General features: G+C 63.7%; 51 protein-coding genes (2 of these 51 running past the window's edge). 29 read left to right on the top strand and 22 right to left on the bottom strand.

The annotated features are described in order from the left end of the window. Positions 1-925, bottom strand: partial view of an LLM class flavin-dependent oxidoreductase gene (locus tag ACCQ08_RS12040; protein WP_373449912.1) — the 5' portion only. 260 nt of this gene lie to the left of the window's left edge; 925 of the gene's 1,185 nt are visible here — the first part of the coding sequence; the start codon lies at positions 923-925; its stop codon lies off the left edge, out of view. Positions 926-1,365: 440 nt separating this feature from the next. On the opposite strand from ACCQ08_RS12040, the gene ACCQ08_RS12035 reads away from it, so the two are divergent. The 7 genes from ACCQ08_RS12035 to ACCQ08_RS12005 all read left to right on the top strand — a co-directional run bounded on the left by ACCQ08_RS12035 (position 1,366) and on the right by ACCQ08_RS12005 (position 9,790). Then, positions 1,366-2,352, top strand: a complete 987-nt coding sequence (locus ACCQ08_RS12035) for an ABC transporter permease (protein WP_373449911.1) — start codon at positions 1,366-1,368, stop codon at positions 2,350-2,352. Further along, positions 2,352-3,377, top strand: a complete 1,026-nt coding sequence (locus tag ACCQ08_RS12030) for an ABC transporter permease (RefSeq protein ID WP_312410768.1) — start codon at positions 2,352-2,354, stop codon at positions 3,375-3,377. The genes ACCQ08_RS12035 and ACCQ08_RS12030 overlap by 1 nt, the downstream gene beginning before the upstream one ends. Then, the gene (locus tag ACCQ08_RS12025; protein WP_230779284.1) at positions 3,378-4,373 is read left to right on the top strand and encodes an ABC transporter ATP-binding protein; all 996 of its coding nucleotides are present in this window, start codon (positions 3,378-3,380) and stop codon (positions 4,371-4,373) included. A 7-nt stretch (positions 4,374-4,380) separates the two neighbouring features. Next, a complete protein-coding gene (locus tag ACCQ08_RS12020; protein ID WP_373449910.1) occupies positions 4,381-5,364 on the top strand; it encodes an ABC transporter ATP-binding protein in 984 nt (327 codons plus the stop codon). 21 nt (positions 5,365-5,385) lie between these two features. Then, complete coding sequence (locus ACCQ08_RS12015; protein ID WP_239809444.1) at positions 5,386-6,426, top strand: aldo/keto reductase; 1,041 nt, start codon at positions 5,386-5,388, stop codon at positions 6,424-6,426. A 19-nt stretch (positions 6,427-6,445) separates the two neighbouring features. Beyond that, complete coding sequence (locus ACCQ08_RS12010) at positions 6,446-7,672, top strand: acyl-CoA dehydrogenase family protein (RefSeq protein WP_373449909.1); 1,227 nt, start codon at positions 6,446-6,448, stop codon at positions 7,670-7,672. Between the two features lie 120 nt (positions 7,673-7,792). Then, positions 7,793-9,790 carry an IPTL-CTERM sorting domain-containing protein gene (locus ACCQ08_RS12005; protein WP_373449908.1) on the top strand — a complete coding sequence of 666 codons (1,998 nt, stop codon included), beginning with the start codon at positions 7,793-7,795 and terminating at the stop codon, positions 9,788-9,790. 92 nt (positions 9,791-9,882) lie between these two features. On the opposite strand, the gene ACCQ08_RS12000 is transcribed toward ACCQ08_RS12005, so the two are convergent. The 5 genes from ACCQ08_RS12000 to ACCQ08_RS11980 all read right to left on the bottom strand — a co-directional run bounded on the left by ACCQ08_RS12000 (position 9,883) and on the right by ACCQ08_RS11980 (position 19,009). After that, complete coding sequence (locus ACCQ08_RS12000; RefSeq protein ID WP_373449907.1) at positions 9,883-11,739, bottom strand: Hsp70 family protein; 1,857 nt, start codon at positions 11,737-11,739, stop codon at positions 9,883-9,885. A gap of 3 nt (positions 11,740-11,742) precedes the next feature. Beyond that, positions 11,743-12,417 carry a DUF2760 domain-containing protein gene (locus ACCQ08_RS11995; protein WP_133857494.1) on the bottom strand — a complete coding sequence of 225 codons (675 nt, stop codon included), beginning with the start codon at positions 12,415-12,417 and terminating at the stop codon, positions 11,743-11,745. 239 nt (positions 12,418-12,656) lie between these two features. Then, complete coding sequence (locus ACCQ08_RS11990; RefSeq protein WP_373449906.1) at positions 12,657-14,801, bottom strand: TonB-dependent receptor family protein; 2,145 nt, start codon at positions 14,799-14,801, stop codon at positions 12,657-12,659. Between the two features lie 84 nt (positions 14,802-14,885). Next, positions 14,886-17,204, bottom strand: coding sequence for an ATP-dependent DNA helicase (locus tag ACCQ08_RS11985; protein ID WP_373449905.1), 2,319 nt, complete (start codon positions 17,202-17,204; stop codon positions 14,886-14,888). Continuing rightward, the gene (locus ACCQ08_RS11980; protein ID WP_373449933.1) at positions 17,201-19,009 is read right to left on the bottom strand and encodes a VRR-NUC domain-containing protein; all 1,809 of its coding nucleotides are present in this window, start codon (positions 19,007-19,009) and stop codon (positions 17,201-17,203) included. Before ACCQ08_RS11980 ends, ACCQ08_RS11985 begins: the two co-directional genes overlap by 4 nt. 565 nt (positions 19,010-19,574) lie before the next feature. Between ACCQ08_RS11980 and ACCQ08_RS11975 the strand changes: the two genes are divergently transcribed. The 4 genes from ACCQ08_RS11975 (at position 19,575) to ACCQ08_RS11960 (ending at position 22,231) form a co-directional block, all read left to right on the top strand. Beyond that, complete coding sequence (locus tag ACCQ08_RS11975) at positions 19,575-20,060, top strand: hypothetical protein (RefSeq protein ID WP_373449932.1); 486 nt, start codon at positions 19,575-19,577, stop codon at positions 20,058-20,060. Continuing rightward, a complete protein-coding gene (locus ACCQ08_RS11970) occupies positions 20,057-20,488 on the top strand; it encodes a hypothetical protein (RefSeq protein WP_373449904.1) in 432 nt (143 codons plus the stop codon). The genes ACCQ08_RS11975 and ACCQ08_RS11970 overlap by 4 nt, the downstream gene beginning before the upstream one ends. Before the next feature lie 118 nt (positions 20,489-20,606). Then, positions 20,607-21,233: a superoxide dismutase gene (locus ACCQ08_RS11965; protein ID WP_373449903.1), complete on the top strand. Its 627-nt coding sequence runs from the start codon at positions 20,607-20,609 to the stop codon at positions 21,231-21,233. A gap of 59 nt (positions 21,234-21,292) precedes the next feature. Next, complete coding sequence (locus ACCQ08_RS11960; protein ID WP_239812771.1) at positions 21,293-22,231, top strand: ZIP family metal transporter; 939 nt, start codon at positions 21,293-21,295, stop codon at positions 22,229-22,231. 83 nt (positions 22,232-22,314) lie between these two features. On the opposite strand, the gene ACCQ08_RS11955 is transcribed toward ACCQ08_RS11960, so the two are convergent. Next, on the bottom strand, positions 22,315-22,722 hold the full coding sequence (locus ACCQ08_RS11955; RefSeq protein ID WP_373449902.1) for a hypothetical protein: 408 nt from the start codon (positions 22,720-22,722) through the stop codon (positions 22,315-22,317). A 241-nt stretch (positions 22,723-22,963) separates the two neighbouring features. Further along, positions 22,964-23,467, bottom strand: a complete 504-nt coding sequence (locus ACCQ08_RS11950; RefSeq protein ID WP_373449901.1) for a hypothetical protein — start codon at positions 23,465-23,467, stop codon at positions 22,964-22,966. Between the two features lie 466 nt (positions 23,468-23,933). Between ACCQ08_RS11950 and ACCQ08_RS11945 the strand changes: the two genes are divergently transcribed. The 3 genes from ACCQ08_RS11945 to ACCQ08_RS11935 all read left to right on the top strand — a co-directional run bounded on the left by ACCQ08_RS11945 (position 23,934) and on the right by ACCQ08_RS11935 (position 26,011). After that, complete coding sequence (locus ACCQ08_RS11945) at positions 23,934-24,788, top strand: TIR domain-containing protein (protein ID WP_373449900.1); 855 nt, start codon at positions 23,934-23,936, stop codon at positions 24,786-24,788. Positions 24,789-25,014: 226 nt separating this feature from the next. Beyond that, positions 25,015-25,446, top strand: coding sequence for a hypothetical protein (locus ACCQ08_RS11940; protein ID WP_373449899.1), 432 nt, complete (start codon positions 25,015-25,017; stop codon positions 25,444-25,446). Beyond that, positions 25,409-26,011: a hypothetical protein gene (locus tag ACCQ08_RS11935; RefSeq protein WP_373449898.1), complete on the top strand. Its 603-nt coding sequence runs from the start codon at positions 25,409-25,411 to the stop codon at positions 26,009-26,011. The genes ACCQ08_RS11940 and ACCQ08_RS11935 overlap by 38 nt, the downstream gene beginning before the upstream one ends. 874 nt (positions 26,012-26,885) lie before the next feature. On the opposite strand, the gene ACCQ08_RS11930 is transcribed toward ACCQ08_RS11935, so the two are convergent. From ACCQ08_RS11930 to ACCQ08_RS11900, 7 genes are all read right to left on the bottom strand, one after another. Continuing rightward, a complete protein-coding gene (locus tag ACCQ08_RS11930; RefSeq protein ID WP_373449897.1) occupies positions 26,886-29,156 on the bottom strand; it encodes a TonB-dependent receptor in 2,271 nt (756 codons plus the stop codon). A gap of 187 nt (positions 29,157-29,343) precedes the next feature. Next, entirely contained in the window at positions 29,344-30,372 is a 1,029-nt protein-coding gene (locus ACCQ08_RS11925; RefSeq protein ID WP_373449896.1) for a siderophore ABC transporter substrate-binding protein, read from the bottom strand. A gap of 12 nt (positions 30,373-30,384) precedes the next feature. Continuing rightward, positions 30,385-31,146: an ABC transporter ATP-binding protein gene (locus ACCQ08_RS11920; RefSeq protein ID WP_373449895.1), complete on the bottom strand. Its 762-nt coding sequence runs from the start codon at positions 31,144-31,146 to the stop codon at positions 30,385-30,387. Further along, a complete protein-coding gene (locus ACCQ08_RS11915; protein ID WP_373449894.1) occupies positions 31,143-32,111 on the bottom strand; it encodes an iron chelate uptake ABC transporter family permease subunit in 969 nt (322 codons plus the stop codon). The genes ACCQ08_RS11920 and ACCQ08_RS11915 overlap by 4 nt, the downstream gene beginning before the upstream one ends. Then, positions 32,108-33,058 carry an ABC transporter permease gene (locus ACCQ08_RS11910; RefSeq protein ID WP_373449893.1) on the bottom strand — a complete coding sequence of 317 codons (951 nt, stop codon included), beginning with the start codon at positions 33,056-33,058 and terminating at the stop codon, positions 32,108-32,110. Before ACCQ08_RS11910 ends, ACCQ08_RS11915 begins: the two co-directional genes overlap by 4 nt. Further along, the gene (locus tag ACCQ08_RS11905; RefSeq protein WP_373449892.1) at positions 33,058-34,818 is read right to left on the bottom strand and encodes an ABC transporter ATP-binding protein; all 1,761 of its coding nucleotides are present in this window, start codon (positions 34,816-34,818) and stop codon (positions 33,058-33,060) included. Before ACCQ08_RS11905 ends, ACCQ08_RS11910 begins: the two co-directional genes overlap by 1 nt. Continuing rightward, on the bottom strand, positions 34,812-36,590 hold the full coding sequence (locus ACCQ08_RS11900) for an ABC transporter ATP-binding protein (protein ID WP_373449891.1): 1,779 nt from the start codon (positions 36,588-36,590) through the stop codon (positions 34,812-34,814). Before ACCQ08_RS11900 ends, ACCQ08_RS11905 begins: the two co-directional genes overlap by 7 nt. A 233-nt stretch (positions 36,591-36,823) precedes the next feature. Between ACCQ08_RS11900 and ACCQ08_RS11895 the strand changes: the two genes are divergently transcribed. The 10 genes from ACCQ08_RS11895 to ACCQ08_RS11850 all read left to right on the top strand — a co-directional run bounded on the left by ACCQ08_RS11895 (position 36,824) and on the right by ACCQ08_RS11850 (position 41,828). Then, positions 36,824-37,447: a TetR/AcrR family transcriptional regulator gene (locus ACCQ08_RS11895; protein WP_373449890.1), complete on the top strand. Its 624-nt coding sequence runs from the start codon at positions 36,824-36,826 to the stop codon at positions 37,445-37,447. Between the two features lie 222 nt (positions 37,448-37,669). After that, complete coding sequence (locus ACCQ08_RS11890) at positions 37,670-37,897, top strand: hypothetical protein (RefSeq protein WP_239809467.1); 228 nt, start codon at positions 37,670-37,672, stop codon at positions 37,895-37,897. A gap of 83 nt (positions 37,898-37,980) precedes the next feature. Next, on the top strand, positions 37,981-38,304 hold the full coding sequence (locus ACCQ08_RS11885; protein ID WP_373449889.1) for a DUF4148 domain-containing protein: 324 nt from the start codon (positions 37,981-37,983) through the stop codon (positions 38,302-38,304). A 33-nt stretch (positions 38,305-38,337) separates the two neighbouring features. Then, positions 38,338-39,123, top strand: a complete 786-nt coding sequence (locus ACCQ08_RS11880; protein WP_373449888.1) for a DUF692 family multinuclear iron-containing protein — start codon at positions 38,338-38,340, stop codon at positions 39,121-39,123. Continuing rightward, the gene (locus ACCQ08_RS11875) at positions 39,096-39,377 is read left to right on the top strand and encodes a putative DNA-binding domain-containing protein (RefSeq protein WP_312461553.1); all 282 of its coding nucleotides are present in this window, start codon (positions 39,096-39,098) and stop codon (positions 39,375-39,377) included. The genes ACCQ08_RS11880 and ACCQ08_RS11875 overlap by 28 nt, the downstream gene beginning before the upstream one ends. Next, the gene (locus ACCQ08_RS11870; protein WP_373449887.1) at positions 39,331-39,795 is read left to right on the top strand and encodes a DoxX family protein; all 465 of its coding nucleotides are present in this window, start codon (positions 39,331-39,333) and stop codon (positions 39,793-39,795) included. Before ACCQ08_RS11875 ends, ACCQ08_RS11870 begins: the two co-directional genes overlap by 47 nt. 12 nt (positions 39,796-39,807) lie before the next feature. After that, complete coding sequence (locus ACCQ08_RS11865) at positions 39,808-40,377, top strand: sigma-70 family RNA polymerase sigma factor (RefSeq protein WP_239809472.1); 570 nt, start codon at positions 39,808-39,810, stop codon at positions 40,375-40,377. Beyond that, positions 40,374-40,586, top strand: a complete 213-nt coding sequence (locus ACCQ08_RS11860) for a hypothetical protein (RefSeq protein ID WP_373449886.1) — start codon at positions 40,374-40,376, stop codon at positions 40,584-40,586. Before ACCQ08_RS11865 ends, ACCQ08_RS11860 begins: the two co-directional genes overlap by 4 nt. Positions 40,587-40,653: 67 nt before the next feature. After that, entirely contained in the window at positions 40,654-41,055 is a 402-nt protein-coding gene (locus ACCQ08_RS11855; RefSeq protein WP_313334340.1) for a DUF3224 domain-containing protein, read from the top strand. Positions 41,056-41,267: 212 nt separating this feature from the next. Beyond that, entirely contained in the window at positions 41,268-41,828 is a 561-nt protein-coding gene (locus ACCQ08_RS11850; RefSeq protein WP_373449885.1) for a hypothetical protein, read from the top strand. A gap of 88 nt (positions 41,829-41,916) precedes the next feature. Here the strand turns inward: ACCQ08_RS11850 and ACCQ08_RS11845 are convergent, their stop codons facing one another. Continuing rightward, positions 41,917-42,324 carry a BLUF domain-containing protein gene (locus tag ACCQ08_RS11845; RefSeq protein WP_239809476.1) on the bottom strand — a complete coding sequence of 136 codons (408 nt, stop codon included), beginning with the start codon at positions 42,322-42,324 and terminating at the stop codon, positions 41,917-41,919. A 201-nt stretch (positions 42,325-42,525) separates the two neighbouring features. Further along, positions 42,526-43,092 (bottom strand): hypothetical protein, encoded by a 567-nt coding sequence (locus ACCQ08_RS11840; RefSeq protein WP_373449884.1) that lies wholly within the window; start codon positions 43,090-43,092, stop codon positions 42,526-42,528. Positions 43,093-43,453: 361 nt separating this feature from the next. On the opposite strand from ACCQ08_RS11840, the gene ACCQ08_RS11835 reads away from it, so the two are divergent. Then, positions 43,454-43,948, top strand: coding sequence for a DUF6314 family protein (locus tag ACCQ08_RS11835; RefSeq protein ID WP_373449883.1), 495 nt, complete (start codon positions 43,454-43,456; stop codon positions 43,946-43,948). A gap of 147 nt (positions 43,949-44,095) precedes the next feature. On the opposite strand, the gene ACCQ08_RS11830 is transcribed toward ACCQ08_RS11835, so the two are convergent. Beyond that, positions 44,096-44,386: a putative quinol monooxygenase gene (locus tag ACCQ08_RS11830; RefSeq protein WP_373449882.1), complete on the bottom strand. Its 291-nt coding sequence runs from the start codon at positions 44,384-44,386 to the stop codon at positions 44,096-44,098. 253 nt (positions 44,387-44,639) lie between these two features. After that, positions 44,640-47,078 carry a membrane-bound PQQ-dependent dehydrogenase, glucose/quinate/shikimate family gene (locus ACCQ08_RS11825; RefSeq protein ID WP_373449881.1) on the bottom strand — a complete coding sequence of 813 codons (2,439 nt, stop codon included), beginning with the start codon at positions 47,076-47,078 and terminating at the stop codon, positions 44,640-44,642. A 140-nt stretch (positions 47,079-47,218) separates the two neighbouring features. Between ACCQ08_RS11825 and ACCQ08_RS11820 the strand changes: the two genes are divergently transcribed. Beyond that, the gene (locus ACCQ08_RS11820) at positions 47,219-48,268 is read left to right on the top strand and encodes a bifunctional helix-turn-helix transcriptional regulator/GNAT family N-acetyltransferase (protein ID WP_373449880.1); all 1,050 of its coding nucleotides are present in this window, start codon (positions 47,219-47,221) and stop codon (positions 48,266-48,268) included. A gap of 222 nt (positions 48,269-48,490) precedes the next feature. Here ACCQ08_RS11820 and glmS read toward each other — a convergent pair whose 3' ends face one another. Further along, entirely contained in the window at positions 48,491-50,380 is a 1,890-nt protein-coding gene (gene glmS, locus ACCQ08_RS11815) for a glutamine--fructose-6-phosphate transaminase (isomerizing) (RefSeq protein ID WP_373449879.1), read from the bottom strand. 136 nt (positions 50,381-50,516) lie between these two features. On the opposite strand from glmS, the gene ACCQ08_RS11810 reads away from it, so the two are divergent. Beyond that, positions 50,517-51,026 carry an Lrp/AsnC family transcriptional regulator gene (locus ACCQ08_RS11810; protein WP_373449878.1) on the top strand — a complete coding sequence of 170 codons (510 nt, stop codon included), beginning with the start codon at positions 50,517-50,519 and terminating at the stop codon, positions 51,024-51,026. A gap of 287 nt (positions 51,027-51,313) precedes the next feature. Further along, a complete protein-coding gene (locus ACCQ08_RS11805; RefSeq protein ID WP_373449877.1) occupies positions 51,314-52,417 on the top strand; it encodes a diguanylate cyclase domain-containing protein in 1,104 nt (367 codons plus the stop codon). 89 nt (positions 52,418-52,506) lie between these two features. Here ACCQ08_RS11805 and glmU read toward each other — a convergent pair whose 3' ends face one another. Continuing rightward, positions 52,507-53,925: a bifunctional UDP-N-acetylglucosamine diphosphorylase/glucosamine-1-phosphate N-acetyltransferase GlmU gene (gene glmU, locus ACCQ08_RS11800; protein WP_373449876.1), complete on the bottom strand. Its 1,419-nt coding sequence runs from the start codon at positions 53,923-53,925 to the stop codon at positions 52,507-52,509. Positions 53,926-54,082: 157 nt separating this feature from the next. After that, positions 54,083-54,499 (bottom strand): DUF2917 domain-containing protein, encoded by a 417-nt coding sequence (locus ACCQ08_RS11795; RefSeq protein ID WP_373449875.1) that lies wholly within the window; start codon positions 54,497-54,499, stop codon positions 54,083-54,085. Positions 54,500-54,776: 277 nt separating this feature from the next. Between ACCQ08_RS11795 and ACCQ08_RS11790 the strand changes: the two genes are divergently transcribed. Then, positions 54,777-55,462: the 5' portion of a LysR substrate-binding domain-containing protein gene (locus tag ACCQ08_RS11790; RefSeq protein WP_239809487.1), read on the top strand. The gene runs 289 nt beyond the window's last position; 686 of the gene's 975 nt are visible here — the first part of the coding sequence; its start codon is at positions 54,777-54,779; its stop codon lies beyond the right edge, outside the window.

The raw sequence follows: 55,462 nt of genomic DNA, 5'->3' as shown, positions 1-55,462 counted from the left end.
TGCGCTGGTCCTGGTGGGCCACGATGGCATCGTGGTAGGCCCAGGTCTCCGCCTCGGTGCCGCGGCTGATGACCATCGGGTTGAGCAAGGTGCGCACGGTGCGGCCGGCATTGCGCGCCTCTTGTTTGACGCGGGCCGCATGGGCGGGCAGCACCTCGATGGCACGGGCAAAGTCCGATGCGCCGGGGCTGGTGATGAAGACCAGGTCCGAATGCCGGGCCGCAAAGGCAATGCCCGCATCCGAGCCGGTGGCGTTGACCAGTGCGGGCCGGCCAAAGCGCGGCTTGGGGCTGACAAAGCCGCCCCCCAGCTTCCACGGCGAGATGCCTTCGAACGAGTAGTTCTCGTCATAGGACCACAGGCGCTGCACGACCTCGATGAACTCCGAGGCCAGGTCATAGCGCCGGTCATGCTCGATCTGGTCCCAGCCAAACATCTTGTGCTCCACCTCGCGGTGGCCGGTGACGATATTGATGCCCCAGCGCCCGCCCGAGATATGGTCCAAGGTGGCACCCCACTTGGCCAGGTGCAGCGGGTGCAGCGGGCCGTAGAGCACATGGATGGTCGAGATCAGCATGATGCGCCGGGTGACCGAGGTCAGCGCCGCCGTGGTGGCAAACGAATCCAGCGCATCCCCGTTGAACACCCCGCCATAGCCGCCCTTGGGCAGCCACTGCGACAGCGCAAACACCAGATCGAACCCCAGGTCTTCTGCCTTCAGCACCAGGTCCTTGTTGTAGTCAAAGCGCCAGTCGGTGCTGCGCGGCAGGGTCGAGGCACTCCAGCCGCCCGCCTGGATCGGCAGAAACAGGCCCAGCAGAATGGGCTGAGCAAAAGCCTGCGACAGGGGGCTGTCCGGAAAATCCAGCGGCGAGGCGAATGTCTCTCGATCAGCGAGCGTATCCAAGGGTATTGCAGAGTTCATGGAGCGGCCAGGGGGTTTCACGACAAAGGACGGCAAACCGGCATAGAGGTAAACCGGGGATTTCACCGTCCGCATTGGCTTGAATAATCCCATGAATCAGCAGCGTGTTCTTGCGCCGATTTTGCATTTGCATATTTAAAAATCAGCCATCAACGCTGGCATGCAAATCCCCACCAAAGCACAGTGCAAACGTACAGCGCAGCCCCTTGCCACCGCTTATAGCTTTCAAGTATGTGCTGCCAAGCAAACAAAATATGCGGTTTTGGGTTCACATCCGCTCGAAAAACTTTGGCGAGCGGCCACCAACCAATAAAAATCAGATACCGATATTTGTTATTTAGTTTGCACCTTTTGATATATGAAATGGCATGCTGCAAATACCGGAGATCAGGCAGGAACGCTCCTATCATGCACAGGGTCACCCCCGATCAATAATGCGCATGAATACCCTCCCCCGTTTATTGCGATCGCTCTGGTTCAATGCCAAATATGCAGTACCCACGGTGCTGGGCGTAGCGATTCTGAATTTTCTGCTGCTGCAGCTCACACCCGGTGATGCGGCCGATGTGATGGCCGGCGAATCCGGCGCGGCCACCGCCGAGACCCTGGCGGCGCTGCGCTCGCGCTTTGGGCTGGATCTGAGCGTGCTGGAGCAGCTGCAGGCCTACCTGGGCAACCTGGCGCATTTCAGCCTGGGTTTTTCGCCGCGCTACAACATGCCGGTGATGGAGCTGATCGGCCAGCGCCTGCCCAGCACCTTGCTGCTGATGGGCCTGGCGCTGGCGATTGCCCTGAGCCTGGGCATTACGCTGGGCACGGCGATGGCCTACTTTGCCGGCCGCATGCCGGACCGCCTGCTGTCGGTGCTGTCGCTGCTGTTCTATTCGGTGCCGGGCTTCTGGACCGGGCTGATGCTGATCGTGCTGTTCTCGGTCAAGCTCGGCTGGCTGCCCAGCGGCGGCTCGGCCAGCATCGGCTCGCAGCTGAGTGGCGTGGCCGCCGTGCTCGATCAGCTGCGCTACATGGTGCTGCCTGCCACGTCGCTCGCCCTCTTCTATGTAGCGATCTATGCGCGCCTGACCCGCGCAGCGATGCTGGAGGTGCAGTCGCAGGACTTTGTGCGCACCGCCGCGGCCAAGGGCCTCTCGCCCTGGCGCATCACCGTGCGCCATGTGCTGCGCAATGCGCTGCTGCCGGTGACCACGATGGCCGGCATGCACCTGGGCGGCATGCTCGGCGGCGCGGTGGTGGTCGAGACCGTCTACAGCTGGCCGGGCCTGGGGCGCCTGGCCTTCGAGGCCGTACTGAGCCGCGATTTCAGCGTGCTGATGGGTGTGCTGTTTCTCTCTTCCCTGCTGGTGATCGCCGCCAATGTGCTGGTCGATCTGCTGCATGCCTGGCTGGATCCCCGAATCGAGGTGCGCTGATGTCTTTGTCTTCCTCTTCCCAGGCGCTGCCTATCCCCCCGGCCGCCACCCACCCGCTGGCGGCCGCACAGGCGGCGCACAGCAGCACCAGCAACGCCGAGCCCGATGCCGCGCCCTGGCCCAATCTGCATGCGCCCGACGCGGTGCGCACCAGCACAAGTGCCGCCAACGCAGGCAGTGGCAGCCAGGGCTACCGCGCGCTGCGCGTGTTCCTGCGCAATCCCACGGCCATGCTGGGCTGCGGCTTCTTGCTGGCCGTGCTGCTGCTGGCGCTGACCGCGCCCTGGCTCTTTCCCGGTGATCCGCTGGACATGGTGGCCCAGCCCTTTCTCTGGCCCGGCCAGGATGCCGCCTACCTGCTGGGCACCGACTCGATGGGCCGTGATGTGGCTGCCGGCATTGCCCATGGCGCGCGCGTGTCGCTGCTGGTGGGCGTGTCGGCCACGTTGATCGGGCTGAGCCTGGGCATTGGCATTGGCGCCGTCAGCGGCTACTTTGGCGGCTGGGTCGATGACCTGCTGCAGCGCGTGGTGGTGCTGTTCCAGACGATTCCCAGCTTTATCTTGCTGGTGGTGCTGGTGGCGATTGCCCAGCCGGCGATCAGCACCATCGTCGTGGCGATTGGCCTGGTGACCTGGCCCACGGTGGCGCGCCTGGTGCGGGCCGAGTTCCGCGCGCTGCGCCACAAGGAGTTTGTGCTGGCCGCCCGCGCGCTGGGTTACTCGCACAGCCGCATCATCCTGCGCGAGATGCTGCCCAATGCGCTGCCGCCCATCATCGTCACCTCGTCGGTGATGGTGGCCTCGGCCATCCTGCTGGAATCGGCGCTGTCCTTCATGGGCATGGGCGACCCGAATGTGGTCAGCTGGGGCAGCATGATCGGCATGGGGCGCGACCTGCTGCGCACCGCCTGGTACCTGACGGCCGCACCGGGCCTGGCCATCGTGTTTGCCGTGCTGGCCTTCAACCTGATTGGTGATGGCTTGAACGATGCCCTCAACCCCCGTCTGTCGCAGGAGCGCTGAATGTCCGAAACCTCTTTGCTGGATGTGCGCGGGCTGAGCATCCGTTTTCCGCAACTCGATCCGGTGCGTGGGCTGAGCTTCAGCGTGCAGGCGGGCGAGACTTTGGCGATCGTCGGTGAATCGGGCTCGGGCAAATCACTCACCGCCCTCGCGCTGATGCGCCTGCTGCCGCGCGCGGCCCGCATTGCGCAGGGCGAGATCCGCTTCAACGGCCAGGACCTGCTGGCGCTCGATGAGCGCGCGATGCGCCAGTTGCGCGGGCGCGAGATCGGCATGATCTTCCAGGAGCCGATGACCTCGCTGAACCCGGTCTACACCATCGGTTGGCAGATCGCCGAGGTGCTGCGCCAGCACGAGGGTTTGAGTGCCAAGGCGGCACGGCTGCGCGCCATCGAGCTGCTCGATACCGTGCGCATCCCCGATCCGCAGCGCCGGGTCGATGACTTTCCGCACCAGCTCTCGGGCGGCATGCGCCAGCGCGTGATGATTGCCATGGCCATTGCCTGCCGCCCGCGCCTGCTGATCGCCGACGAGCCCACCACCGCGCTGGATGTGACCATCCAGGCCCAGGTGCTGGACCTGCTCGACCGGCTGCGCAAGGAGCTGTCGATGGGCCTGATCCTGATCACCCACGACCTAGGCGTGGTGTCGCAATGGGCCGACCGCGTGGTGGTGATGTATGCCGGCCGCGAGGTGGAGCAGGCCCGCCCCGGCCCGCTGTTTGACGAGCCCCTGCACCCCTACACCCAGGGCCTGCTGGCGGCATCGCCCCGGCTGCAGCCCGGCGCGCACTACCTCGATGGCCCGCTGACCGAGATTCGCGGCAGCATCACCTCGGCCATCGGCCAGGCCGGCTGCGCCTTTGCACCGCGCTGCCCGCGCGCCCAGGCCTATTGCCACAGCGTTGTGCCGCCCCTGCAAGCAGCAGGCCCGCAACGCCTCAGCGCCTGCCCCATCACCCTGCCTGCGTCTGCACGCAGCGCCCACCTTGCCTAGGACTGCCATGAGCCTGCTGACTGTCAGCGATCTTCAGACCCATTTCAAACTGCCCAAGGGCGTGCTGCGCGCCGTCGATGGCGTGTCCTTCAGCATCGCCAAGGGCGAAACCGTCGGCCTGGTCGGCGAATCGGGCTGCGGCAAATCCACCCTGGGCCGCAGTCTGCTGCGGCTGGAGACACCGACGGCCGGCCAGGTGGCGCTGGATGGCGAGGACATTCTGCCCTTGCAAGGCGCGCGGCTGCGCAGCCTGCGCAAGCGCATGCAGATGATCTTTCAGGACCCGTTCGCGTCGCTCAACCCGCGCCACAGCATCGGCAGCATTCTGGAGACGCCGCTGCAGGTGCATGGCCTGGGCGACCGTGCCCAGCGCCGCCGCCAGGTGGAGCGCCTGCTCGACCGCGTGGGCCTGCCGCGCAGTGCGCTGGGCCGTTACCCGCATGAGTTTTCGGGCGGCCAGCGCCAGCGCCTGGGCATTGCCCGCGCGCTGATGCTGCAGCCCGATCTGGTGGTCTGCGACGAGCCGGTCTCGGCGCTGGACCTGTCGATCCAGGCGCAGATCCTGAACCTGCTGGTCGAGATGAAGCGCGAGTTTGGCCTGTCCTACCTGTTCATCTCGCATGACCTGTCGGTCGTGCAGTACTTTGCCGACCGGGTGCTGGTGATGTACCTGGGCCGCATCGTCGAGAGTGCCGACCGCCGCAGCCTGTGGAGCGCCCCGCGCCACCCCTACACCCAGGCGCTGCTCGATGCGGTACCGGACCCGAGCCGGCACCACCAGGCTGCCCCGTTGGGCGGCGACCTGCCCAGCCCGCAGAACCTGCCCAGCGGCTGCCGCTTTCATCCGCGCTGCCCGCGCGCCACCGCGCTGTGCACCACGCAGGAGCCGCTGCTCAGCGACAGCGGCAACGGCCACCTGGTGGCCTGCCACCATCCGCAGGCTCCGCAGACCGCTGACACGCAGACCTCCGTCATCTCTTTTGTCCACTAACCCTTTGTTTTCTCCATTGCCATGACCTACCGTTATCTCGGCCGCAGCGGCCTCAAGGTTTCTCGCCTCGCACTGGGCACCATGATGTTCGGCGGCCCGACCGATGAGCAGACTGCGCACGCCATCATCGCCACGGCCAAGTCCCAGGGCATCAACTTCATCGACACGGCCGACGTCTACCAAAAGGGCGTGACCGAGCAGGTGGTGGGCCGCGCGCTGGCCAAGGACCGCCATGACTGGGTGCTGGCCACCAAGTTCGGCAACCCGCTGGGCGAGGGCCCGAACCGGCGCGGCACCTCGCGCAAATGGATCATCGAATCGGTCGACAACAGCCTGCGCCGCCTGGGTACCGACTACATCGACCTGCTGTACTTTCACCGCGCCGATTTCGACGCGCCGCTGGGCGAGGCAGTGCGCGCCATTGGCGACCTGGTGCGCGCGGGCAAGCTGCGCTATTTCGGGCTGTCCAACTTTCGCGGTTGGCGCATTGCCGAGGTGGCGCACCTGGCCGACGCCGAAGGCATCGACCGCCCCATCGCCAGCCAGCCGCTCTACAACATCGTCAACCGCACGGCCGAGGCCGAGCAGCTGCCCGCTGCCGCCGCCTATGGGCTGGGCGTGGTCTCGTACAGCCCGCTGGCCCGGGGCGTGCTGACCGCCAAGTACCCGAGTGTGGAAGCGGCCGAGCCCGGCTCGCGCGCCGCGCGGCTGGACAAGCGCATGCTGGAGACCGAATGGCGCCCCGAGTCCATCGACATTGCCGCCGAGATCAAGCGGCATACCGACGAGCGCGGCATCAGCCCGGTGGACTTTGCGCTGGCCTGGGTGCTGAACAACCGCCTGGTGACTGCCGCCATCGCCGGCCCGCGCACGCCCGAGCAATGGGACGGCTATATCCGCGCGCTCGATTACCAGTTCACCGCTGATGACGAGGCCCTGGTCAACCGCCTGGTGGCCGCCGGCCACCCTTCCACCCTGGGCTTTACCGACCCCGGCCACCCTGTCGAAGGCCGTGTGCCCTATGTCGCGGCTGCCCCAGCCCCCACACCAGCGGCCGCTTAAACCCACCAGGTCCACCGCCATGAATGCCTCTGTTCCCCCCCTGCGCTCCAGCCGCCCCAGCCGCGATGACCTGCTGGCCCGCCTGCCCCAGCTGGCGGCCGATATCGGCCAAGGCGCTGCACAGCGCGAGCTGCTGCGCGAGCCGCCCTGGGCGGCGTTTGACCTGCTTCGCGCATCGGGCCTGGGCGGCCTGCGCATTGGCCGTGAACAGGGCGGACCGGGCGGATCGGTGGCCGATGTGATCGAGGTGGTCAGCACCCTGGCTGCTGCCGATTCCAACGTGGCGCATGCGCTGCGCACCCACTTCAACACCACCGAGCTGCTGCGGCTGGACACCAAGCCCTCCCCGCTGGCCCAGCGCCAGAACGCCTGGGCCTTGCAGGGCAAGCTGTTTGGCGGCGCCTTTACCGAGCTGGGCACGGCCCGCGCCGGCATCAGCACCTCGACCCTGCTGCGCGAGGGGCTACACCACCGGCTGAATGGCAAGAAGTACTACGCCACCGGCACGGCCTATGCGGATTACTTCAATGTCTTTGCCGTCAATGACGAGGGCCAGGGCGTCAATGCCGTGATCCCCGTGCAGCGCGAAGGGGTGCGGGTGCTTGACGACTGGGATGGCATGGGCCAGCGGCTGACGGCCAGCGGCAGCCTGGAGCTGAACAACGTGCTGGTCTATGACGACGAAATCAGTCCAGGCGCCCGCAACAACCTGGCCGGCCGCCATGCGTCTGCGCTGCGCCAGCTGATCCTGGTCGCGACTGCCGCCGGCATTGTGCGCAATATCCTGGCCGATGCGCGCCACTATGTGCTGCAGCTGGGCAGGCCTGCGATGCACAGCCCCGCCGAGCGCTCACGCGACGACCATTTTGTGCAGGCCGTCGTCGGCGAGCTGGCCGCCGCCAGCTATGCGATCGATGCGCTCATCAGCGCCAACGCCCGCCAGCTCGACCAGGGCGCCTATGCCATCGTGCACGCCCCGCAGAGTGCGGACGACGCCGTGCTGCAAGGCGCGCTGGCCACCGCGCAGACCCAGCTGGTCGTCAGCCGCCTGGCGCTGAATGCGGGCGAGCGCCTGTTTGAAGTGGGCGGCGCCTCCGCCACCTCGCGCCAGCTGAACCTGGACCGCCACTGGCGCAACCTGCGCACCATCTTCAGCCACAACCCTTTGCTGCATAAGACCCGGGTCGTGGGGGACTATGTGCTCAATGGCACGCGCACGCATCTGGAGGAGGGGCGGGTGTTTTGAACCGGTGCGGCGTGGGTGTTGCAGGCACGGTTAATTTTTGCAAATAAATTTACAAAATGTGGCATGTTTAACCAAATCAATTACATTCGCCCAGGTCAGTGAAAGATTCTCAGGAACCCCATGATCTGCAAACGCCACCCATACCACCCATGCCATCCATCCGCCCGCTTCCGTTTTCTCTCGATTGCCTTGCTCTGCAGCCTGGCATCGGGCAGTTGGGCCGCCTGCAGTGACATCCCCTCCGGCAACCCGGCGCTGACGGCCACGGCAGGCAGCACCTGCAATGCGAGCCTCACGGCATACGGCGGCAACAATGTCGCCGGTGCCACCGGCGATGGATCGGTGTTGAACCTGCTGGCCGGCACGAGCCTCATCACCAGTACCGGCAGCACTTACACCTTGAGCTCGGGCGGTTTGAACAGTGGTGGCGTGGCAGCGGAGCCTGCCTCCCTGGTGCATGCGCTGGGGAACCTCAGCCTCACGTCGCGGGGCAACAACAGCCGTGCCCTCTATATCTACTCCGGTGCCAATGCAGCCAATGTGCTCAACAAAGTGCAGGTCGATGGCAACCTGGTGGCGATGCGCGCGGGCAGCTCGGGAGGCGCGGTAGTTCAGAACACCGGGGGTGTGATTGAGGTCACAGGCAGCACCCGCCTGGGCGCCGATGCCTCGACCACGGCACCCGCACCGGTGGACGGCATCCGCAACGGTGCCTCCGGCGGCACCACAGGGAGCAACTTCTTCCGCAATGGGCTGACCATTTATTCCGCAGCCACCGGCATTTCCAACAGCGCCGGTCTGGTGCAGGTACTGGGCGCTGCCGCCAGCATCAACAGCACGGGAGGCGCCGCCATCAATATCTCGGCCGGCACGGTCGATTTACCGGTGCCTGCGTCCATCACCAGCGGCACAGGCACAGCGATTCTCGCCAGCGGTGGGCAGGTGGCGTTAGGCAACAGCGCACCTACATCGGCCACACCAGCAGCGGGCACCAGCCTGGTCAGCCTCGGCACCCAAGCCGTGACGGTACAGGGCGCCAACGGCATTCTGGCCAGCGCACCAGGCGGCAACACCGTGCAGATGCAAGGCGGCAGCGTGGTCGCCAACACCGGTGATGCGATCTCGGTGAACGCACCGGCTGCTGCCAACAGCATCCATATCCAGGCCGGCCAGCTGACTGCCAACGCTGGCCGCGCGATCTTTGATGGCCCCGGCAATGGCAATACGAGCGTGACTTTGGACAGCGCTGCCCAGGTCAGCGGAAGCATTGTGCTGGGTGATGGCTCGGACAGCCTGACGATCCATGGCACGGACATCAGCCAGATCACCTTGATCGATGGCGGCGATGACGTGTCCACCGCAGACGGCTATGTGGACCGCCTGACCCTGGCGGCCATCAACGGCCCGCAGCCGGCCGCCAAGTTTCTGAACTGGGAACGCATCAGTCTGGAAGGCAACAGCGACCTGACGTTGACCGGCAGCAGCCTGGTCACCGGCAGCGGCGCGTTGGCGGGTGAGGCGATGGGCTTGGTCGTCAATACAGGCAATACGCTGCGCTTTCAGGATGCGGCGTTTTCGGTCCATGGTGATCTGGGCAACCAGGGCCAGGTGGTGCTGTCCAACAGCCAGGCAGGCGATGTGTTGACCGTCACCGGCAACTACGCCGGTGGTGGCGGCCTGGCGCTGGATGTGGTTTTGGGCGACAGCAGCTCGGCCGCCGACCATCTGGTGGTGCAGGGCAATACCGATGCAACGCCCACCACCTTGGCCATCAGCAACCTCGGCGGCACAGGTGCTGCCACCAGCGGCAATGGCATTTTGCTGGTGCAAGTGGCTGGCAGCTCTGCCGCCAATGCCTTCACGCTGCCAGCGCCCGGCTATATCGACGCAGGTGGCTTCCGCTACCAGCTGGCCCAGGTGGGCAGCAACTGGTACTTGCAGGCCAAGGCCGCCGTCGTGACCGACCCGGGGACACCACCGATTCCTGAAGTGCCCCAGGTGCCGGATACCGCCACCAATCTGGCAAGAGTGCCTACCTTGGGCGGATGGGCGCTGATGCTGCTGTCGTCGATGGCTGCTCTGTTCGGCATGGTCCAAATCCGCAGGCGCCAGCGCTGATCCCACCCACAACAAAAAAAGGCCCGTCAGCGCGAGACTGACGGGCCTTTTTTTATAGGCAAAGTGGCCGCTGCATTGCAACGGCCTGCCGCTTACTGCTCCGCCGCCGTCTGCGCCCGCACATCAAACTCCACCTTCCAGCGCTCGCTGCCACCCACGGGCACGGCATTGAGCTCCAGGGTGCCGATGTCGGTCACGCGGGCATGCAGGGTGACGGGGACGACCTCGCCATTGGCGCGGCCTTCGGCGGGTAGGTTCAGCTCGATCTCCTGCAGCTCCAGCAATTCTTCGGGGCCCCAGAAATCGAGCATCGTGCCAACGGTGTCGCTGCGGCGCACGCTGGAGCCGAAGAAGCGCATGCGCACCGGCTCGCCCACGACCAGGCCGAACTCCTGCGTATCGAGCGCCGCCTCGCTGCCCTCTTCCATACCAAACGGTGCCAGGCACAGCGCAGACATGGGAGGCTCCATGCCAGGGATCGCCGGCATGTTGGACTCGACGCCGACGTAGTAGGACTGCGCGGTGCCGCCACGGATGCGCACACCCCGGCCTTCGCGCACATGGCCGTAGTAGGCAGCGCCACGGGCCACAGCCAGGTCCAGGTTGGCGCCGTCCAGCAGGCGTGCGGGGGCAGCGCCTTCGGCGGCCAGCCAGCTGTTCAGCACTTCGGTGATGCGCTGCTCAATCTGCGGGGCCTTGAGCACGCCGCCGTTGAACAGGATCGCGGTGGGGTGCAGAAAGCTCGCGCCTTCGGGCTGGGTGCCCTGCAGGCCGTCGATCTGCTCGGTCACACCGGCCTGGCGCGACAGGAAGGCGGCCAGGTGGCGGGTGACCGCAGCATCCTGCGCATAGGGCAGACCCAGCTGGGTCAGCGCGCCACGCGCGCGGCTGATGGGCCTGTCGCTGACAGCGACTTGGGGGAAGAAGCCTTCGACCAGGGTGGCCAGCACTTCGCTGCGGGTCACCTCGGTGCGGATGCTGCCGCCGATCAGCTTGCTGCCCCGGCTGGGCACCACCACGGGTACGGATTGCAGGGCCTCATCGGACAGCAGCTGCTCCTTGGCGGCGCGGCAGCCATGGGCCAGCGCGCGGGTTTGCCAGGCGTCGAGCTGCTTGCCCTCTTGCGCCAGCTTGCGCGCCACGGCATAGGCCAGCGCCAGATCCATGTTGTCGCCGCCCAGCAGGATGTGCTCGCCCACGGCCACGCGCTGCAAGGCCAGGTTGCCATCGCGCTCCAGCACGGCGATCAGCGACAGGTCGGTGGTGCCACCGCCCACGTCCACGACGAGAATCACATCGCCGCTTTGCACTTGCTTGCGCCAGCCGCCACCGCTGGCCTGGATCCAGCTGTAGAGCGCGGCTTGCGGCTCTTCCAGCAGGCTGAGCTTTTGAAAGCCGGCCGCCTTGCAGGCCTCGGCCGTCAGCTCGCGCGCGGCCGGGTCAAAGGATGCGGGAATGGTGACGGTGATGTCCTGCGCGTCGAACGGTGCCTCCGGGTGAGCCTGCTCCCAGGCCCAGCGCAGGTGCGACAGGTAACGGATCGAGGCGGTCAGCGGCGAGACGCGGTGCACCTCGGCCGGGGCATCGGCCGGCAGCAGCGGGCTGCGGCGGTCCACACCGGGGTGGCACAGCCAGCTCTTGGCGCTGGAGACCAAGCGGATCGGCGTGGCCGCGCCGCGCGAGCGGGCAAACTCGCCCACGACAAAATCCTGCTGCGCGCCCCAGGGCAGCGCCATGTCGGCGGCGCTCAGCTCGCTCTCATGGGGCAGGTACAAAAACGACGGCAGCAGCGGCCGCGCCTCGATGCTGGCGGGCGCCGTGAGTTGGGGGATGGCCAGCACATGCTGGACCAGGTGGTCGCCATCGCTGGCGCTCTTGTCCACATAGGACAGCGCGCAGTGCGTGGTCCCCAGGTCGATACCGATGCTGAATTGGGCTGGTGCTTGCATGGTTTACAGCTCCACTTCGGCCTGGGCCAGCACCTTGGCGGCGGCGGTGTCGGTCAGCTGCGGCAGCTTGACCTCGGTCACCTGCCAGCCCCGGTGGCCCAGCGTGCCGGTGAACGGGGCCTGGCCCACGACATTGCCGGTCAGGCGCACGGCTGCGGCATCAAAGCCGGCCTGCAAGGTGATGCGGCTGCCTTCGGCCTCGGCACGCACAGGGGCCAGCGCGAAGTGCTCGCGCAGCACCTTGCGGCAGCCTTCGTGCACCACGCGGGCGGCGGCGCCAATCTCGGCATCGGTGTAGGGCGCTACGTCTTCCTGGATAAAGTCGACAAAGCGGGCCTCGCGCTGGAGCAGGCCCAGCAGCTGCAAAGCAGCGGTCTCGGTGGGCAGCTGCACGGTTTTTTCAACGAGCTTCTCGACCAGCTTTTCCACGGGCACTTCGACCCGCTTCTCTACCGTCTTCTCGACGATTTTCTCGACCGGCACTTCAATGCGGACTTCGACGATCTTCTCGACCGGCACTTCGACACGCACTTCCTGGGGTGGCACATCGGCTGCCAGGCGCTCACCGCCACGCACGCGCTGCACATCGGCCGCCAGGCGGCCATTGCCCAGAATGGCAAAGAAGCTGCCGATCGCAATGGCGATACGGCTGAAAAAAGATGGGGGGGTGTTGTTCATGGAGGCACCAACAGACACCCGCCAGGGCGCTGTGGCGCTGCGCGGTCAGGGCCGGGGCAGCTGCGCAGCGCAGGCGGGTGGTTTTAAAAACGGGGTTTGCGGCAAGCGCAGGGCCTGGGCTCTACAGCCGGCGGCCAGCCCGCAAAACCGGGGATTTTACCGGCTGGCCCTATGCCCCCGCGCCATGCACCAGCAAGCGGTGGATAAGCATCCCGGAGGGCAATAGCGAAGGGAACGGCTTAAAACTGGTAACTGACGTTGACGCCACTGGCCCAGTTGCGCCCCATCGCGCTTTCAAAATAGCGCTGGTTGCCGTCGTTGACGATGACCGAGCCGATGTAGTGCTTGTCGAACACATTGTTGACCCGCGCAAACGCGGCCAGGGTCCAGCGCGGGGCGATCTGTGCGCGGTAGCCCAGGCTGAGGGCCGTGGTGGCATAGCCGGGGGCGGCCTGGGTGTTGGCATCGTTGGCCTGCACATTGGAGCTGGCCTGCACGCCCATGCCGACCGTCCAGGCTGGCGCAAAGTGCCAGTCGGCACCCAGGTAGGCGTTGTGCCGGGCCAGGCCGGGCAGGCGCTGGCCGGCCATGCCGCTGCCCGAATCCTCACGGAAGCGGGCATCCAGCCAGGTGTAGGCGGCGCGCAGCTGCCAGTCGCGCACAAGGTCCAGCTGGGCCGACAGCTCCACGCCCTGGCGGCGGGTCTTGCCGGCATTGCGGTAGGTGGTGCGGCCGCCGGCGCTTTGGTCGGTCACGATCTCATCACTGCTGTGCGACTGGAACAGCGCCGCGCTCCAGAGCCCGCGCAGCGCATCGCCACGCAGCTGCTGGCGGTAGCCCAGCTCCCACTGCGTGCTGCTGGTGGGCCGCAGATCGGTGTTGAGGCCCGAGCCGCTGTTGCGGTAGGACATCTCGGTGATGCTTGGCGTCTCAAAGCCGCGCCCCACGCTCGCGTACACCGTCTGCTGGGGGCTGAGCTGGTACGACAGCGAAGCGACCGGCAGCAGCTTGCTGTGGCGGCTGCTGCCGCTGTCGTCGCCATTGCCGGGGGTGATGTAGTAGTCGTCCGAGCTGAAGCGCACGCGGCTGTAACGCAGGCCGGTGTCCAGGCTCCAGCGGGGGGCCAGTTGCCAGCGCGCCTGCACAAAGGGGTCGGTGCTGCTGACCTTGTTTTTCTCATCCCGGCGCAGCTGGCCGCGCACGCCCAAGGTGTTGCCGACAAAGTTCTCGTAGCCCTGGCGGTCTTCGGTCATCTGCTGCAGGTCGAGCCCCGCGCTCAGCTGCAGCGGCACAATGGTGTCGAACTCACCCACCCAGACCAGGCGGGCACCGGCATAGTCACGCGCCATGTCGATCACGCCGCCGGCGTGGCCCGGCGCCAGCTGCGGCGCTTTGGGGATGGACTGGTACTGCAGCATGCTGCGGTGGCCGTAGTAGGCCGACAGGCTCAGGCTTTGCCGGGCGTTGATGCGCAGGTCATAGGTGGCGCCCAGTTGCTGCTGCTCCAGCGATTTGCGCGTGTTGTACGGGTCGGCCACGCTGCTGGCCTGGCGCGGATCGGCCTGCCACTGCGCCATGGTCAGGCCCTGCGGGTCCTGCGCATCGCCCCGGGCGTGGTTGGCCACCAGGGTCAGCTTGTCGTCATGCGCCAGCGGAATCACCAGCTTGGCATTGAGCAGGTTGCGGTCGGCGGCGCTGTGCTCGCGGTAGCCATCGGTCATGAAGCGGCTGGTGCTCAGCACATAGCCCATGCCGCCATCGGTCTGGCCGCTGGCCTTCAGGCTGTAGCGCTGCTGGCCATCGCTGCCTACGCTCGCGCCGGTCTCCAGCTTCAGGGGGCCTTGCGGGTCTTCGGTGTAAAAGCTCAGCACTCCCCCCGAGGCATTGCCGTACAGCGCCGAATACGGGCCGCGCAGCACCTCCACCCGCTCCAGGCTGGAGATATCGACATTCGAGGTCTGGCCCTGGCCATCGGGCATCGTCGCCGGTATGCCATCGACATACAGGCGCACGCCGCGCACACCAAAGGTGGAGCGCGCGCCATAGCCGCGCACGCTCAGCTGCAGATCCTGGGCATAGTTGTTGCGGTTGTTCAGGGTCAGGCCGGGCACACTGCCCAGCGCTTCGGACAGGTTGACCTGCATCTGCCGATCCTGCAGCTCGCGGCCTTCCACCACATTGGCCGAGGCCGGCAGCTGTAGCAGGTCAGCGGTGCCAACAGCCGAGCGCACCGACACAGTCGGCAACGTGGCTTCGGCAGCGGGGGTTTCAGGAGTGGAAGGTGTTTCGGGTGCCGTTTGTGCAGCGGCGGACAAGGCGCACAGCAGCGCAGCGGCCCCGGCCACAGGGCGCAGGGGCGAGAAGGAAAAGGCGTGGATCGGCATAGAGGCCCGTATTTTCTTACAGTGCCTTAAGTGATGGGAAATTTGGTACAGAAACCCCTAACACCCTCTGAGACAAACCCTGCGCTACAGCTTTTGCGGCGCCCACCAGCCTGGCAGCAGCGCGCGCACGTGGGCGCGGTGAAAGCGGTCGTCGATCAGCACCACCACGCCCCGGTCGTCCTCGCTGCGAATCACCCGCCCGGCAGCCTGCACCACCTTGCGCAGCCCCGGGTAGAGGTAGGTGTAGTCATAGGCCTTGGCAGCGCCAAAGCGCTGGGCCATGGCCCGCTGCATGTGTGTGTTGATGGGGTTGACCTGGGGCAGGCCCAGGGTGGCGATAAAGGCGCCAATCAGCCGGTTGCCCGGCAAGTCCACCCCTTCCGAAAACGCCCCGCCCAGCACTGCCAGACCAATGCCCTGCCCGGCCTCGTCAAAGCGCGCCAAAAACGCGGCGCGCCCGGCATCGTCCATCGCCGAGGTCTGGCAGAACAGCGGCAGCTGCGGGTGCAGGCGCTGCATGCATTCGGCGGCGCGCTGCAAATAGTCAAAGCTGCTGAAAAAGCACAGGTAGTTGCCTGGCTGGCGGGCAAACTGCGCCGCGACCAGCTCGGCAATTGGCGCCAGCGACTGCGCCCGGTCCTGGTAGCGGGTGGAGATATGGCCGGCAATCTGCACCTGCAGCTGCGCGGCCTGGAAGGGCGAGGGCACATCCACCCACTGCGTGGCGGGCGGCAGGCCCAGCAGATCCTGGTAGAAGGCCTGCGGCCCCAGGGTGCCGGAGAACAGCACCGTGGCGCAGGCAGCGGTATGGCGCGCAGCCAGGTGCGGTGCGGGCACGACATTGCGGATGCAGAGCGTGGACATCGGCCCCCGGCGGCCGGACGTTGCGCTGCGCCACAAACTGGTATCAAACAGCGCATGCGGCCCCAGCTGCTCGGCCAGGTTCAGCCACGACAGCGCTTCCAGGTAAAAGCCCAGTACCGCATCGCCGGGCAGCATGGGGCTGTCGCCCTGGGCCTGGGCAATGGCGGCTACGGCGCGCTGCACGGCGCCCAGCAGGCCGGGCGGCAGCTCGGGGTAGACCTGGTAGTCCTGCCCGCCCTCTTGCTGGGCCTTGTTCAGTGCGTTCCATTGGCGGTTCAAGGCATCCAGCGATTTCTTGACCGGGCCGGCCGCCGCCTTGCGCGCCGCAGCCAGGGTGTGCTGCGGCAGCTCGGCCGTGTACATGCGGCGCGCGCGTTCAAGCAGGTTGTGGGCCTCGTCCACCAGCACGCCCACCTTCCACTGGTGGGCCTGGGTCAGCGCATACAGCATGGCGGCGCTGTCGTAAAAGTAGTGGTAGTCGCCCACGACCACATCGCTCCAGCGCGCCAGCTCCTGGGCCAGGTAATAGGGGCAGACCTGGTGCTGCAGCGCCAGGCTGCGCACCTTGTCGGGCGTCAGCATCGGCTCTTGCGCCAGCGCCTGAGCGCGGGCGGCGGGCAGGCGGTCGTAAAAGCCCCGGGCCAGCGGGCAGGATTCGCCATGGCAGGCCTTGTCCGGGTGCTCGCAGCTTTTGTCGCGCGCCTGCAGATCGACCACGCGCAGCGGCACCGCGCCCGTCTGGCCCTGCAGCGCCGTCTGCAACAGGCCCAGCGCATGCAAGGCCAGCCGGTGGCCGGTGGTCTTGGCAGTCAGAAAAAACAGCTTGTCCAGCCCCTGCGCCGCACTGGCCTTGAGCATGGGGAAGATCGTGGCCACGGTCTTGCCAATGCCGGTGGGTGCCTGCGCCATCAGGCAGCTGCCGCTGCCCGCCTGCAAGCCTGCCTGCGCGGTGCGGTACACCGCCACCGACAGCGCCCGCTGCCCGCTGCGGAACTGCGCAAACGGAAAGCGCAGCGCCGTGAGCGCCGCATCGCGCGCGCTGCGGTGCGCGGCCTCGCTGCGCGCCCAGTCCAAAAACAAGCGGCACTGCTGCTCAAAAAACGCCTGCAGCTCGGCAGCGCTGTAGGGCTCGGCCAGCACGGTCTCCTGCTGCGTGCCGACGTTGAAGTAGACCAGCGCTACCTTCAAGCTGGGCAGGCCCCGCTCCAGGCACAGCAAATGGCCGTAGACCTTGGCCTGCGCCCAGTGCAACGCGCGGTGGTTATCGCGCACGCTGTCGATCTGGCCCCGGTAGGTTTTGATTTCTTCGAGCTGACCCAGGGCCGGGTCAAAGCCATCGGCACGGCCGCGCACCTGCAGGTCTTCAAAGCTGCCTGCCAGGCGCAGTTCCGCCTCATAGCCAGCGCCCCGCCGGGCGCGCACCAGGCCATGGCCTTCGATGCCTTCCAGCGCCGATGGCGCCGGTGTAAAGCGCAGATCCAGATCCCCCGCGCGGGCGGTGAACTCGCACAAGGCGCGCACCGCCACGGTGTAGCTCATGCGCCGGCCTCGCGCCACTGCACATGGCAGACGCCCACGGGTATGCCATGGGCGGCGCAGTACTCCAGCCAGCGGATCTGGTTGTCCTGCAGCTTGTCGCCCGGGCCTTTGACTTCCACCAGCTGGTAGCGCCGCTCCGCCGGCCAGAACCGCACCAGGTCGGGAAAGCCCGTGCGGTTGGCCTGCAGATTGCCGAGCAGGCGCTGGAACAGCAGCTTGAGGTGCGCCGCCGGTATGCAGGCCAGCGCATGCGCCAGCAGTGCCTCAGTCAACGTGCCCCAAAACACAAACGGCGACTGCAGGCCGGCCTTGTCGGCAAAGCGCTGGCGGATCACATCGGCATAGCTGCCGTCATCGAGCATGGCCAGGCAAGCGCCAAACAGCGCCGCACGCCGCGCGACAAAATCGGGCGCATACACATCGGCCGGCCCCGCCTGGAACGGATGAAAAAACGCCCCCGGCAGTGGCGCAAAAATCGCCGGCCAGCACAGCAGCCCAAACAGCGAGTTGACCAGCGCGTTTTCGACATAAAACACCGGTGCATCGTCGCGGTTCCAGTGGTCGCGCAACGCGTATTCCACCGGCATCAGGCGCAGGCCTTCGGTGGCCTCGGTGGCATCCAGCGCTTCGCCAGCGCGCAAGGCGGCCTCCAGAGCAGCCGCATCGCTCAGCGCATCCATCGCCGCCCCACCCTGCGCCATGCGTGGCATGCGCAGCACCCGGTCCAGCGCCACATCCTCGCGCAGCTGTGCCACCTCGGGTTTGAGCGCGCGGCGGCTGGCGCTGCGCTGGCCCAGGTGGCGGCGCAGGCGCGGCAGCATGCGGGCCAGGCGCTGGCTTTCTTCATCGCTCTCGGGCTGCTGCGCGGCGGCGCTGGCCAGGGCCAGGGCTTCGTCAAAGCGCTCCATGCGTTCCAGCACGCGCATGCGGCGGTGGCGCGCGCCCGGGTAGGGGCTGGCGGCGTAGGCCTGCTCGGCCAGCGCCCAGCTTTGGCTGCGCTCGCAGGCCTGGCCCAGGCGCAGCAGCACCTTGGCATGGCGCTGCTGCAGCCAGGGGTTGGCGCTGCGCCAGGCGGCCAGCGCATCCATCAAGGCCTGGCGGTCTTCGTCCTCATCCACCGCCTGGCGCCACTGCTGCAACTGGCGGTAGCCCTGCACATCGGCACGGGTCTGAAACGCGCGCGACTGCGCATCAAACGCCACCGTCTCGTACTTGAAGATGCCCAGGTCGGCCAGTACAAACTCTGACCAGTCCTGGTGGAGATTGCCAAAGAACATCAGGCGCAGGCCCTCGGCCAGCTCAGCGATGGTGACGCGCCAGGCGGCATGCTCGGCCTGGGGGTGCCAGCGGTGGTAAGGCTGCAGCTTCTCTTCGGCTGCTTGCTCGGCACCTGGATCAGACGGCTGCGCCCATTGCGCAAGCTGGGCCAGCATGTCCGCCTTGCGCAGCGAGCGCGCCAAGCCGGCATTGGCAAAAATCTGCAGCAGCTCGGGCTTGGTGTGCAGCGCAAACAGCTCGGCCAGGGCCATGTCGGCATCGGCATCGATCCAGCCCAGCGCCAGCAAAGGCTGCGCGGCGGCATGCACATCGGGGATTTCGTCGTACATCAGCTTGTCTGCGCGGAACCAGGGCCCGCGCCGCATCAGCATGCGCACCATCAGCGCCTGCGACTGCATCGGGGCTTGCGCAAAGTCCGCCAGAAACTGCTGCTCCTGCGCATCCAGCACATCGCCATAGCGCTGCCCCAACCACTGCAGCGCGCGCTCGAAGTTGTGCAGGTAGTAGTAGCGATGGGGGGCCAGCATGGGGATGGACACGACGATTGTTAGTGATAGCTTATCTGTATTTTTATACAGTCATTCTATCTAAGAACGTGTTTACGATCTCCTCGCGCCGCGACAGCGGTTTTGCGGGATGGGATGCTAGGCGCAGTCCGCAGCCAATAGCCCGCTATTGGCAAGGGCTGCAACGCCGCAGACCGCCCGCAAAACCCCTGTCCCTATGGGTTGGAGTGAAATCGGGCGATTTCTTCGCGCTGGCTCTTGCTTGCACCCCGGTGCAAGCTGCGAACCAGCCCTTCGAACTCATCCCGATTGCACTCCAACGCGGCTGCGTAGAGATCGTAAACACGTTCTATGCACATCGCCCCTTCCGGCCCTATGGCTCGTTCAACCGATAGCGCTATTCCACTGCTAACTGGCAGGCCATACACAAATGAGTTTGCGAATAGAAACGATTCTCATTTATTATGGTTTCATTTGATGCTGCCTTGATGCCGAGCAAAGTGTTTTCCGTTGATTCCGTGGAGGCGAGCCCACCGTGCCAAACCCAGACAGTGACATCCATCCGTTGGTGCAGGAGCACGGTGTGATGCTGCGCCACTATGCTGCACTGCAAGCGCGCTGCACGGCCCAGGTCGAAGCCCTGCGTGCTGAAGTGAAGGCGCTGCGCGCCCAGGTCACCCGGCTGCGGGCCCAGGTCATCATGCGCGACAGCGCCCTCATCTGGGAGCGCGAGGACCGGCTGCGCCACCTGTCGGCCATCGCCAACCGCGCGGCCGTTACGGCGGTGCGCCGCTGTGTGGACCCGGCCGCGACGATGGAAGTGGCCACCGTGCCCCAGCCGCCACCCGATGCCTATTTGCAGGAGCTGGGCCAGCATGCCGCCAACCTGGTGATCTGCCAGACGGGCTGCATCAGCCACGGCGGCTACTGGCGCGACCACGACCAGTGCAAGCGCCTGGGCACCACCTGCCTGCTGGAAGACCCCCAGGCCTTTGTCCTCACAGAAACCGCCAAGGCATCGCACGCCTGGGTGATGACGGCGGCCAGCGTGCCCGCTAAGGAGCAGCGATGAGCTCACGTTTTCCGTCCTCCGTATCGGGCCCGCTGCTGCTGCGCGAATGGGAACGCCTGACCCAGACCGGCGTGGAAGCCAGCCGCGACAACCGCCCCGAGCAAGCTTTGGCCTGGCATGAGCATGCGCTGCGCGTGGCGCACCAGCTGTTCCACGATGCACCGGCCGGCGTCTGCGCCGATGACCGCCTCGCCGCCTTTGTGGTCGCGCACCTGAACCTGGCCGACTGCTTCAACACCTTGAGCCAGCCGGTATCGGCCGGCGAGTGCATCCACTGCGCGCACCACCAGCTGCTGGCCTTGACGCGCGACGACCATGCCAGCGCCGATCTGCGATCGGCCGCCTGCAAGCACCTGCACCACACCTTTGCCGCCTTGAACGAGCACCACAACCGCTGCGCCGCCCGCGAGCGCGAGGATGCCATGTAGCGGCAGGCCCACAGCGTTTCCATGCCTTCGGGCAACCCGCCGCCGGGCACGCTGCTGCACTGACAGCCGCCGCACCGGCATTGACCCACTGCTCTCCACCCAACGACTGACACACGATATGTCCTATACCCTCCCCAAGCTGGCCTATGCCTACGATGCCCTGGAGCCCAACATTGACGCCCAGACGATGGAGATCCATTACAGCAAGCACCACCAAACCTATGTGAACAACCTCAATGCAGCGGTTGAAGGCACCGAGTTCGCCAACCTGCCCATCGAAGCGCTGGTGGCCCAGGTGGAATCGCTGCCCGAGAAGCTGCGCCTGCCTGTGCGCAACAACGGCGGCGGCCACGCCAACCACAGCCTGTTCTGGGAAGTGATGTCGCCCAGCGGCGGCGGCCTGCCCCAAGGCGATGTGGCCAAGGCCATCGATGCCGACCTGGGTGGTTTTGAGGCGTTCAAGGATGCCTTCACCAAGGCCGCACTGAGCCGTTTTGGCAGCGGCTGGGCCTGGCTGACGGTAACGCCTGGAGGCAAGCTGGCCGTGGAAAGCAGCGCCAACCAGGACTCGCCACTGATGAAGGGCATTGGCTCGGGCAACACCCCGATCTTGGGCCTGGATGTGTGGGAGCACGCTTACTACCTGAAGTACCAAAACCGCCGCCCTGAATACATTGCCGCTTTCTACAATGTGGTGGACTGGGGCGTCGTTGCCCGCAAGTACGCCGCAGCGCTGGGCCAATAAGCCATTCCCCCACTGAGCACGCGAGCACGCACATGACCCCAGGCCACCAACCGATGGAAATGGACAACCAGCCCGATCCGCGCGATGACGCATCGCGCAGCACCGCCAGCGCTGCGCCGAAACCGGCGCTCAAGCTGCGAACGCGTATCGGTCTGCTGATCTGTGGTTTGGGGGTATTTGCACTCGGCGCGCTCATCTGGGATGGCCTTAAAAACGAGCCATCGGTGCGCAACGCACTGCTGGGCGGCTGCATGGCCGCGCTGGCCACTGCGCTGGGCACCCTGCCCGTGCTGCTGGCCCAGCGCCCGTCTGAACGCACACGGGACACCCTGTTTGGATTTGGCGCCGGCGTGATGCTGGCCGCCTGCGCGTTCTCGCTGGTCATCCCCGCACTGGATGCTGCACGCGCCTCGAATATCTTTGGCGGCAGCGCCTGGGCTGCTGGCGGCGTCGTCGGCACCTCCATCCTGCTGGGCGGCATGGCCCTGTTGGTGATGGACCGCCTGCTGCCCCACGAACATTTCATCAAAGGCCGCGAAGGCGCCAGCGCCCAGCAGCTGCGCCGTACCTGGCTCTTTGTGTTTGCGATCATCCTGCACAATCTCCCCGAAGGCCTGGCCATTGGCGTGGGCTACGCCGGCAATGAAGGCATGCGCGCCAACGCGCTGGCCATCGGCATCTCTATCCAGGATGTCCCCGAAGGCTTTGTCGTAGCCGCCGCGCTGCTGGCCGTCGGCTACAGCCGAGGCTTCTCCGTCCTGCTGGGCATCGCCTCCGGCCTGGTCGAACCCCTGGGCGCCGTCGCCGGCGCCGCCATCATCGGCAGCTCCGCCCTGCTCCTCCCCTGGGGCCTGGGCTTCGCCGCCGGCGCCATGCTGTTCGTCATCAGCCACGAAATCATCCCGGAATCGCACCGCAAGGGGCATGAGTTTTTTGCGACTACGGGGTTGATGGTGGGGTTTGTTTTGATGATGGTGTTGGATACGGCGTTGGGGTGAGGGGTGGACTGCGGGCGCGTTAGAGATATGCGCCAATACTGCACGCGGCGTGCTAAGTGGTCCAGCGGATTCAGGGAAGATTGCTAACTCGCTACGGTGGCAGCGACGCCCGTCTGATATTTGAAGAGGCGCAACTCATGCTTGGCCCTAGATCGCTTATGCAGCAGTTCCTCAATGTCCAACACCCCAATATCAACACCATAGATGTCGTTCAGGTTGGTTGAAAGATCCTCAGCGACGAACACTTCGTCGAGATCGAAGATACCAACCGCTTCGAAATGTGTTCGATCGCCGGGCCCTTCGTGGTTCGCATTGCTCAAGCCAGGGAGCATGTCCAAAGCACGGCTGTATGCCGCCTCTGGGTCGCCGGCTGCGAACATATGCAATGCGAGAAAGTGATGCTCTTCACTGCGAAGAACTTGGTACGGCGGTTGATTGTTCAGCCAAAGATTTTCCTCCTTCATGATGAAGTGAGCCACATACAAAGGCATAAGTGAGGTGCTTTCAAAGGAGAGGGTCTACGGCGAATTTACTCTCTAATCGAGGAGAGCCTCTATCTCTGCTCCTTAACGGGAAAGAACAAGCAGCGACATCAGATACGCCGGGGCTATTCAACTTTCTCCACTTCAGGAAAGATCAGTTTCCAGCAATGTTCAGTTTCTCCTGCGGTTTTTTGCGGGGTACTTCGCGTTTGGCGACACCGGGAGCAGTCCGACCCGGTATCGCACTTGTTCAAGCCAAAACTACGGAGACCTCACGAATGACTGATGCGCAACGGCGGACAAATGCATCATCTACGTCGATGAGCGTTGATACCTCGGAAACGTCTCCCTCGTTGAAGACGTTCTCGTGGGGCAGCTTCACCCTGAACGGCAGAGCTGTAGCTTTGCTTACCAGCTCGTCGTAGCTGCGTCCTCGACCATGCTTCAGCACGTTGATCGCGAGGTACATATCACTGAACGTCTCTTTCAATGCAGTCTCGCCCTTGGCATCCAGCAGAGAGACAGCCTTACGAAAACCATCTTGGCAGTTCAAGCAATCTTGCAGCATGGCTTCGAAGATCGAAAACATTCCAACCGCTAGGACAGCCTTCTGCAGTTGCACCATCTGTAAAGCCTTTACCAGTCGGGTCTCAGCGCTCGTCTCCAGCGCCTCAACTACCGTATCGTATGCCTCATTAAGCGCGGTCAAGCTAAACTCCATACCGTGCTCTGCTAGTTCGTCAAAGGCATGCATTTGTACCCCCTACTCATCAAATCATTCAATCGTTCCCAGAGTGTCGCACAGCTCTTCAATCAACTGTCATGCGGCGAATGCCGTAACAACGCCACAATAGAGAGCTTATTCTCATTGATGAGGATCGAACGGCTGAGCCGTACGGTCTACCGGACAAGGAAGAAGCCCGATCCGACGTGTTCAATTACATTGAGAGTTTCTGCAACTCGCTGCATGATGCATCAAAGCTAGCATTCCTTAGCCCAGTCAACTTCGAGCAAAGCTATATAAGCTAAGCATATCGTCCGGAAAACTGGAGGAAGCTCATTGATCGTCGAAGCATCTAAGAACGGCATGACCTAGTCTTAGCGGCCGGCATCACCCCACGTTAGACATCCCTCGCGTTTTTATAAAAAGCTTTTCACATAGTGACCGCCAGCCATCAAAAATTAATGGAAGATGTGGTGAGTCGAGTATATTTTCCAATATGAATAAACCATCCCTATTCATTGCGTCTTCAGTCGAGGGCTTGACCGTCGCCGATGCAATCAACTTGAACCTGGATCATGACACACAGAATACCCTGTGGCGGTCGGGTACTTTTAAACTTGGATCCAACTCATTGAATGATCTGACAAGCAAGTCCTCAGCGGTCGACTTTGCAGTGTTTGTCTTTACGCCGGATGACTTGGCAACGATACGCAAGAAAGAAGAGTACATTGCGCGGGATAATGTCGTATTCGAGCTAGGTCTTTTCATTGGTTCTTTAGGCAGAGATAGATGCTATGTGGTCAAGCCCCGAGGTATCGAAATGCATTTACCGTCTGACCTATTAGGAATAACCACTGCTGACTATGTTCCGAATAGAACCGATGGAGACATGGCTTCTGCTTTAAATGCCGCATGTAAACAGATTAAAGATAGAGTTCATGAACTTGGCCCGATACGCCGCTTGTCATTCACAGGAAATATACCAAGCCAACACTCCGCAAATCCCCCAAATTATAAAATCGAACTAGTAGATTTAAAGTTCTTGGCACAGTGTATAAGTAGTCACGTAGCATATCCTTCGGGAATTTCGTACCACCACATTAAAAATGAAATTAAAAACGAACATAGTCATAAAGTTTCACTTAGCGCGGTCAAACTGCTGCGTCTAGGTTACATCGAAAAATCAGTAGACATAGATGATCACGATGGTGCAGAATTTTTTGCGTATCGCGTTACAGAGAGTGGGCTAGACATATTTCTTAAGCACGAAAGCGACTACACATTCATGCACACCCCTCAAAAACGACCTCAAACATATTTCAGCGACAAGGACGACGAGCCCGATTTTTAATTAATAAATTATTAAAATATAAAGACATAAGAAAATTAAACACTACCTGCCGATCTTCGCCCCAATCTTCTAGCTACAGGGATAGGATCTTCAGCCCCCTTTCATCAGAAGCTCAAGACGACATTCAAATGTCAGGCAAGCGAGCACGAGGAATAAGAGTACCTAAGAGCAGCTTTTGCAAAGCATATACAAGTAAAACCTGCCACCCAATAAAGAAAATCACCTTATGGATTCAAACTATTGGCAAAATAAAGATGCAATTGCCGCTCCAACCTTCGCGGACGAACTTCGAGCACGCGCAAGATGGGAAGACATAGATTCGCTGAAGTCGGTCATATCTAAAAAAATGCATGGCAGGGTAGTGAACTCCATCCGTCTAAAAAGCGGCGATTTTGTCTACAGGGCGAGAAAATTTACTAAGGAATTTTCTAAAGAAAAACCTATTCAACCGAGAAACATCAGCTACCCACCTCCGGAATTTTGTTCCATGGGTCGCCTGAATCGTCCGGGCAACCCAGTATTCTATTGTTCAACTTCGAAATCACCTCTCCTTTATGAGCTTAGTGCGTCTGTAGGTGAGGAATTTTTAATTTCTATATGGAAGTTACGGTCACCAGCAATTGTCAACAACATTGGATATACAAAAAAAGGTATTTGACTCAGTTGGAAGCAAAAGAGCACCCCATATATGGGAAACTTCTAAGCAGGGTGATTTAGAGAATAATTTAATTCCCTTGCATAATGACTATTTAAGTGAGCTTTTCGCAGAAAAGATTGATGAATTGGCACAGGACCAGTACAAGCTTTCGGTCGCGATAGCCGAGATTCACTATGACAGTGGCAAAGACAGCAATCAAAAAATTGCTGGCGTGTTGTATCCCACAATCGCAGGAAAAGCTAATGGCGACAACTTGGCCCTACTACCTTGGTATGTCGATTCATCATTGGAATGGACAAAGGCCATCCATGTTCGCATTACTGATGTCCATCCAGATAGTTGGTCAGTTGAGGAGGTAGATTCAGCTTGGAGTATTGATGACTTAGGATGCTTGGAATGGACCGGGCATCCCCCGCAGTTAGTTCTAAATAAACTAGGCCAGGCGGTCAAATGCACCTTCAAAGCTGGCGTTGACCAGCGCGGGGACTATATTCATGGTCAAAATGGAATCATCGGACATTGGGAATGCATCGATTCTATTAATGGAACGAGGTATTACTTCTAAATTAGTTCTCATACTTCAGCAATTCACTTTTCAAGATATACCTTTCATCAAATTTTTCATTAAAAACTTCAACCAAGGGGTTCTGTATTGAGAAGTTATCCTCAGCCACACGTTTTATTTCTAGCAGCCAGGCAAAGACCATCTTTCTGTTATCAAGGTATCAACGGGGAAACACAACTAAGCTGGGATGACCTTAGATGAGTTGCATTTTTGACCACATCGGTCCTCATTCCCCCACAACCCCAAAGCTTATTTGCGAATGATTCTCAATTGAGCGTATACTGCACCCATGGCGTAGCAATTGCGGCTACTCCAAGGTTCATCGTGGGGCGACTTACCGGAACTGTCCGGAAGTCGTTTTTGCCAGCCAATGGTTCACACTAGCCACGCATTTTTTTGCGATGAACACCGGCTTCGATAGCGCCATTGCAGCGCAGCGATCCAGTCCCTGACAGCGCCTTTGCTCTGCCCTACCAATGGTTGGCAAGCAACTACCACCAGGCCTTCTGTCCACCCTACCCTGCTCTCTCTCTACACACATGCCAAGGGCATGTTTTTTTGCGTCTGCACAGTGCCTCGCATGGACGGCATCTGCACGTATCAGACCACCGCAGTCCAACAAAAAAGCCCAGACCCCCCCTGCCAACGGCAGCAGCAATCAGGGCCTACTCACCACACCCACCGCAGCGGCAAGCGCTGCAGCAGGCTAGCTACTAAGAGCCGCTAACACAACCCTTGATACGTCGTTGCCTAGCCGGCCGCCTCAAGCCTTGCCGTACGCCTGTATTGTCTGCGGCTTGATGCCTTGTCGGGGGCGCCCAGCCTCAACCGCAAACCTTCGGTTTGCTGGGTCGTGTTAGCGGCTCTGACTTAATTAAAAATCCACCGACGCCGACAGCGCAAAAGTACGCGGCGCGCCCAGCGCCAGGCTGGACAGCTGGGGCATGCCCCAGTACGACTTATTGGTGGCATTCAGGACCGAAGCGCGCAGGGTGACAGGCTTATCCGCCACCTTGGTGCTGTAACGAGCGCCCAGGTCGTAGGTGGTGCGGCCGGCGGCCCAGAGGCTGTTGTCGGCGCTGATGTACTGGCGGGATACGGTGGTGGCGTTGGCGTTGAGGGCCAGGCCTTGCACGCCGGGGACATCCCACTCCGCACCCAGCTTGCCCTGCCACTTGGGGGTGCCGGTGGCGAGCTTGCCTTGGTTGACGCCGCCAGCGGTTTGCGTCAGCTTGGGCGCGGTGTAGGCCACACCGCCCATCAGGCGCAGGCCGTGTATGGCGTTGCCGAAGTAGCTCCACTCAATGCCACGGTTGCGCTGTTCGCCGCCGAAGGAGTAGACGTTGGTGACGGGGTCGGTATAGCTGCTGGGCCGGGTGATCTCAAACACGCTGACGGTGTGGGCGAAGTCGCCCAGGTCGAGCTTGAGGCCCATTTCCTTTTGCTTGCTCTTGTAGGGGGCAAACACTTCGCCGGCGTTGGCTGCTGTCATGGGAGCGGTGGCGCCCTGGCTCAGGCCTTCGATGTAGTTGGCGTAGAGCGAGAGGTTGTCGCTGGCCTTGACCAGCAGCGCAGCGGCGGGCGAGGTGGCGCTTTCGTCATAGCGCGAGGTGCGCGCGCCGGTGTTGATGTCGTAGCTGTCGCTGACCACCTGCTGGCGGCGCACGCCCAGGGTCAGCTGCACGCGGTCTTGCGCCATCGACAAGGTATCGGCGATGCCATAGCTGGCCAGGCGCACCTCGGTGTGTGAGATGTGGGGAGCGACAAAGTCGGCCGCCGGGCCCCATACCGGGTTGTAGAGGTTGGTGGTCCAGTCGGCGCCGGGCACGCTGCGGCGGCCGTAGTCGTTTTGCTTGTGCGCGTAATGCGTGGCATTGATGGCCCACTGGTGGCCCACGGCGCCAGTCTGGGTACGGCCCTTGATGCCGACTTCGCCCGACTGCTTTTTGACATCAAAGGCCAGCTGGCCCATCGTGGTGCGGAAGTCGCCTGCGGTGTTCAGCACCAGGGCCGACATGGCGCCGTTGTACTCGTAGTCGGTCTTGCTCATGCCAAAGGCGGCATAGGCCATGACCTGGTCGTTCAGGTCGTACTCGCCGCGCAGGATGGCGGCCTTGTCCTTGGTGCGCACGGTGGACCAATCGGGGTTCAGCAAGGTATCGCCCTTGGGCACCTTGGGGATGGGCAGGCCGGGCGACAGGCTGATGCCCCGGTTGACGCCGTTGACCCGGTCGTCGCTGGCATAGAAGTCGGCCGACAGGCGGGCGCGGTCGCCACGCCAATCCAGCGCCAAGGATGCGAGCTGCACCTTCTTTTGCTGGTCCTGGATGGAGCCATCGCCATCGCGGTAGACGCCGTTGAAGCGCACACCCAGTTGCTGGCGGTCGCCAAAGCGGCGGCCCATGTCCAGGTGGCCGCCCAACTGCGAATCGGACATGTAGGTGGTGGTAAAGCGGGTCAGCGGATCGTTGCCGGCGCGCTTGGGCACCAGGTTGACGGCACCGCCCACCGAGCCGCCCGGCGGCATGCCGTTGAGCAGCGCCGATGGGCCCTTGAGCACTTCGATGCGCTCAAACATCTCAGGCGAGGTGCGGTAGTACGGCGCCATGCCGTAGAGACCGCCAAAGGTCATGTCGGTGGAGCTGGACGAGAAGCCCCGGATCGAATAGTTCTCGGCCCAGGCGCCCGATACGCCGTTGCTGAACACCGTCGGATCGGTCGCGGCAATCACATCGGTGATGTTCTGCGCCTGGCGGTCTTCGATGTACTTCTCGGTGTAGCCGATGGTGCTGAACGGCGTCTCCATGAAGTCCTTGTCGCCCAGCAGGCCCACGCGGCCGCCGGTGGTGACCTGGCCGCCGGCGTAGGGCGCTGCGACCTGGGCGGCTTTTTCTTGCACCGTTATGGGTGCCAGGGTGACGGCATTGTCTGCCGCTGCTGCGGGCTCTGCCGCGCTGCTGGTTTGTGCGTTGGCCAGCGGCGCTGCGACCAGCATGGCGCCAATGGTCAGGCCCAGCAGCACTTGCGGGCTGAGGGGGTTGAGCGCGCTGCGGCGCAGAGGGAAAGGTGCTGCGAGCTGCGCTGCGTGGCCTGCGCTGCGCAAAGCGCGGGCGGCACGGTGCTGGGGTTGAAGGCGTTGAGACATGCCTGGTTCCTTAGATGTTATGACTACAGAAAAAGCAAGGGTGGCGCGCTGGCGGGCGCCGGTGCTTGGCGCACGGCGGTGCCCAGCGCAATGCGCCTGGAGGTTTTTTGGCTGGGTCGGAACCTGGCTACAACGGGAGGGGAAAAGCGAAGCGGGGTCTGGTGGCTGGCTGACGGCTGGCTAGCGATCAGCCTGGGTAGCCGCGCAGCACGTCGTCAATCAGCAGGCTGAGCGACGTGGGACTGGCGCCGGTGGTGTACCAGGCGTCGGCATCGACAAAGACGACGCGGCCGCTCTTCCAGGCCTTGGTCTCGCGCAACAAGGGGTTGGCCAGCTGGTCGGCGGTCATCACCGCGTGGCGCTCCATCACGGCAGTGCGGTCCACCACATAGAGGATGTCGGGGTTGGCCTGCTGGATGAACTCGCTGGAGATGGGCTGGCCATGCAGGCTGCCCTCGGCATCGGTGCTGGCAGGCTTGACGCCCAGATCGCTGAACACAAAGCCGTAGCGCGACTGCGGGCCGAAGGAGCTGAAGGCGCCGTTGTTGTGCAGCACGATCAAGGCCTTGTCGGTGCTGCCCTCGATGCGCTGGCGGGCCTGCGCCAGCTTGGCATCCAATGCGGCCACCTTTTCTGCGGCCAGCGCCTCTTTGTCAAAGATGCGGCCCAGGGTCAGCAGATGCGCTTTGACGACCGCGATATGCCGGACATGGCTGTCCTTGAAATCCACATCCAGGTGGATGGTGGGCGCGATCTCGCTCAGCGCTTGGTAGTGGTTGGCCTGCAAGGGGGTGATCAGGATCAGGTCGGGCTTGAGCGCATGCACCCGCTCCAGGTTGGGCTGCACGATGGCGCCCAGGTCTTGCACGGCCTCATCGGCTTTGTACTTGACCAGAAAGTGCGGCACATAGTCCTTGACCATGCCGGCAATCGGCACACCGAGCTGGTCGAGGAAATCAGCCTCGTTCATCTCCAGCGCCGCCACCCTTTGCGGGGTGCGGGGGATGACGGTGCTGCCCAGCTGGTGCTGCACGGTGATGGGCGCGGCGGCCGGCGCGCTGCTGGCTGCAGTGCTGGCTGATGGCGCATCGGCAGCCGAGCTGGATGCGCGGTCGCAGCCGCTCAGGGCCAGGACGATGGTGACGGCGGCGGCTGCGGCGATGGCCTTGGACAGGGGCCGCAGAAAGGTGCGGGCGCAGGTGCGGGTGCGTGGCATGGCAAAGGTTTCCTAGGTCTTGAAGTAGTTGCACAGGCATCCCTGCGCGGTGCGGCTGATGTCAAACCGCAGCTCGAACAGCTGCGACAGATTGGCTTCGGAGATGACGTCGTCGCTGGGCCCGCTAAAGCACAGCATTCCGCCTTTGAGCGCGACGATGTGGTCCGAGTAATTGGCGGCAAAGTTGATGTCGTGGATAACCAGAATCACCGTGCGGCCGGCCTCGTCGCAGAGCCTGCGCAGTGCGCGCATGATCTGCACGGCATGCTTCATGTCCAGGTTGTTCAGCGGCTCGTCGAGCAGCAGCACATCGGTCTGCTGGGCAATGGTCATCGCCAAAATGGCCATCTGCCGCTGGCCGCCACTGATCTCGTCGATATAGGCATGGCGCAGTGGCTCCAACGACAGGAACGCGATGGCCTCGTCAACGGCCTGCTGGTCTTTGCTCGTCAACGTGCCCCGGTGGTGCGGAAAGCGGCCAAAGCCGACCAGCTCTTCGACCGTCAGCCGCATCTGAAAACCGGGCGACTGGCGCAAGGTGGCAATGCGCAGCGCATAGTGCGCCACCGAGATGGTGGCAATGCTGCGGCCGTCCAGCTGGATCTCGCCACTGCTGGGCGCCAGCAGGCGGGCCATCATCATCAGCAAGGTGGATTTGCCGGCGCCATTGGGGCCTATGAGCGAGGTGATGCGCCCGGCCGGGAAGGCAGTGCTGACGCCCGACAGCACCGCGCGGCTGCCATAGGATTTATGGAGGTTGCTGACAATGATCATGAGAGAGCCCGGCTGCGCACCGTCAGCGCCAGAAAGTAAGAACCACAGACCAGGTTGACCAGGATGCTGACGGTGGTCTTGTAGTTGAAAACATGCTCCACCAGCAGCTGCGCTACCAGGAAGATGGCGATGGCGACTGCGCAGCCCATCGGCAAGGTGCTGCGGTGGCGCCATTGCGGTGCCAGCGCGTAAACGATGTTGGCCACAAAGATGCCCATGAAGGCCGTCGGCCCGATGAGGCTGGTGGACACCGCCACCAGCACCGCCACCAAGGCCAGGTAGAGGCGCATGCAGCGGGCATGGGGCACGCCCAGCGATATGGCCTGTTCGCGGCCCAGCGCCATCACATCGAGCACCGCCAGGGTTTTGTGCAGCACCAGGCATACCGCCCCCACGGCCAGCGCCGCATAGGCCAGGGTATCGGGCCGGGCGCGGTTGAAGGATGCATAGCTCATGCCCTGGAAGACCGCAAACTCGCCCGGGCTGATGCGCAGCTGCACAAACTGGGTGAAGGTGCCGATCACCATGGTCAGCACCAGACCAACGAGCAGCAGCACATAGATATCGCCCTGCCCCCGGCGCAGCAGCCAGCGCTGCAGCGCCCAGGAGTAGCCCAGCATCAGCGCCACCGACACCAGAAAATTGCCCCTCTCGCCCAGCATGCCCATGCCCTGCGCGCCCAGCACCAGCAGCAGCAACGCCTGCCACAGCAAGAACACCGCCTCATAGCCCATGATGGCGGGGGTCAGGATGCGGTTGCCCATCAAGGTTTGGAACACAATGGCCGACACCGCCACGCAGATGCCGCCCAGCGCAATAGCGGCCAGGCGCAGCAAACGCCGGGGGATGACATAGCCCATATCCATGCCCGAGCCCAGCAGCACAAAGCCCAGGGCCAGCACGGCGATGCCCAGCCACAGCGCATGGCTGCTGCGGCATGCCTTCAGGGTGATAACGCGCTTCATCGCCGGCCCCGCAGAATCAGCACCAGGAACACGACGCCGCCCAACGCGCCTGCGGTCAGGCCAATGGGCACCTCAAACGGATAGATCAGCAGGCGGCCGGCGATATCGCAGACCAGCAGCAGGCTGGCACCGCCCAGCGCTAGCAGGGGCAGGGTGCGGGCCAGATGGTCCCCCTTGTACAAGGCCACCAGCTGCGGCACGACCAGGCCGACAAAGGGAATGGCGCCCACGGCAATGACGGTGGCCGAGACGGTGACGGCCACCAGCACCAGGCCCAAGGTGGCGGTAGCGGCATAGCCCAGCCCCAAGCTGGTCGCCATCTCCTCCCCCATGCCCAGCACGGTAAAGCGCTGCGCATACAGATACGCCAGCGCCACCACCGGCAGGATGATGTAGAGCATCTCGTAGTGGCCTTGGACGATGCGCGAAAAATCGCCCAGCAGCCAGCCCTGCATGCTTTGCAGGATGTTGTTGCGATAGGCATAGAACTCGGCCACGGCGCTGAGCACGCTGCCATACATCAGCCCGATCACGGGCACCAGAACCGTGTTCTTGAAGCGGATGCGCGCGATGATGGCGACATAGAGCAGGCTGGATGCAAAGCAGAACAGCAGCGCCAGCGCCATACGGCCCGGGGCGCCGGCAGAGGGCACCAGGGTCATCGCGATCAGGATGCCGAGCTTGGCGGCATCGAGCCCGCCCGAGGTACCAGGCTCCACGAATTTGTTGCGCACTATCTGCTGCAGGATCACGCCGCAGACGGCCAGGCCTGCACCGGTCAGCACCAGCGCGGCCAGGCGCGGCAGGCGGCTGGCTGTCAAGGTGAGCCAGGCATCACCGGAACCGCCCGAGAAGGCCCAGAGCTGCGGCCAGGCGATCTGGCGCGCTCCCACCAACAGGGACGCCAGGCACAGCAGCGCAAACCCCAACCACCAGCGCAGCCGCATCACATCCGCTCCCCGCCTGCCGCCATGCGCCAGCCTTGGGCCTGCGCGCGCTGGGCCAGCCACTGCGCATAGCGGCCCGCATGCGCCGCCAGCTGCGCCGGTGTGCCCTGCTCCACTACCTGGCCGCCCTCCAGCACCAGCACCTGGTCGGCCATCGCAATGGTCGACAGCTGGTGCGCGATCACCACCACGGTGCGCTGGCCGCGCAAACGAGCAAGGGTCTGGGCAATCAGCGCCTGGTTCTCGGTATCGAGCGCGGCGGTGGCCTCGTCCACCAGCAGGATGGGTGCGTCCTTGATTAGCGCGCGCGCAATCGCAATGCGCTGGCGTTCGCCACCCGAGAGCTGGGCGCCGCCCTCGCCCACGGGGCTGTCCATGCCGCCGGGCAGGCGCTGGGCGATGCTGTCCACCCCTGCCTGGCGCGCGGCCTCCCACAGCTCCGCATCACTGGCACCGGGCCGGCCGATGCGGATGTTGTCGGCAATGCTGCCGGCAAACAAATAGCTGTCCTGAAAGATCTGGCTGATCTGCGCGGCCAGCTGTGCCTCGTCCATCTGCCGCACATCGCTGCCGCCAATCAATACGCCGCCCTGGTCCACATCCCAAAAGCGCGCCATCAGCCGCACCAGGGTGCTTTTGCCGGAGCCCGATGCCCCCACCAAGGCCGTCATGCTGCCGGGCGGCACATGCAGGTTGATGCCGCGCAGCACGGCGGGCTGGCCTGCGCCATAGGAGAAATGCACATCGCGCAAGCTGATCGATGCATCGCGTGGCCACTGCGGCTGCTGCGGCTGCGGCAGGGGTTGCTGCGCAAACAGTGCATCCATCGCATCGAGCTGGCCGCGCGCCGTGCGCAGTGCCTCGGCATAGCCAAACAGCTCCAGCAGCGGCTCGACAAAGCGGCTGATCAGCAGCATGGACAGCACGGTGCTGATGACCTGGCCGGGCGCCAGCGACTGTGCGCTGTGCTGATCGATGCCAATCACGATGGCGGCCAGCAAGGCCGCAAACACCGCCTGCACGGCCCAGACATTGAGCACCGACGACAGCGCCGACACCGCAATCAAACGCCCGGCCGACTGGCGCTGCTGGTCGATCGCCTGCGCCACAAAGCGGGTGCTCTGGCCGCCGCCCTGGAAAGCGCGCAAGACCGACTGGGCCTGCGCAAACTCCACCATGCGCTGGCCGGCCTGGGCAAAGTCGCGCTGAAACGCGGCATCGGCCCAGCGGCCCATGCGGGCGGTCAAAAGCAGCACGCCCAGCAGCAAGGGCAAGGCCAGCAGCCCCACCAGGCCCAGGCGCCAGTCCTGCACAAACAGCAGCGCCAGCACCACCAGGGGCGCCACCACACCGCTGATGACGGGGGTGAACACATGGGCGGGCAGCTGGGCCACGGCCATCATCCCCTGGGTGACCAGGTGGCTGACCTTGGCGGTGTTCTGCGCGTTGAACCAACCCATGGGCAAGCGCGCCACATGGGCACCTAGCCGGTGGCGGCCGGTTTGCAATACCGCTACGCCTACGCCCACCCCGGCCTGCTCTACCCGGCCGCGCCACCACCAGGCCAGCACCACGGCGGCCAACAAGGCCAGCAGCCAGGCGCCAGCGCCGCGCCACTGGGCTTGCAACAGTTGCGCCATCAGCGGCAGCAGCAAGGCCGTGCAAAGGCCGCAGAGAACGCCATACAGCGCCGCCATCCAGGTGTAGCGGCGCAACAAAGGGGCTTGCTCGCCCAGCAGCAGGTTCAAGGTTTTCAGCATGGAGTAGCCTCCGGCGCAGCGGCATAGCCACCTTCGCGCCACAGGCGGGCGTAGCGCCCGCCTTGGGCCAGTAGATCGGCGTGACGCCCCTGCTCCACCAGGCGCCCTTCGTCGATCACGAGGATCTGGTCGGCCTGCATGACGGTGTCCAGCCGGTGGGCAATCACCAGCACCGTGCGGCCTTGCGCGAAGCGCGACAGCGCGTGCTGAATGGCGGCCTCGCTGTCGGCATCCGCAGCGGCGGTGGCCTCGTCCAGCACCAGAATGGGCGCATCCATCAGCACGGCGCGGGCAATGCTGATGCGTTGGCGCTCGCCGCCAGAGAGCTGTGCGTCCTCGCCCAGCACCGCGTCATAGCCGCGTGGCAGCGCTGCTATGCAGTCATGCACATCGGCAGCGCGTGCTGCGGCTTCCACCTCGGCCTGGCTGGCGCCGGGCCGGCCCAGCGCGATGTTGTCGCGCAGGCTGGCATGGATCAGGCGCACATCCTGCAGCACAAAGCCGATGCGCTGGTAAAGCTCGGCGCTGCCGATGGCGCGCAGATCGGCGCCGCCCAGCGTGATGCGGCCTTCGGTCGGATCAAAAAAGCGCAGCAGCAAACGCGCGATCGTGGTTTTGCCGGCGCCCGAGGGGCCAACGATGGCGGTGACCGTGCCCGGCGCCAGCTCGAAGCTGATGCCTGCCAGCACCTGCTGGCCCGGCGCATAGGCATAGCCCACCTGCTCAAAGCACAGCTGGTAGCCCCGGGGCCGTTGTTGTTCATCAGGCGCGGGTTGGGGCAGCACGGGCGTGTCGAGCAATGTCAATACCCGTTCCGCAGCAGCGGTGGCGCCCTGCAGGTCATGCAGCAAGGTGTGCAGCAGCAGTACTGGCGCGCAGATGCCGGGTGCTACCAGCACAAAGGGCAGCAAATCCAGCGGCGCCAGCGCACCCAGGCTGCCCAGCAGGCAGCCACCGGCCAGCACAAAGCCCAGCACGGTGACCGGGGCGGCCATGCCATGGGCATGGGCCATCGCGCCGACGAGGGGGCGCACAAAATCTCTGAACGCCCGCGCGAAAGCATCGACCGCGCCCTGGTAGCTGGCCTGGCCTTGCCCGCTGTTGCCAAAGGCCTTGATGACGGGCATGCCGGCGACAAAGGCCACGGCCGCCGATTGGATGCGGCCCATATGACCGGCGAACACGCCCATTTGCGCGCCACTGGCCTGCAGCGCGCGGCGCAGAAACCAGACATAGCCGGGGAACGGCAGCAACGCGATCAAGGCCATGCGCCAGTCCTGCGCCAGCAGATAGGCCACTGCGACCACAATCGCGCCGCCTGCGCGCGCCACCGAGGTGTAGAAATGCGCGCTCAGGCTGTGCAAGGTGGCGATGTCGTCTTGCAGCACCTGCTTGACCTCGCCCGACGAGCGGCTGCTGAACCAGCCCAGCGGCACCTGGCCCAGCCGCAGCACGGCGGCCTTGCGCAGGCCATGGGTGAGCCGGTTGTCTGCCATATGGGCCAGCACCTCGCCCGCCAGCATCAGCAAAGCGGCAGTAAACAAGCTGCCCAGCGCTGGCCACAACAAAGCCCAGATGCCAGCGGTATCTGCGGGCTCAGCAAGCGCGAGCTGCGCGATACGCACCATCGCCGCCAGCGGCACTAGGCTGAGCATGGCCCCCAGGCCTGACAGCAGTGCGGCCAGCGCCAAACGCGCGCGAATCGGGTGGAGCACCCGGCGGATGGGGCCGGGCCCTGGGGCTGCGGCAGCGGCCGCGTCATGAGCATGCATGGGAGCAAGACCTGGAGAGAAACATAGCAACGCCCCGTGCATGCGCCGCTGCCATCAAGGCGCGGGCACTGCGTGATTCATGTGCCAGTTCTCCAAAAGACAGGCAAGAGCAACGCAAAACGCAACAGGAATAATAATTAGTTGCGTCATACTAAACTAATAAATTACCGTACATCTTTTACAGCTATCGCCAATGCGGTTTGACAGACAATTGGCCAGCACCCGGAGAGACCATGGACCCCGAGAAAAAAGCAGCCCCGCGCGGGCGACCGCGCCTGATTACGCAAGAGCGCATTGCCGATGCAGGCATTGAGATCGGCTTGCCCCACATCACCTTTGTGGGCGTGGCCAGCGCGCTGGGCGTTACGCATATGGCGCTGTACAAGCATGTGCCGAGCCTGGCCGAGCTCAAGCACATGGTGGCCGAGGAGATCTTCAGGCGCTGGGAGTTTTCTCTGCCCAAGGTGGGCGTGCAGGAGGGTCTGCAGGACTACCTGGTCCGCTTCAGCGACTCGGTGCGCGAGTTCGCCAAAACCTACCCGGGCGTGACGCCCTATGTGATCCGCAGGCTGGTCGCCACCCCGGCCATGCTGGAGAAGATCGATGCGCACCAGCAAGAGGTCGCGCAGGCCTACCGCATCGACAAGGACCAGTCGCGCCAGCTGCTGGCCACCATCGCCTTCCATGGCCTGGCCGCTGCCGATTCGGTCTACTCCGCCGCGCGCCAGGAGACCGTGGTGCAGGCCAGCTACGAGGCAGAGACCGCCGAGATGGAAGGCGATCTGGCCCAGGGCATGCATGCGCTGATTGCCGGCGCGCTGCTCCAGCTGCAGCTGGACCCTGCGCTGAAGCCCTGACAGGAAAAGTTTCCTGAAGCGGCGCTGAGCCTCTGCGCCACGCTGCCCCTGCACCAGGGGCACACCGCTTCCAGCGCTTACAGCGCGTCTCTCGCCCAAGTTGTTCCAGGGCTCCAAAAAATATTTTCAAAAAGATGTCAGGAAGGGATGGGGTCGAACGACTCCCTCCACGTGGCAGCGCTGTGCTGTGCACGTTCAACCTTTCATCAATAGGAAATACCCATGAAGCTCAAGACCCTCACCACTTTGGCCGCCGCTGTACTCGCCACCTCCGCCTGGGCTGCTGGCAGCCAGGACAGCAAATGCGGCGCCGGCACCTGCGGCAAGAAGGAAAGCAGCACCAAGGACGCCGCCTGCTCCAAGAAAGACGGCGGCTGCTCCAAGAAGGACGCAGGTTGCTCCAAAAAGGATGGCGGCTGCTCCAAGAAGGATGGCGAAAAAGCCCACTGACCCCGTCCCACGACATCCACTACCGAGGCACCGGGTGAGCTCCACTCCCTCACCCGCCTCTCCTACAAGAAAGCACCCCAACCATGTTCAATCTCATCAGCACCCGCACCATCGTCGCAGCCAGCCTGGCCTTGGCCGGTGGCGCCCATGCCATGAGCACCGCCCCCGTCGGCAATGGCTCGGACTACCCCCCCTACCTGGAAGAGCCCAGCCAGCTGACGCGTGCCCAGGTCCGGGCCGAGTTCACCGAGGCCCGCAACAGCGGCATGCTGCTGCTCAAGGGCGACGAGTTCCAGACCACCATGACGCCACAAGGCATGCCGCTGAGCCGCGCAGAGGTGATCCGTGCAGCCACCCAGGCCCGCATGGATGGCACCTTGCCGCACGGCGATGGTTTTGGCGAGTAACAACGGCTGCTGCTGCACCCACCCGAGGGAGACATGATGATTGGCCTTGGTTTTCGACGTGAGATGCTGGACTGGGACATGTCCGCCGTCCAGGCCGACTTCTTTGAAGTCGCACCCGAGAATTGGATATACCGGGATCTGGCGCCGCTGCACGCGCTGATCGAGTCAGGCCGCCCGGTGCATCTGCATGGCGTGGCACTGAATCTGGGCGGCACTGCCGCACTGGACCAGTCGTTCCTGCGCGATCTGCGCAAGCTGATCAATGCACTGGGCCGCCCGCTGTACTCCGACCATCTGGCCGCCAGCGGGGACAGCCACCAGCTGTACGACCTGTTCGCAGTGCCCTTTACCGCGCCACAGGCACGCCGCGTTGCCGATCGCATCTGCGCGGTGCAGGATGCCCTGGGCATGCGCATCGCGATCGAGAACACCACCTGGTACACCAATATCGGCACGATGCCGGAGGCGGATTTCCTGGGCATGGTGCTCGAGCGTGCCGACTGCCAACTGCTGCTGGATCTCAACAACCTGTCAGTCAACCACAAGAACCATGGCGGGCTCAGCCCCAGCGAATTCGTGCAGCGCCTTGGCATGGGGCGGGTGAGCTACATGCATGTGGCGGGCCATGAGTTCGATCCACGCTTTGACCTGTTCATGGACACCCACAGCCAGCCGGTCGAAGCACACACCCAGCAGCTGGCCACCTGCCTGGCGGAGCGCCACGGCACGCCGGTGCTGCTGGAGTGGGACAACGATGTTCCCGGCATCGATGTGATCAACGAGGAATTGTCATGTCTGCGAACTTCTATGACTACGTGAGAGGCATTTCGGACCAGGTTCCGCTGGGCTACAGCCCCAACGGCATGCGCGCCTACCGGCACCTGGTCTATGTCGGGGCCAGCCAGATGGTGGAGGCCCATTTTCCCGAACTGCGCGAGCAACTGGGCGAGGACGCATGGCGCGAACTGATCGCAGCCTTTGTACGCGATTCGCGCTGGAGCTCGGCCTACTATGGAGATATGAAAGATGCATTCCTCGAATTCATTGCCATCGAGAGCACGCGAGAAGATTGACGGCCTGGGCCTGCTGCTGCTGCGCCTGTGGGTGGGGCAGGAGTTCGCGCTGGCAGGGTTCCGCAAGCTCTCGTCAGGCTGGACGGCGCCCAGCTGGTTTGCGGGCCTCGACTTCCCCATTTTTGTGGGCTTGCTGCCCGCGAGCGTCAACTGGGGCATAGCCGGTGTTGCCGAACTGCTACTGGGCATTGCACTGGTGCTGGGTATTGCCTCGCGCACCGCGTCACTGGGCCTGTTGTTCATCACCTATGTGGCTGTGTACAGTGTTCACTTCGACCTCGGCTGGGCCGGGTGGAACCAGATCGACAGCGATGATGGCCTGGGGTTCAAGGTGCCGCTGATGCTGGCCCTCATGCTGGTGGCCATCGTTACCCAGGGACCGGGCCGCTGGTCGTTCGACAGCTGGCGCAGGCCATAACCAAGGGCAGGAATGCACACTATCGCAGCAGATATCACCGTCCAATGGCGCCAAGCCATGCTGCGCTTTGCGATGCTGCACCTGCCTTCGCGTGAAGAGGCCGAGGACGCCGTTCAGGACACCTTGACCGCCTTGCTGCTGCTGGACCGCGCCAGCTTTGACGCCACCCAGGCCAAGAGTTACCTGTTCGGCATCCTGCGCAACAAGATCAATGACCGGCTGCGCCAGAAATACCGCGCACCGCTGAACTACGCCGAGGCCTTCAACGATGACCTCGACCAGGTCCTCTTCGACAAACGCGGCCACTGGGTCGATGGCGTGGCACCGGCCACCTGGGTCAATCCCCAGCAGCAGTTGCAGAACGACCAGTTCTTCCTCGTTGTGGATCTGTGTGTGCACAAGCTGCCCGCCAAGCCGGCACGGGTGTTTTCGATGAAGGAGTTCCTCGACTGTGAAGCCGATGAGATCTGCAGCACCTTGGGCATCACCAAGGCCGATTACTGGCAGTGCATGAGCCGCGCGCGCAAGCAGCTGCAGCTCTGCCTGCACCACAACTGGTTTGAGCAAGAAAGGGCGCCATGAAGTGCCGCGACTACATTTTTCAACTGACCTCCGGTCAACTGGAGGACGCGGGCACGGCCACCCAGATCGCTGCCTGGCAGCATCGCATGATTTGCTGGCGCTGCCGCGCGTTCACCCGCAATGATGCGGCGCTGCAAGACATGCTCAAGGGCCATGGTGACCATCTCCAGACCCCGCAGACCCCACCTGCCGAGCCCTCCGACAACTAGGCAACAGTGAGATACTGCACATAAATACAGCCCCGTGCCAGAATGCCATTTTTGCCTGGACATGCCCATGGACCACATCGCCACCGGATCCTTTGACATCACGCTGCAGCCAGAAGCCCTCAGCCCCGTCGCCGAGGCCACCGGCCTGGGCCGGCTCTCGCTGAACAAGCAGTTCAGCGGCGATCTGCAGGCAACGAGCCAGGGCGAGATGCTGTCTTTCCGCAGCGGCACCGCCGGCTCAGCCGGCTATGTGGCCATGGAGCGGGTGCAAGGCCATCTGCATGGCCGCCATGGCAGTTTTGTGCTGCAGCACAGCGCGAGCATGGCCCAGGGCGAGGCTAGCCAACACATCACCGTCGTGCCCGACTCGGCCACCGATGCACTGCAAGGGCTGCGCGGTACGATGCAGATCACCATCGACAACGGCCAGCATTCCTACCGCTTTGCGTACCAGCTGCCGCAGACCTGAGCCACGCTGCGCGCCGCCGGTGGCGAACCTGTCCCGGCGCTGCGATGGCATGCAGGACCGGGACTTTTTGCAGGGCGCGGCGTTTTCACGGTGGGCAGGGTGCGCCGCTGCTCCATAGAATGCAGAGCGAACCCTGCACCCTTCCCTGGCCCACATGCCCAGGGCGTTCCCACCTCTGCGCGACCACCGCACACCGCGCAAAAAGGCATGACATGACCCATGGCTTCCGCGATGCACCGGACGGCCTGCGCTACGCGGAGTCCATCAGTGGGCCGATGCGGCTGTTTGCCGCGACCATTGGCCTGGCGATGTTCCTGATTCCGGTCCCCTTTGTGCACCATGCCCACGCGGGCCTGCGCTGGTGGCAGTGGCTGCTGCTGGCAGCCTGCGTGGCGGTGCCAGCGCTGATGGGGATGTTTTTTCTGAGCCTGGCCGGTGGGCGCTGTCTGCGGCTGCATTTTGACAACCGCCAGCGCTGCATGCTTCGCCACCGGCGTTTTCCCTGGCCACGGCACCCCGAGCCCGTGCCCTATGCGCAGATCGATCCGCCCAGCGTGCTGGAGCGCAGCTTCGAGGACGGGCCGCACTATGTTGTGCGTCTAGCCGTTCGAGGCGAGCGTGCGATGCATCTGGGCAGTTTTGGGTGGCAGGCAGAGGCCCAGGAATGGTGCCAGCGCATTGCTGACCATCTGCAGCACCAGCCACCCCTGCCGACACCGATGGCCCCCACGCCAGGGTCGGAGGGTGCGCACGCAGACCCCCAAACGCGTTGAAGACGAGACTGAAGGGGCGAATGGGCTGGGAGACGAACCTTGTGCCGTTCGGGCTGCAGACCGGCAGCGCCGCACCTCACCCAGCCCTTCAAAAAATATCGAGTGTCCTGATGGCGCCCGCAAAGCGCTCCAGCGCGCCGCAGGGTTGGGTCTGGGCCAGCGACGGGATATCCAGACCGCTGCTGCCGAGATCGCTGTCCGCATACCCCATCACCCAGCCGGGGAAGCGGCGCTCAGGGCCAGACAGGCCTGCATCGACCACGGTGAAATCCGAATGCCGGGGATCGGCGCGCAGATGGGCCTCCAGCAAAGCCATCGCTTCCGGAGCGCCTTCCACATACTGCGCAAACCAGTCGCCGTCAAACACCAGCACGCCCGTGATGCCATGGATGGCATTCATTTCACGGGCCTGTTTGACGATGCGCCCCACCTCGGTGGAGCTGTAGCCGGCCGCCAGCCTGCTGATGTAGAGAAGGGACCGGAGGCTGGTAGGCATGGATGCGCTTTCGCTGTCAATGAACATTCAATGTACTTGCGCCCTTCGCAACCAGCACCCAAGGAGGGGCGTTTTTGTAGGTCACCAGGGCGGTGGGTGAACGGGCCCATGCCCAGATACGGCTTGCCCCTGGCAGCCGTGCAGACACGGCTGACCAGGGGCGAGCAGCAAGCGCTACAGTTGGCGCTCAATCAGCGGCAATTACTGGCCGAACTTGCGCTTGGCATCGGCAACGCAGGCGTCCTTGGCATCACCGGCCATCGCATCGCAACGCTCCTTGGCGGCCTTGTAGTCGGCTTCACGGCTCTTCTCGGCAGCGTCCTTGCGGGCATCAGCCACGTCAGACGGGTTGGACGAAGGCTTGGCGCTGACTTCGGCAACCTTGGCCGCTTCCAGAGCCTTCACGTGGGCAGCCTTGGCTTCCTTCTGGCAGACATCCTTGGTGTTGCCGGTCGCGTCATCGCACTTTTCCTTGGCGACATCGTATTCCGCATCGGCCTTGGCCTTGGCCAGGTCGTGGCGGTGGCCTTCGGTAGGCTCGGCGCGGTGCTTCAGATCGGCCAGCGCAATCTTCTTCTGGCCATCAGCCTGCTTCTTGCAGACATCCTTGGCATTGCCCTTCATGGGCTTGCACTGGTCGTTGGCAGCCTTGTACTTGGCCTCGATGCGATCCTTTTCCGTTTTTTGCTCGGGCGAGGTCATGGCAAAGACACCACCGGAGAAGAAAGCGGCGGCACACAGAGCGGCGATAGTGGGTTGGAGCTTCATGGTTTTTTTCCTTGGATCGTTATGGTGAAAGATCTGACTATTTTTTGCACCCATCAATGAAGCGCAAAAAATAATCTCCTGGCATGTCATTCATGCAATACCGCCACAATGGCTGCGTTGCTGGCCTCAATGGCGTGAATGAATTATCAGCAGCCACTGGCAGGCATGCTGTGGGTGGCAGGACGGACCCATGGTCAGATTTCACCTACCGGTGCAACGCACCGTTACGACTCGGGAAAGGGCCCTTCGGCAGTGTCTCAAACGCTGGCAAAATTCAGGGCCGCCGACTGCATGTTGCAGCCCTTGCGCCAAGCGCAGAGCGGCCCGCGCCAGACAACTACCGCCTATGGAACACGCCGCCATGACCCACGAGCGCCAGCCACCCTGGGTGGCTGAACAACTGCTGGCTGCGCTGCAAGGCGAATGGCGCTTTACCCGCAGCCTGCAGGACCTCGTCAGCCACCACCCCATTGGCACCGTGCAAGGCCAGGCACACTTCACACCCGAGAGCGCCAGCACGGCCCACTATGCAGAGAACGGCCAGATGGTGCTGCACAACGGCCAATCCTTTCGCGCCAGCAGCAGCTATTTTTTCAGCCAGCAAGGGGCTGACCTGTGCATCTACTTTGATGCGCAGCAGCAGCGCCTTTTTCACCAACTGCGCCCTGCACTGGACCCGCAGGGGCAGCTGAGCGCCAGCAGCTCGCACCTGTGCATCGCGGACCGCTATGACAGCCACTACGCGTTTTTAAGCAACGGCAGTTTTGTCATTGAGCACCAGGTGCGCGGACCGCACAAGTCGTACCGCAGCCATACGCTGTATGAGCGGCCGGGCCGTACAAACAACCAGGGCTGATGGGTCGGTAACTGCGAACTGCCTGGCCGGACAATACCGGCAATGCAGGCAACCGCTTGCTGCTGCCACTGCGCTCTACCCTCGCCTTGCACAACCCCAGTCCAACGCAGCCGGCTAAGTGGCGAGCGCGATGCGCATCAGGGCCAGTTAGCCCTGCGCCTGCCATTCGACAAATTCCATCCTTTGGGATGCGCACAGGCGGTTCAGCGCCGCCACGCCCTGCACAAAGTGCGGCTCCTTCTCATGCGCCGCCAACGCCTGGCGGTCGGTCCATGCCTCAAAGAGATAGACCAGCTCTTGGCCCACCGCAAGGTCGTAGCGCAGGCAGCCAGCCTCCTGCCGGCTGTCCCGCGCCAAGGTGGTAAGCGTTGAGACGACGTCCGGCAAATGGCCGGGCAGGGGTTGCAAGGTGACGATCAGGTTCAGCGGTGCAGTCAATTCTGGCTCCTTGGGTGAGATGGCGTTGTGGATCAACAGAGTCGTCAATACAAGCCTAGCATTGATGCGCATACAGGCGCAGCGAGGGCAGTCAACGCCGATCGACCGCAACCGTGTAGCGGCTAAAAATGCAAACGCCCGATGCAGTGCACCGGGCGTCATGGGCCGGATGGCTCCGGCATTTTTTATCCGTCCCAACTAGCAACTTCCATCGCGGCGGGCCATTCTCAGTTGCAGCCTGTACGCAGGCCGGTCACTTCGCGTCCGGCAAGGCGTAGGCAATGATGTAGTCACCGCGATCGGGGGCTGTGCGGCCACCGCCTGCCGTCACCACCACATACTGCTTTCCGGAGCTGGGGGACTTGAACACCAGCGGTGTGGACTGCGCACCCACGGGCAGGGGCGACTTCCAGATCTCTTCGCCGGTCTTCACATCCATGGCACGCAGATAGTAATCAGCCGTGCCCGTGTAGAAGATCAGACCGGATGCGGTCGCCACCGGGCCGCCCAGCGAGGGCATTCCGATGGGGATGGGCAAACCGGTCTTGATGCCCATGGGGCCCATCTGCTCTACGGTGCCCAAGGAGCGCTGCCAGGCGATCTTGCGCGTCTTCAGGTCGATGGCGGTCATCATGCCGAAAGGCGGATCGGTACAGGGCACGCCAATCTGCGAGGTGACCATCACACGGTTTACACCGTAAGGGGTACCTTCCATCGGCACCACACCAGCGACGCTCGGCGTGGTCTTGCCGGAGGCGATGATGGCCTTGTCGGCTTCCGCGCGTGGCAGAAGCCGGGCCTTCATCATGATCCGCATATCGTTCACGATGAGGTAGTCGTGGACCTTGTCGATGGAGATACCGCCCCAGTTCATCGTGCCGAACGGCGATGGGTGGGGGATGTACCAGTTGGTGCTTGGCGGTGTGAAGTCGCCCTTGTATTCCAACTGCTTGAACGCTATGCGGCAAGCCAACTGGTCGATGGGGGTAATGCCCCACATCTGCGCTTCGGTCAGCACCCCTTGGCGAATCTGCGGCATGCCTACCGAGTAGGGTTGCGTGGCAGCGAGCTTCTCGCCTGGCAAGCCCTCGGTGGACACCGGCTTTTCCTGCACTTCTGCGATCGGCTTGCCAGAGCGGCGGTCGATCACGAAGATCTCGCCACGCTTGGTGGTCTGAATCAGCGCGGGAATCCGCTCGCCGTTGTCGCCAGGCACGTCGTAGAGGACGGGCTTGGAAGGCAGGTCGTAATCCCACACGTCATGGTGCGTGGTCTGGAACACCCAGCGTTCGGCGCCAGTCCGCGCATCCAATGCCACGACCGAGGAGCTGACACGGTCGGTTTCCGGGGTGCGGTGGCCGCCATACATGTCGGGCGTGCCGTTGCCCGTGGGCAGGTAGACCAGGCCCAGCTCGGCGTCGTACGTAGGGGCGGCCCAGGTATTGGGTGTGCCGCGGGTGTAGTGCTCGCCGGGGCCCGGCGCCGTGGTCACGCCGGGACGGCCCACATCCCATGCCCATGCCAGCTCACCGGTCACGGCGTCGAATGCGCGCACCGCGCCAGAAGGTTCATCGACCGATTGGTTGTCCATCACCCAGCCGCCCACCAGCAGGCGGTCGCCGGCCAGCACAGGGCCAGCCGTGGGGTTGTAGAAGCCGGGCACGATGTCGCCCATGCCGGTGGCCAACGACACCTGGCCGTTCTTGCCGAAGTCGCCGCAGAACTGGCCGCTGGCAGCATCCAGCGCGATCAGGCGCATGTCAGCCGTGGTCAGGTAGATGCGACGCGCGCATGCGCCGCCGGGCGGGGTAACGGGGGCCGACGCAGCCGGCGTCTTTTGGACTGGGGCCGATTCAGCAGCCTGGGGCAATTCGTAATACGCCAGTGAGCGGCAGCGCTGCCAGGTGGGGCTGAAGCCCGAATTCACCTTGGGGTCGAACGTCCACAGCTGCTTGCCCGTGTCCGCCTCGATCGCGAAGACCTGGTTGGAGGGCGTGCAGGCATACAGCACATTGCCGATCTGCAGCGGGGTATTCTGGTTTTCTTTGCCGCCGAAGGCGAAGTCCCCGGTGCGGAAGGTCCAGGCCACTTGCAAGCCCTTGACGTTGCCGGGCGTGATTTGGTCCGCGGTGGCAAACTGCGTGCCATCCGGCGTGCGGCCGTAGTTGGTCCAGTTGGCATGGTCATCGCCGGGCTGGTAGCCCTGTGCGATCTCGGGCTCGGCCCCGGGCTTTACCGTCCAGATGGGCTGGAATGCGGCGATGAAGGCCCCAACGATCCCCAGCGCAAGCAACGCAGCCGTGCCGCGAGACGCGCCTTTGATATGGGCACAACGCTCGCTACCGCGCAGGTAGGGCACCACCAGCGCAATCAACATACCGAGAACGGCGGGCAGGCCGATGCGTGCTGCAAGCGGCCAGAAATGCCATCCCGCCTCCCACAATGCCCAGACGACGGTAATGGCCAAGCAGGCGGCATAGAGCCAGGCGCCACGTACATCCGCTCGGACCAGAAAGACACCGGCCACCAGAACCAGCAGTCCCACCGGCAGATAATAAAAAGAGCCCCCAAGCTGCAAGAGTTGAAGGCCACCATAGGCAAGATAGGCGCCCAACGCGATAGCGATGACGCCCAGGATGGCCGCGAACACCCGGGCGGCGCGCGGAGCCCGTGCGGGCTGACTGGCTGACATACAGAAGATCTCCGAAGATATATGCACCAGACCCGAGCCCCATGCTCCGGTCTGGATGGCGCACCGCAGCAGGCGTTCATGGTGTACCGCTCCGTCATTGGTTGCGATGCGCAACTTTTATTGTAATTTAATGTCTGTATTTGAGTGAGACCATCTCCATATTGGCCATAAGCAAATTGCGAAACGCAACTAAAACAATGACAAGCCCCCGCCCTGCCCCTTCCATCCCCCTTGACGTCGTCCATCAGTTGCGGGGGTTTTCTCGCCAGCTGGTGCGTGAGCTGGGCTATCTGCGGTCACCGTTCGGCGGCAGTGAGCTGGCTCCTTCTGCTGTCCACGCCATCATCGAGATAGGCGCGCAGCCTGGTCTCCAGGCCCGCGATCTGGCTGCACTGCTGCGGCTGGACAAATCCAACACCAGCCGGCAGCTGGCCAAGCTGGAGGCCATGGGTTTGGTCCGCAGAGAATCGGCCGCCGACGACGCCCGTTCTTCCCGCTTGTTTCTCACGGACGAGGGACGGGACTTGCAGGTTCGGATCGACCACTTTGGCACCGCACAGGTCACGCGCGTGCTGCAACAACTGGAGCCTCATGAACACGATGCGCTGAACCGGCTGCTGTCCCTGTACGCGTCTGCGCTGTCACGCGACAACGCCCATGTGGACCGGCCGGCCCAGATCGAGCGCCAGCTGTCGTCCGGATATACGCCCGGCATGCTGGGCGATGTGTCTGCCATGCTGGCGCGGCATTTTGCTGTGCAAGGCATGGATGCGAAGGCCTGCGAATGCCACACCGCGATGGAGCTTTCGGCCTTTCTGCAGTCGCCGCTGGACGAGGGGAACGGCATGTGGCTTTACCGGGAAGACACGCGTGTGCTGGGCTGCATCGTGCTCGAGGGCAATCCGCTCACGCGCGTGGGGCGGCTGCGGTGGTTCATTGTGGACAGCAGTCTGCGTGGCCTGGGCATTGGCAAGCGCCTTCTGGTAAAAGCACTGGCCCAGGCGGACCTGCATTTCGACGAAATCCATCTGGCGGACCTGGGCGAGTCCAGCGCCACGGCCGCCCTCTACGGTTCTCAGGGGTTTGCGCTGGTGTCCGCGCGGCCCGTGACGCGGTGGGGAGTGGAGACCACCGAAAGGCGCTTTCTTCGCTTGCGGAATGCGCGAGCAGGACTGCAGAACAAGGCCTAACCCGCCTCTGCGGTAGAGGACCGGCATCGAGCGCAACGCACTGGAGGACGGGCCCCTGACGCCAACCCGCCAGGTCCGCCCGTGCTTCTTCAGGAAGCCCAAGCGCCCATCGCGCCCCTCGCCTTTGCCACGCTACGGCTGTGACGAGAAGCCGCATGCGCGCGTCATGCGGCTTCGCGGCCTGAGTGACCCAGAACCATGGGGCAACGAGGCAGGCAGCGCTTACTCCACCGTGACCGACTTGGCCAGGTTGCGCGGCTTGTCCACATCGGTGCCGCGCGCCACGGCCGTGTGGTACGACAACAGCTGCAGCGGCACCACATGCAGGATGGGGCTGAGCACGCCATAGTGCTCGGGCATGCGGATCACATGCATGCCTTCGGCGTTCTCGATGTTGGTGTTGGCATCGGCCAGCACATAGAGCACACCGCCACGCGCCCGCACTTCCTGCATATTGCTCTTGAGCTTTTCCAGCAGCTCGTCATTGGGGGCCACGGTGACGACCGGCATCTCGCTGTCCACCAGCGCCAGCGGGCCGTGTTTCAGCTCACCGGCCGGGTAGGCTTCGGCGTGGATGTAGCTGATCTCCTTGAGCTTGAGCGCGCCTTCCAGTGCAATCGGGTAGTGGATACCCCGGCCCAGGAAGAGCGCGTTTGGCTTGCGCGCAAAATCCTCGGCCCAGCTGACCACCTGGGGCTCCAGCGCCAGCACGGCCTGCAAGGCGACGGGCAGGTGGCGCATTTTTTCCAGGTAGGTATCGGACTGCGCCTCGGTGATCTGGCCCTTGCTCTGGCCTAGCGCCAGGGTCAGCAGGAACAGGCCTGCCAGCTGCGTGGTGAAGGCCTTGGTGGAGGCCACACCGATTTCCATGCCGGCGCGGGTGATGTAGCTCAGCTTGCACTCGCGCACCATCGCGCTGGTGGCCACGTTGCAGATGGTCAGGGTGTTGGTCATGCCCAGGCTCTGCGCATGGCGCAGCGCCGCCAGCGTGTCGGCCGTCTCGCCCGATTGGCTGATCGTGACCACCAGCGCCCGGGGGTTGGGCACGCTCTTGCGGTAGCGGTACTCGCTGGCCACTTCGACATTGCAGCGGATGCCCGCGAGGCCCTCCATCCAGTATTTGGCGGCACAGCCGCTGTAGTAGCTGGTGCCACAGGCGAGGATCAACACCTCGTCAATCTCTTTGAAGATACGCCAGGCGGCGGTGCCATCCGGGCCATCGAACAGTTCGGGCACAACGCTTTGCACGCCCTCCAGGGTTTCCGCAATCGCGCGTGGCTGCTCGAAGATCTCCTTTTGCATGTAGTGGCGGTAGGGGCCCAGCTCCACAGCACCGCTGTGGGCATGCACGGTCTTGACCGGGCGCTCGGCAAGGTCCAGCGTTTTGCCGTGGTGGTCCACCACCCAATAGCGGCCAATCTGCAAATCGACCATATCGCCTTCTGCCAGGTAGACGATCTGGTCGGTCACGCCGGCCAGTGCCATCGCGTCGCTGGCCAGGAAGTTCTCGTTGTTGCCCACGCCCAGGATCAGCGGCGAGCCTGCGCGCGCGCCAACCACGCGGTGGGGTTCGTCCTTGTGCATGACGGCAATGGCATAGGCGCCGCGCAGCGCCTTGATGGCCTGCTGCAACGCGCTGAACAGGTCGCCGTCGTAATGGCTATCCACCAGGTGGGCAATTACCTCGGTATCGGTCTGGCTCAAAAACTGGTAACCCTTGGCCTGCAGCTCGGCGCGCAGCGCCTCATGGTTCTCGATGATCCCGTTGTGCACCAGGGCCACACGGCCCACTGCCTGCACATCGGCCACGCCCGGGCCGGCGCTGAAATGCGGGTGGGCATTGTGCACGGCGGGTGCGCCATGCGTGGCCCAGCGCGTATGGGCGATGCCGGTGGCGCCCTGCACCTGTTCGCTGGCCACCTGCTCCATCAGCTCGGCCACACGGGCCGTACTGCGGGCGCGGCGCAGGCCGCCGGGCTGCCGGCCGTCGAGGCTGGCCTCATGCACGGCTACGCCGCAGGAGTCATAGCCACGGTACTCCAGCCGCTGCAGGCCTTGCACCAGCACCGGGACGATATTGCGCATAGAAACTGCACCAACAATGCCGCACATAGCTTTCACTCCTTGATCAACAATGGCAGCAGTGTAGACAGGTGGTTGTATTATTTTCTTTCCATTTTTCATGGTAGATGAAATAAAATTTCAACAAATATATTCATTGAAATAAAATTTCAAAATGGACAATGAAATGAATGATTTCACCTTGGACATCATAGATTTGCAGCTGCTGGACGCGTTGCAGAAGGATGCCTCCGTCAGCAACCAGGCGCTGGCCGACAAGGTGCATGTCTCGCCCCCCACCTGCCTGCGCCGCACCAAGCGGCTGCGCGAGATGGGGCTGATCGCCGCCGAGGTGGCCCTGCTCTCGCACGATGTGCTGGCCCAGGTGCAGGGCTTTGGCCTGTTTGCGCTGGTGGAGGTCAGCCTGGACCGGCAGGGCGCTGAAGGGCTGGATGCCTTTGAGGCCTTCGTCGTGCAGAACGACCAGGTGCAGCAGTGCTGGCGGGTCAGCCCGGGGCCGGACTTTGTACTGGTGGTCTACGCCCATGACATGCCCGGTTATCTGGCCTTGACGCAAAAGCTGTTCACTTCGCAGAGCAATGTGCGCAATGTGAAAACCTACTTTGCCACCAAGCGCAGCAAATTCGTCACCCGCATTCCGCTGCCCAAAGGGCCGCACCTGTCGCTGCACAGCTGAGGGCAGGACTCCCGTCTCGGAAGGGTATTACCCGATTGAGACAACGGGCATTGGCTGCAGCGGTTTCACCGGGAAGACCGGCCCCGACAAAGGCCACAGCGATGTGCGTGACCACTCTGCAGCGGGCGTGAATGACATAAATCTTCAACAAATGTCAGCGGAGCCTACAAGCTTGTCGCGGCGATAGTCCGGCCTCATACTGGCGCTATGAGTATCAAACAGTAACATCATGAGGCGGGTCCTTCGATGCATGGGCGAAATGACTCATCGGGCAAGAGAGGCTAACCATGGTGCATATCGAAATGGACAGCACCCAGCAACGCAGCGACTGGGGCCGCATTGTTTTTCTGGCGTCCTGTGCGCTGGCCGCTGCGGGGGCCCTGTGGCAGCGCAATGCCTCCTGGCCGGTGTGGCTGGCGATCGTGCTGCCACTGGTGGCCTGGCCATTGCTGGCCCGCTGGCGTACGCACCGCACAGGCGGCTCCGACATCAACGACGTGATCCTGTCCTTTGTCGACGGTCTGGTGATCGGCGTCTGGGTCGCGCTGGTGCATTTCCACCTGCTGACCAGCGCGATCATGCTGATGGTGCTGGTCCACTGCGCCTACGCGATGCAAAGCGTGCGCCATGCCGTGCTGGCCATTGCGGGGGCCATCGCAGGCGTCGCCGTTGCCGGGCTGCTCACCTCGTTTGACGTCCAGCACAGCACGAGCAGCTTCACCATCGCCGGAAGCCTGCTGGCAGTCGCCCTCTACCTGGCGATGCAAGGCATTGCCACTGGCCACCTGCTGCGCAGCCTGGCCCACAAGGAGCAGATGCTGATGGTGATGCGCCGGGTCGATGCGATGACCGGCTTCTTTGGCCGCATGTACTGGCAGGACCTTGCGACCCGCCTGTTCGCCTATGCCAAGCAAAAGGACATCCCTGCCTTCCTCATCGTTGTAGATGTGGATAACTTCCGCGAGCTCAACAGCCGCCATGGTGATACCGCCGGCGACGAGGTCATCATTGCGGTGGCCAACACCTTGCGCACCTGCGTGCGGCCGGGTGATGCCACCTGCCGCTTTGGCGGCGACTCCTTTGCGGTGCTGCTGTCCGGGGTGAACCTGGACATCGCCAACCAGATCGCCGACCGCATCCACAGCCAGGCGCTCAACCGCCGCCTGCGCGATTGGCCCGATGTGCAGATCAGCGTCAGCATCGGCATCGCCAGCCTGGCCAAATACCACCAGTCGGTGGACGACTGGATCCACCAGGCGGAAGCCGCGCTGGAGCAGGCCCGGGGCGCGCCCCGCAGCTACGGCAGCCATGCCACGCTGGAACCCATCTCGGCCGCCCACCTGGCGGAGCTGGCCAGCATGCCAGGCCCCGGAGCCCCCGCAGGCGCCTGACCACAGCCTTCATCCCCTCAGGCGCCGGGGGTGGTGGCTCTTCAGCCGACGCCAGGCGCCTGTGCTGATATGCCCAGGCGCTCTGTCGCTCAAGACTTCTTCTGCGGCCGTTGCCAGTTCGCAATGCTGACCTGCTTGCCGCGCGCCACGCTCAAGGCGCCCGGCGGCGTGCTCTTGGTGATGGTGGAGCCGCCGCCCACGGTACCGCCGGCACCAATGGTCACCGGGGCCACCAGCACGCAGTTGCTGCCCACATGCACATCGGCTTCGATGATGGTGCGGTGCTTGTTCGCGCCGTCGTAGTTGGCGGTGATGCTGCCCGCGCCGTAGTTGACCCGCTCGCCGACCTCCGCATCGCCCAGGTAGGCCAGGTGGTTGGCCTTGGCGCCATCGGCCAGCCGCGAGTTCTTGACCTCGACAAAATTGCCGATGTGCACCTGCCTGCCCAGTTGGGCACCAGGGCGCAGGCGGGCAAACGGCCCCACCAGAGCGCCCTCACCCACCTGGGCGCCTGCGGCCTCGCCATCGATATGGGTAAACGGATGGATCACCGCATCGGCCGCGATCTCGGCATTGCTGATGTGGCAGTAGGCGCCAATGCGCGCGCCATCGCCAATGCGCACCTGGCCACCAAAGATGCAGCCCACATCGATCTCCACATCCTGGCCGCAGAGCAGTTGTGCCTTGCCGCCGCGCGCATCGTCGCGCAGGTCAAAACGGGCCGGGTCGGCCATGCGCACACCCTGGGCCATCAGCGCCTGGGCCTGGCGCATCTGGTGGGCACGCTCCAGCTCAGCCAGTTGCTGGGGGCTGTTGATGCCGGCCACCTGCAGTACATCGGCGATGCAATGGCCTTCGACGGCCACGCCATCGGCAACGGCCATCGCCACGATGTCGGTCAGATAGTACTCACCCTGGGCATTGTGGTTGTTCAGCCGGGCCAGCCAGGGCTTGAGCCAGCGTGCCGGCACGGCCATGATGCCGCTGTAGATCTCGGTGATCGCGCGCTCCTGCGCATTCGCATCCTTTTGCTCGACGATGCGCTGCACCGTGCCTTCGGCATTGCGCACGATGCGGCCGTAACCGGTGGGATCGGGCATGTTGACGGTGAGCAAGGCCATGCGGTCGCTGCCCGCCGCATCAAGCAGGCCCTGCAAGGTGTCTGCCTGCGTCAGCGGCACATCGCCGGACAGCACAATCGCCATGCCATCGTCGGCCAGCAGCGGCACCGCCTGCTGCACGGCGTGGCCCGTGCCCAGTTGCGGCTCCTGGCGCGCAAAGGCCAACTGCGTGCCGCCCGCGCTGCTCTGGCCGATCGCCGCCTCCACCTGCTCGGCGCCGTGGCCGGTGATCACCACCGCTGAGCGGGCCTGCAGCTGTGCAGCGGTATCGAGCACATGCTGCAGCAACGCACGCCCGGCCAGCTTCTGCAAAACCTTGGGGTGGCGGCTTTTCATGCGCGTACCCTTGCCAGCGGCCATGATGATGATGTCGAGTGGAGCGTTCATGGTGAATCAGCGAGGCGGCGCCGGGCGCCACCTCTTAAAAGACAAAACCCTGCGATTATCGCGCGCTCCAACGGCTGCGGGCCTGCACCGGCGCAAGCGCTGTCAGGCAAAAAAACAGCCTGCACGGGGCAGGCTGTTGATCGGAATGACGCAGAGCTTAGAGGTTGTAGAGCATGCTGCCGTCGGTCTTACCCCATTGGAAGCGGGTGAACCAGCGGGCTGGCTGCTCATCCAGGTTGGGCTGGCCGCCCTGGTTCTTGGGGAAGTGGTAGACCAGCGGATCCTGGCGCTTGCTCTCGATGACGACCGATTGGCCCGCTTTGAGAACCACGGTGTGACCGGCGTGCAGTACCAGATCACCGGCCTGCAGGCTGGCTTCGTTGCTCAGACCCAGGCCCAGCGTAATCCAGGCGGTGCCTTCGGAGATGCGCAGCACAACGTCACGCTGGGGCACAAAGCTGATGGCCTTGCCAGTGGGCAGAATGCGCATCTCGGCGGCAGCCGACGCAGCGCGGCTGGCACGCGCGGGGCGCGTAGCGATGGTGCCAGCGGACAGAACATGAGATGCAGACATAGCCATGGTGGTTTCCTTTGCAGGGCCCTGGTGTCGAAGCGATCCTAGGGTTTACCCGATATGCGTATCTTGCGCCTTGGCCACGCCGGCGTCCAATGAATAAAAGAGGGCCGATCAATGCAGCCACAGCATTAATGGTTTACCCTAGGTTTTGAAGTTTCCGCGGCCCCCGGGCCGCGCCAAGCCAGCGGCAGCTATCGAAGCAGGAGCATGATGGACGCCTGCCCCGGGGATACACCCTGGCGCAGTGTGTACTTCTTGCTACAGTGCCTCCACCATGCCAGACCTGCCTCTGCCGCCTTCCCTGCTCCGCACCCGGCCCATCGCCGTGGGCCATCTGCGCGCCTTTCTGGCGGTGGCCCGCTACTTGAACTTTCGCGCCGCCGCCGAGGAGCTGGCGCTGACCCAGTCTGCCGTCAGCCGCCAGATCCAGGCGCTGGAGGATGAGGTCGGTATTGCGCTGTTTCTGCGCCATACCCGCGCGGTGGAGCTGACCAGCGCCGGCGCCCAGCTCCAACGCGCGGTATCCCCCGCCATCGAGCGCATCGACTCGGCCGTGCGCCTGATCCGCCAGACCAGCGGCCGCAAGAGTGTGGCCATCACCACCTGGGCCAGCTTTGCGTCGATGTGGCTGATTCCGCGCATGGAGGCCTTCCAGCGCGACAACCCCGAAATCGACATCCGCATCGATGCCACCGACAACGTGCTCGACCTGGAAACCTCCGATGTGGACCTGGCGCTGCGCTACAGCCTGCCCCAGCACGCCACTGCCAACGCGCAGCGCCTGTTTGGCGAGCAGTTGGCCGTCGTCGCCAGCCCCTGGCTGCTGCAAAGCCACCCGCGCATCAGCCAGCCCGCCGATGTGGCCCGCCATACCCTCATTGAAGCGGGCGACGCCCACCGCCTGCAGCACCTGGACTGGCTGACCTGGGAGCGCTGGCTGGAGCTGCATGGCTGCGGCAA

Origin of the sequence: Comamonas sp. SY3 (genome assembly GCF_041730275.1) — a bacterium.
Taxonomy (GTDB): domain Bacteria; phylum Pseudomonadota; class Gammaproteobacteria; order Burkholderiales; family Burkholderiaceae_C; genus Comamonas; species Comamonas sediminis.
This window is presented reverse-complemented; position numbering and strand designations above follow the sequence as displayed.

What these genes read in the sequence shown, in the direction of transcription:
- ACCQ08_RS12035 (WP_373449911.1), top strand. Translation starts at nt 1,366, where the DNA reads ATGAATACCCTCCCCCGTTTATTGCGATCGCTCTGGTTCAATGCCAAA.
- ACCQ08_RS12030 (WP_312410768.1), top strand. Translation starts at nt 2,352, where the DNA reads ATGTCTTTGTCTTCCTCTTCCCAGGCGCTGCCTATCCCCCCGGCCGCC.
- ACCQ08_RS12025 (WP_230779284.1), top strand. Translation starts at nt 3,378, where the DNA reads ATGTCCGAAACCTCTTTGCTGGATGTGCGCGGGCTGAGCATCCGTTTT.
- ACCQ08_RS12020 (WP_373449910.1), top strand. Translation starts at nt 4,381, where the DNA reads ATGAGCCTGCTGACTGTCAGCGATCTTCAGACCCATTTCAAACTGCCC.
- ACCQ08_RS12015 (WP_239809444.1), top strand. Translation starts at nt 5,386, where the DNA reads ATGACCTACCGTTATCTCGGCCGCAGCGGCCTCAAGGTTTCTCGCCTC.
- ACCQ08_RS12010 (WP_373449909.1), top strand. Translation starts at nt 6,446, where the DNA reads ATGAATGCCTCTGTTCCCCCCCTGCGCTCCAGCCGCCCCAGCCGCGAT.
- ACCQ08_RS12005 (WP_373449908.1), top strand. Translation starts at nt 7,793, where the DNA reads ATGATCTGCAAACGCCACCCATACCACCCATGCCATCCATCCGCCCGC.
- ACCQ08_RS12000 (WP_373449907.1), bottom strand. Translation starts at nt 11,739, where the DNA reads ATGCAAGCACCAGCCCAATTCAGCATCGGTATCGACCTGGGGACCACG.
- ACCQ08_RS11995 (WP_133857494.1), bottom strand. Translation starts at nt 12,417, where the DNA reads ATGAACAACACCCCCCCATCTTTTTTCAGCCGTATCGCCATTGCGATC.
- ACCQ08_RS11990 (WP_373449906.1), bottom strand. Translation starts at nt 14,801, where the DNA reads ATGCCGATCCACGCCTTTTCCTTCTCGCCCCTGCGCCCTGTGGCCGGG.
- ACCQ08_RS11985 (WP_373449905.1), bottom strand. Translation starts at nt 17,204, where the DNA reads ATGAGCTACACCGTGGCGGTGCGCGCCTTGTGCGAGTTCACCGCCCGC.
- ACCQ08_RS11980 (WP_373449933.1), bottom strand. Translation starts at nt 19,009, where the DNA reads ATGCTGGCCCCCCATCGCTACTACTACCTGCACAACTTCGAGCGCGCG.
- ACCQ08_RS11975 (WP_373449932.1), top strand. Translation starts at nt 19,575, where the DNA reads ATGCTGCGCCACTATGCTGCACTGCAAGCGCGCTGCACGGCCCAGGTC.
- ACCQ08_RS11970 (WP_373449904.1), top strand. Translation starts at nt 20,057, where the DNA reads ATGAGCTCACGTTTTCCGTCCTCCGTATCGGGCCCGCTGCTGCTGCGC.
- ACCQ08_RS11965 (WP_373449903.1), top strand. Translation starts at nt 20,607, where the DNA reads ATGTCCTATACCCTCCCCAAGCTGGCCTATGCCTACGATGCCCTGGAG.
- ACCQ08_RS11960 (WP_239812771.1), top strand. Translation starts at nt 21,293, where the DNA reads ATGGACAACCAGCCCGATCCGCGCGATGACGCATCGCGCAGCACCGCC.
- ACCQ08_RS11955 (WP_373449902.1), bottom strand. Translation starts at nt 22,722, where the DNA reads ATGCCTTTGTATGTGGCTCACTTCATCATGAAGGAGGAAAATCTTTGG.
- ACCQ08_RS11950 (WP_373449901.1), bottom strand. Translation starts at nt 23,467, where the DNA reads ATGCATGCCTTTGACGAACTAGCAGAGCACGGTATGGAGTTTAGCTTG.
- ACCQ08_RS11945 (WP_373449900.1), top strand. Translation starts at nt 23,934, where the DNA reads ATGAATAAACCATCCCTATTCATTGCGTCTTCAGTCGAGGGCTTGACC.
- ACCQ08_RS11940 (WP_373449899.1), top strand. Translation starts at nt 25,015, where the DNA reads ATGGATTCAAACTATTGGCAAAATAAAGATGCAATTGCCGCTCCAACC.
- ACCQ08_RS11930 (WP_373449897.1), bottom strand. Translation starts at nt 29,156, where the DNA reads ATGTCTCAACGCCTTCAACCCCAGCACCGTGCCGCCCGCGCTTTGCGC.
- ACCQ08_RS11925 (WP_373449896.1), bottom strand. Translation starts at nt 30,372, where the DNA reads ATGCCACGCACCCGCACCTGCGCCCGCACCTTTCTGCGGCCCCTGTCC.
- ACCQ08_RS11920 (WP_373449895.1), bottom strand. Translation starts at nt 31,146, where the DNA reads ATGATCATTGTCAGCAACCTCCATAAATCCTATGGCAGCCGCGCGGTG.
- ACCQ08_RS11915 (WP_373449894.1), bottom strand. Translation starts at nt 32,111, where the DNA reads ATGAAGCGCGTTATCACCCTGAAGGCATGCCGCAGCAGCCATGCGCTG.
- ACCQ08_RS11910 (WP_373449893.1), bottom strand. Translation starts at nt 33,058, where the DNA reads ATGCGGCTGCGCTGGTGGTTGGGGTTTGCGCTGCTGTGCCTGGCGTCC.
- ACCQ08_RS11905 (WP_373449892.1), bottom strand. Translation starts at nt 34,818, where the DNA reads ATGCTGAAAACCTTGAACCTGCTGCTGGGCGAGCAAGCCCCTTTGTTG.
- ACCQ08_RS11900 (WP_373449891.1), bottom strand. Translation starts at nt 36,590, where the DNA reads ATGCATGCTCATGACGCGGCCGCTGCCGCAGCCCCAGGGCCCGGCCCC.
- ACCQ08_RS11895 (WP_373449890.1), top strand. Translation starts at nt 36,824, where the DNA reads ATGGACCCCGAGAAAAAAGCAGCCCCGCGCGGGCGACCGCGCCTGATT.
- ACCQ08_RS11890 (WP_239809467.1), top strand. Translation starts at nt 37,670, where the DNA reads ATGAAGCTCAAGACCCTCACCACTTTGGCCGCCGCTGTACTCGCCACC.
- ACCQ08_RS11885 (WP_373449889.1), top strand. Translation starts at nt 37,981, where the DNA reads ATGTTCAATCTCATCAGCACCCGCACCATCGTCGCAGCCAGCCTGGCC.
- ACCQ08_RS11880 (WP_373449888.1), top strand. Translation starts at nt 38,338, where the DNA reads ATGATGATTGGCCTTGGTTTTCGACGTGAGATGCTGGACTGGGACATG.
- ACCQ08_RS11875 (WP_312461553.1), top strand. Translation starts at nt 39,096, where the DNA reads ATGTCTGCGAACTTCTATGACTACGTGAGAGGCATTTCGGACCAGGTT.
- ACCQ08_RS11870 (WP_373449887.1), top strand. Translation starts at nt 39,331, where the DNA reads ATGCATTCCTCGAATTCATTGCCATCGAGAGCACGCGAGAAGATTGAC.
- ACCQ08_RS11865 (WP_239809472.1), top strand. Translation starts at nt 39,808, where the DNA reads ATGCACACTATCGCAGCAGATATCACCGTCCAATGGCGCCAAGCCATG.
- ACCQ08_RS11860 (WP_373449886.1), top strand. Translation starts at nt 40,374, where the DNA reads ATGAAGTGCCGCGACTACATTTTTCAACTGACCTCCGGTCAACTGGAG.
- ACCQ08_RS11855 (WP_313334340.1), top strand. Translation starts at nt 40,654, where the DNA reads ATGGACCACATCGCCACCGGATCCTTTGACATCACGCTGCAGCCAGAA.
- ACCQ08_RS11850 (WP_373449885.1), top strand. Translation starts at nt 41,268, where the DNA reads ATGACCCATGGCTTCCGCGATGCACCGGACGGCCTGCGCTACGCGGAG.
- ACCQ08_RS11845 (WP_239809476.1), bottom strand. Translation starts at nt 42,324, where the DNA reads ATGCCTACCAGCCTCCGGTCCCTTCTCTACATCAGCAGGCTGGCGGCC.
- ACCQ08_RS11840 (WP_373449884.1), bottom strand. Translation starts at nt 43,092, where the DNA reads ATGAAGCTCCAACCCACTATCGCCGCTCTGTGTGCCGCCGCTTTCTTC.
- ACCQ08_RS11835 (WP_373449883.1), top strand. Translation starts at nt 43,454, where the DNA reads ATGACCCACGAGCGCCAGCCACCCTGGGTGGCTGAACAACTGCTGGCT.
- ACCQ08_RS11825 (WP_373449881.1), bottom strand. Translation starts at nt 47,078, where the DNA reads ATGTCAGCCAGTCAGCCCGCACGGGCTCCGCGCGCCGCCCGGGTGTTC.
- glmS (WP_373449879.1), bottom strand. Translation starts at nt 50,380, where the DNA reads ATGTGCGGCATTGTTGGTGCAGTTTCTATGCGCAATATCGTCCCGGTG.
- ACCQ08_RS11810 (WP_373449878.1), top strand. Translation starts at nt 50,517, where the DNA reads ATGAATGATTTCACCTTGGACATCATAGATTTGCAGCTGCTGGACGCG.
- ACCQ08_RS11805 (WP_373449877.1), top strand. Translation starts at nt 51,314, where the DNA reads ATGGTGCATATCGAAATGGACAGCACCCAGCAACGCAGCGACTGGGGC.
- glmU (WP_373449876.1), bottom strand. Translation starts at nt 53,925, where the DNA reads ATGAACGCTCCACTCGACATCATCATCATGGCCGCTGGCAAGGGTACG.
- ACCQ08_RS11795 (WP_373449875.1), bottom strand. Translation starts at nt 54,499, where the DNA reads ATGTCTGCATCTCATGTTCTGTCCGCTGGCACCATCGCTACGCGCCCC.